Annotated in this window: 56 protein-coding genes (2 of these 56 running past the window's edge); 39 read left to right on the forward strand and 17 right to left on the reverse strand. The window is 63.4% G+C overall.

Annotation, left to right across the window (positions count from 1 at the left end):
* The 3 genes from ACT5M9_RS06235 to ACT5M9_RS06245 form a co-directional block, all read left to right on the forward strand.
* Positions 1-453, forward strand: partial view of an SDR family oxidoreductase gene (locus tag ACT5M9_RS06235; RefSeq protein ID WP_457980956.1) — the 3' portion only. 363 nt of this gene lie to the left of the window's left edge; only the last 453 of its 816 coding nucleotides appear in the window; its start codon lies off the left edge, out of view; its stop codon occupies positions 451-453.
* 79 nt (positions 454-532) lie between these two features.
* Positions 533-1,219, forward strand: a complete 687-nt coding sequence (locus ACT5M9_RS06240; protein ID WP_457980954.1) for a response regulator — start codon at positions 533-535, stop codon at positions 1,217-1,219.
* The gene (locus ACT5M9_RS06245; RefSeq protein WP_457980952.1) at positions 1,216-2,676 is read left to right on the forward strand and encodes an ATP-binding protein; all 1,461 of its coding nucleotides are present in this window, start codon (positions 1,216-1,218) and stop codon (positions 2,674-2,676) included. The genes ACT5M9_RS06240 and ACT5M9_RS06245 overlap by 4 nt, the downstream gene beginning before the upstream one ends.
* A 44-nt stretch (positions 2,677-2,720) precedes the next feature.
* Here the strand turns inward: ACT5M9_RS06245 and rloA3 are convergent, their stop codons facing one another.
* Positions 2,721-3,236, reverse strand: coding sequence for a retropepsin-like aspartic peptidase RloA3 (gene rloA3, locus ACT5M9_RS06250; protein ID WP_457980950.1), 516 nt, complete (start codon positions 3,234-3,236; stop codon positions 2,721-2,723).
* A 394-nt stretch (positions 3,237-3,630) separates the two neighbouring features.
* Between rloA3 and ACT5M9_RS06255 the strand changes: the two genes are divergently transcribed.
* From ACT5M9_RS06255 to ACT5M9_RS06280, 6 genes are all read left to right on the forward strand, one after another.
* Complete coding sequence (locus ACT5M9_RS06255) at positions 3,631-4,674, forward strand: GMP reductase (RefSeq protein ID WP_457980948.1); 1,044 nt, start codon at positions 3,631-3,633, stop codon at positions 4,672-4,674.
* Between the two features lie 101 nt (positions 4,675-4,775).
* Positions 4,776-5,957 (forward strand): elongation factor P maturation arginine rhamnosyltransferase EarP, encoded by a 1,182-nt coding sequence (earP, locus tag ACT5M9_RS06260; RefSeq protein WP_457980946.1) that lies wholly within the window; start codon positions 4,776-4,778, stop codon positions 5,955-5,957.
* A gap of 44 nt (positions 5,958-6,001) precedes the next feature.
* Positions 6,002-6,568: an elongation factor P gene (efp, locus tag ACT5M9_RS06265; protein WP_349919081.1), complete on the forward strand. Its 567-nt coding sequence runs from the start codon at positions 6,002-6,004 to the stop codon at positions 6,566-6,568.
* A gap of 196 nt (positions 6,569-6,764) precedes the next feature.
* Complete coding sequence (locus tag ACT5M9_RS06270) at positions 6,765-7,373, forward strand: DUF2238 domain-containing protein (protein ID WP_457980944.1); 609 nt, start codon at positions 6,765-6,767, stop codon at positions 7,371-7,373.
* A gap of 114 nt (positions 7,374-7,487) precedes the next feature.
* Positions 7,488-8,237 carry a DUF3530 family protein gene (locus ACT5M9_RS06275; protein ID WP_457980942.1) on the forward strand — a complete coding sequence of 250 codons (750 nt, stop codon included), beginning with the start codon at positions 7,488-7,490 and terminating at the stop codon, positions 8,235-8,237.
* Positions 8,238-8,346: 109 nt separating this feature from the next.
* Entirely contained in the window at positions 8,347-9,303 is a 957-nt protein-coding gene (locus ACT5M9_RS06280) for a D-2-hydroxyacid dehydrogenase (protein WP_457980940.1), read from the forward strand.
* Between the two features lie 73 nt (positions 9,304-9,376).
* On the opposite strand, the gene ACT5M9_RS06285 is transcribed toward ACT5M9_RS06280, so the two are convergent.
* Positions 9,377-9,850 (reverse strand): glycine zipper domain-containing protein, encoded by a 474-nt coding sequence (locus tag ACT5M9_RS06285; RefSeq protein WP_457980938.1) that lies wholly within the window; start codon positions 9,848-9,850, stop codon positions 9,377-9,379.
* Positions 9,851-10,108: 258 nt separating this feature from the next.
* Positions 10,109-11,626, reverse strand: a complete 1,518-nt coding sequence (locus ACT5M9_RS06290) for a sensor domain-containing diguanylate cyclase (protein ID WP_457980937.1) — start codon at positions 11,624-11,626, stop codon at positions 10,109-10,111.
* Between the two features lie 290 nt (positions 11,627-11,916).
* On the opposite strand from ACT5M9_RS06290, the gene ACT5M9_RS06295 reads away from it, so the two are divergent.
* Both ACT5M9_RS06295 and ACT5M9_RS06300 read left to right on the forward strand, forming a co-directional pair.
* Positions 11,917-12,519, forward strand: coding sequence for a nitroreductase family protein (locus ACT5M9_RS06295; protein WP_438551987.1), 603 nt, complete (start codon positions 11,917-11,919; stop codon positions 12,517-12,519).
* 117 nt (positions 12,520-12,636) lie between these two features.
* Positions 12,637-14,094, forward strand: a complete 1,458-nt coding sequence (locus tag ACT5M9_RS06300; protein WP_457980935.1) for a sensor domain-containing diguanylate cyclase — start codon at positions 12,637-12,639, stop codon at positions 14,092-14,094.
* A 37-nt stretch (positions 14,095-14,131) separates the two neighbouring features.
* Here the strand turns inward: ACT5M9_RS06300 and ACT5M9_RS06305 are convergent, their stop codons facing one another.
* A complete protein-coding gene (locus ACT5M9_RS06305) occupies positions 14,132-14,803 on the reverse strand; it encodes an HAD-IA family hydrolase (RefSeq protein ID WP_457980933.1) in 672 nt (223 codons plus the stop codon).
* Complete coding sequence (locus ACT5M9_RS06310) at positions 14,800-15,045, reverse strand: hypothetical protein (RefSeq protein ID WP_457980931.1); 246 nt, start codon at positions 15,043-15,045, stop codon at positions 14,800-14,802. The genes ACT5M9_RS06305 and ACT5M9_RS06310 overlap by 4 nt, the downstream gene beginning before the upstream one ends.
* 132 nt (positions 15,046-15,177) lie before the next feature.
* Between ACT5M9_RS06310 and ACT5M9_RS06315 the strand changes: the two genes are divergently transcribed.
* Positions 15,178-16,077: a LysR family transcriptional regulator gene (locus ACT5M9_RS06315; protein ID WP_457980930.1), complete on the forward strand. Its 900-nt coding sequence runs from the start codon at positions 15,178-15,180 to the stop codon at positions 16,075-16,077.
* Positions 16,078-16,170: 93 nt separating this feature from the next.
* Here ACT5M9_RS06315 and ACT5M9_RS06320 read toward each other — a convergent pair whose 3' ends face one another.
* From ACT5M9_RS06320 to ACT5M9_RS06330, 3 genes are all read right to left on the reverse strand, one after another.
* Entirely contained in the window at positions 16,171-16,857 is a 687-nt protein-coding gene (locus ACT5M9_RS06320) for a cold-shock protein (RefSeq protein ID WP_457980928.1), read from the reverse strand.
* 101 nt (positions 16,858-16,958) lie between these two features.
* Positions 16,959-17,525 (reverse strand): cysteine hydrolase family protein, encoded by a 567-nt coding sequence (locus ACT5M9_RS06325; RefSeq protein WP_457980926.1) that lies wholly within the window; start codon positions 17,523-17,525, stop codon positions 16,959-16,961.
* 152 nt (positions 17,526-17,677) lie between these two features.
* Positions 17,678-18,841, reverse strand: a complete 1,164-nt coding sequence (locus tag ACT5M9_RS06330; protein ID WP_457980924.1) for an FAD-dependent monooxygenase — start codon at positions 18,839-18,841, stop codon at positions 17,678-17,680.
* 254 nt (positions 18,842-19,095) lie between these two features.
* On the opposite strand from ACT5M9_RS06330, the gene miaB reads away from it, so the two are divergent.
* From miaB to lnt, 5 genes are all read left to right on the forward strand, one after another.
* A complete protein-coding gene (gene miaB, locus ACT5M9_RS06335) occupies positions 19,096-20,529 on the forward strand; it encodes a tRNA (N6-isopentenyl adenosine(37)-C2)-methylthiotransferase MiaB (protein WP_438551979.1) in 1,434 nt (477 codons plus the stop codon).
* A 43-nt stretch (positions 20,530-20,572) separates the two neighbouring features.
* On the forward strand, positions 20,573-21,616 hold the full coding sequence (locus tag ACT5M9_RS06340) for a PhoH family protein (RefSeq protein WP_457980922.1): 1,044 nt from the start codon (positions 20,573-20,575) through the stop codon (positions 21,614-21,616).
* Complete coding sequence (ybeY, locus tag ACT5M9_RS06345; RefSeq protein ID WP_457980920.1) at positions 21,613-22,077, forward strand: rRNA maturation RNase YbeY; 465 nt, start codon at positions 21,613-21,615, stop codon at positions 22,075-22,077. Before ACT5M9_RS06340 ends, ybeY begins: the two co-directional genes overlap by 4 nt.
* Before the next feature lie 96 nt (positions 22,078-22,173).
* Entirely contained in the window at positions 22,174-23,055 is an 882-nt protein-coding gene (gene corC, locus ACT5M9_RS06350) for a CNNM family magnesium/cobalt transport protein CorC (RefSeq protein ID WP_438551976.1), read from the forward strand.
* Between the two features lie 195 nt (positions 23,056-23,250).
* A complete protein-coding gene (gene lnt, locus ACT5M9_RS06355) occupies positions 23,251-24,780 on the forward strand; it encodes an apolipoprotein N-acyltransferase (protein ID WP_457980918.1) in 1,530 nt (509 codons plus the stop codon).
* A 77-nt stretch (positions 24,781-24,857) separates the two neighbouring features.
* On the opposite strand, the gene ACT5M9_RS06360 is transcribed toward lnt, so the two are convergent.
* Entirely contained in the window at positions 24,858-25,340 is a 483-nt protein-coding gene (locus tag ACT5M9_RS06360) for a zinc ribbon-containing protein (protein ID WP_438551974.1), read from the reverse strand.
* Between the two features lie 145 nt (positions 25,341-25,485).
* Between ACT5M9_RS06360 and leuS the strand changes: the two genes are divergently transcribed.
* From leuS to ACT5M9_RS06440, 16 genes are all read left to right on the forward strand, one after another.
* Positions 25,486-28,065, forward strand: coding sequence for a leucine--tRNA ligase (gene leuS / locus ACT5M9_RS06365; RefSeq protein ID WP_457980916.1), 2,580 nt, complete (start codon positions 25,486-25,488; stop codon positions 28,063-28,065).
* 94 nt (positions 28,066-28,159) lie between these two features.
* On the forward strand, positions 28,160-28,642 hold the full coding sequence (locus tag ACT5M9_RS06370; RefSeq protein WP_438551972.1) for an LPS-assembly lipoprotein LptE: 483 nt from the start codon (positions 28,160-28,162) through the stop codon (positions 28,640-28,642).
* A gap of 13 nt (positions 28,643-28,655) precedes the next feature.
* A complete protein-coding gene (locus tag ACT5M9_RS06375; RefSeq protein ID WP_457980914.1) occupies positions 28,656-28,799 on the forward strand; it encodes a DNA polymerase III subunit delta in 144 nt (47 codons plus the stop codon).
* Entirely contained in the window at positions 28,799-29,833 is a 1,035-nt protein-coding gene (holA, locus tag ACT5M9_RS06380) for a DNA polymerase III subunit delta (RefSeq protein WP_457980912.1), read from the forward strand. The genes ACT5M9_RS06375 and holA overlap by 1 nt, the downstream gene beginning before the upstream one ends.
* Positions 29,827-30,474: a nicotinate-nucleotide adenylyltransferase gene (gene nadD, locus ACT5M9_RS06385; protein ID WP_457980910.1), complete on the forward strand. Its 648-nt coding sequence runs from the start codon at positions 29,827-29,829 to the stop codon at positions 30,472-30,474. Before holA ends, nadD begins: the two co-directional genes overlap by 7 nt.
* 186 nt (positions 30,475-30,660) lie before the next feature.
* Complete coding sequence (gene rsfS, locus ACT5M9_RS06390) at positions 30,661-30,999, forward strand: ribosome silencing factor (RefSeq protein WP_457980908.1); 339 nt, start codon at positions 30,661-30,663, stop codon at positions 30,997-30,999.
* A gap of 20 nt (positions 31,000-31,019) precedes the next feature.
* Positions 31,020-31,487 (forward strand): 23S rRNA (pseudouridine(1915)-N(3))-methyltransferase RlmH, encoded by a 468-nt coding sequence (rlmH, locus tag ACT5M9_RS06395; RefSeq protein ID WP_005298242.1) that lies wholly within the window; start codon positions 31,020-31,022, stop codon positions 31,485-31,487.
* Positions 31,488-31,678: 191 nt separating this feature from the next.
* Positions 31,679-33,601: a penicillin-binding protein 2 gene (gene mrdA, locus ACT5M9_RS06400; protein WP_457981649.1), complete on the forward strand. Its 1,923-nt coding sequence runs from the start codon at positions 31,679-31,681 to the stop codon at positions 33,599-33,601.
* A 77-nt stretch (positions 33,602-33,678) separates the two neighbouring features.
* Positions 33,679-34,782, forward strand: coding sequence for a rod shape-determining protein RodA (gene rodA / locus ACT5M9_RS06405; RefSeq protein WP_438551969.1), 1,104 nt, complete (start codon positions 33,679-33,681; stop codon positions 34,780-34,782).
* Entirely contained in the window at positions 34,782-35,780 is a 999-nt protein-coding gene (gene mltB, locus ACT5M9_RS06410) for a lytic murein transglycosylase B (protein ID WP_457980906.1), read from the forward strand. The genes rodA and mltB overlap by 1 nt, the downstream gene beginning before the upstream one ends.
* A complete protein-coding gene (locus ACT5M9_RS06415; RefSeq protein WP_457980903.1) occupies positions 35,722-36,672 on the forward strand; it encodes a septal ring lytic transglycosylase RlpA family protein in 951 nt (316 codons plus the stop codon). The genes mltB and ACT5M9_RS06415 overlap by 59 nt, the downstream gene beginning before the upstream one ends.
* A gap of 188 nt (positions 36,673-36,860) precedes the next feature.
* Positions 36,861-38,090: a serine hydrolase gene (locus ACT5M9_RS06420; RefSeq protein WP_438551966.1), complete on the forward strand. Its 1,230-nt coding sequence runs from the start codon at positions 36,861-36,863 to the stop codon at positions 38,088-38,090.
* A 263-nt stretch (positions 38,091-38,353) separates the two neighbouring features.
* On the forward strand, positions 38,354-38,617 hold the full coding sequence (gene ybeD / locus ACT5M9_RS06425; protein ID WP_010673756.1) for a DUF493 family protein YbeD: 264 nt from the start codon (positions 38,354-38,356) through the stop codon (positions 38,615-38,617).
* Between the two features lie 82 nt (positions 38,618-38,699).
* Positions 38,700-39,377, forward strand: a complete 678-nt coding sequence (gene lipB / locus ACT5M9_RS06430; RefSeq protein WP_438551965.1) for a lipoyl(octanoyl) transferase LipB — start codon at positions 38,700-38,702, stop codon at positions 39,375-39,377.
* A gap of 79 nt (positions 39,378-39,456) precedes the next feature.
* Positions 39,457-40,422 (forward strand): lipoyl synthase, encoded by a 966-nt coding sequence (gene lipA / locus ACT5M9_RS06435; RefSeq protein WP_371165303.1) that lies wholly within the window; start codon positions 39,457-39,459, stop codon positions 40,420-40,422.
* Positions 40,423-40,583: 161 nt separating this feature from the next.
* Entirely contained in the window at positions 40,584-41,102 is a 519-nt protein-coding gene (locus tag ACT5M9_RS06440) for a GNAT family N-acetyltransferase (RefSeq protein ID WP_457980900.1), read from the forward strand.
* A gap of 47 nt (positions 41,103-41,149) precedes the next feature.
* Here the strand turns inward: ACT5M9_RS06440 and nqrE are convergent, their stop codons facing one another.
* The 6 genes from nqrE to ACT5M9_RS06470 form a co-directional block, all read right to left on the reverse strand.
* Complete coding sequence (nqrE, locus tag ACT5M9_RS06445) at positions 41,150-41,749, reverse strand: NADH:ubiquinone reductase (Na(+)-transporting) subunit E (RefSeq protein WP_438551963.1); 600 nt, start codon at positions 41,747-41,749, stop codon at positions 41,150-41,152.
* Positions 41,750-41,912: 163 nt separating this feature from the next.
* On the reverse strand, positions 41,913-42,305 hold the full coding sequence (locus tag ACT5M9_RS06450; RefSeq protein ID WP_457980898.1) for a hypothetical protein: 393 nt from the start codon (positions 42,303-42,305) through the stop codon (positions 41,913-41,915).
* Between the two features lie 244 nt (positions 42,306-42,549).
* Positions 42,550-43,053, reverse strand: a complete 504-nt coding sequence (locus ACT5M9_RS06455) for a GNAT family N-acetyltransferase (protein ID WP_457980896.1) — start codon at positions 43,051-43,053, stop codon at positions 42,550-42,552.
* 24 nt (positions 43,054-43,077) lie between these two features.
* Positions 43,078-44,259 (reverse strand): MerR family transcriptional regulator, encoded by a 1,182-nt coding sequence (locus ACT5M9_RS06460; RefSeq protein WP_457980894.1) that lies wholly within the window; start codon positions 44,257-44,259, stop codon positions 43,078-43,080.
* A 151-nt stretch (positions 44,260-44,410) separates the two neighbouring features.
* The gene (gene recJ, locus ACT5M9_RS06465; RefSeq protein WP_457980892.1) at positions 44,411-46,141 is read right to left on the reverse strand and encodes a single-stranded-DNA-specific exonuclease RecJ; all 1,731 of its coding nucleotides are present in this window, start codon (positions 46,139-46,141) and stop codon (positions 44,411-44,413) included.
* A gap of 109 nt (positions 46,142-46,250) precedes the next feature.
* Positions 46,251-47,600 (reverse strand): sigma-54 dependent transcriptional regulator, encoded by a 1,350-nt coding sequence (locus ACT5M9_RS06470; protein ID WP_457980890.1) that lies wholly within the window; start codon positions 47,598-47,600, stop codon positions 46,251-46,253.
* 353 nt (positions 47,601-47,953) lie between these two features.
* Here ACT5M9_RS06470 and ACT5M9_RS06475 point away from each other — a divergent pair, with 353 nt between their 5' ends.
* Positions 47,954-49,747 carry a hypothetical protein gene (locus ACT5M9_RS06475; RefSeq protein WP_457980888.1) on the forward strand — a complete coding sequence of 598 codons (1,794 nt, stop codon included), beginning with the start codon at positions 47,954-47,956 and terminating at the stop codon, positions 49,745-49,747.
* A gap of 347 nt (positions 49,748-50,094) precedes the next feature.
* The gene (gene mscL / locus ACT5M9_RS06480; protein WP_349919145.1) at positions 50,095-50,502 is read left to right on the forward strand and encodes a large-conductance mechanosensitive channel protein MscL; all 408 of its coding nucleotides are present in this window, start codon (positions 50,095-50,097) and stop codon (positions 50,500-50,502) included.
* Between the two features lie 79 nt (positions 50,503-50,581).
* On the opposite strand, the gene xerD is transcribed toward mscL, so the two are convergent.
* Positions 50,582-51,493 (reverse strand): site-specific tyrosine recombinase XerD, encoded by a 912-nt coding sequence (gene xerD / locus ACT5M9_RS06485; protein WP_457980886.1) that lies wholly within the window; start codon positions 51,491-51,493, stop codon positions 50,582-50,584.
* Between the two features lie 193 nt (positions 51,494-51,686).
* On the opposite strand from xerD, the gene fldB reads away from it, so the two are divergent.
* The 4 genes from fldB to ACT5M9_RS06505 all read left to right on the forward strand — a co-directional run bounded on the left by fldB (position 51,687) and on the right by ACT5M9_RS06505 (position 55,785).
* Positions 51,687-52,205, forward strand: coding sequence for a flavodoxin FldB (gene fldB, locus ACT5M9_RS06490; RefSeq protein WP_457980884.1), 519 nt, complete (start codon positions 51,687-51,689; stop codon positions 52,203-52,205).
* Between the two features lie 235 nt (positions 52,206-52,440).
* On the forward strand, positions 52,441-53,841 hold the full coding sequence (locus ACT5M9_RS06495; protein WP_457980882.1) for a TldD/PmbA family protein: 1,401 nt from the start codon (positions 52,441-52,443) through the stop codon (positions 53,839-53,841).
* Positions 53,841-55,181: a TldD/PmbA family protein gene (locus ACT5M9_RS06500; protein WP_457980880.1), complete on the forward strand. Its 1,341-nt coding sequence runs from the start codon at positions 53,841-53,843 to the stop codon at positions 55,179-55,181. Before ACT5M9_RS06495 ends, ACT5M9_RS06500 begins: the two co-directional genes overlap by 1 nt.
* 211 nt (positions 55,182-55,392) lie before the next feature.
* Positions 55,393-55,785: a VOC family protein gene (locus tag ACT5M9_RS06505; protein ID WP_438551952.1), complete on the forward strand. Its 393-nt coding sequence runs from the start codon at positions 55,393-55,395 to the stop codon at positions 55,783-55,785.
* 73 nt (positions 55,786-55,858) lie between these two features.
* On the opposite strand, the gene ACT5M9_RS06510 is transcribed toward ACT5M9_RS06505, so the two are convergent.
* Positions 55,859-56,505 carry the 3' portion of a L,D-transpeptidase family protein gene (locus tag ACT5M9_RS06510; protein WP_457980878.1) on the reverse strand. 280 nt of this gene lie beyond the right edge of the window, so the window shows 647 of its 927 coding nt (coding positions 281-927); its start codon lies off the right edge, out of view; its stop codon occupies positions 55,859-55,861.

A 56,505-nucleotide genomic window follows, 5' to 3' on the forward strand; every position in this document is an offset into this window, starting at 1 on the left:
CTGCTGCCGAGGCTGCGCAGGCCCGCCATCATCATGAACATCGGGGCCAACCTAGGCGCCGTCGGCCATCCGGGTTACAGCGTCTATTGCGCCAGCAAGTTTGCCCTGCACGGATTTAGCGAGGCCCTGGGCCGCGAGCTGGCAGGCTCCGGCATCCGTGTTCTCCACTTCGCCCCGCGCACCACTCGCACCCGGCTGGATTCCGAGGCCGCCTACGCCATGCACCTGGCCATCGACACCCCCATCGACAGCCCCTATGAAGTAGCCGAACTCGCCATCATAGCCCTGTGCAACGAGACCCGTCGGAGCTGGCTAGGTTGGCCCGAGAGGCTGATGGTGCGTCTCAACGCCCTCTGCCCCTGGCTCATCGACTGGCAGATGGCCCGCAAGGTCCCGCTCATCGAACGCTATGCCCGCCAAGGGCCCGGTGACGCTCAGCACAACGCCCGGTGAGGGTCCCCTGTCACCCCTTATGATGTAAACTGAGGCCGCCCACCTCTGGGGCGGCCTTGAGCTATGGAGAACGACGACGATGCGGATCCTGCTGGTGGAGGATGATGTGATGCTGGGGGATGGCATGCAGGATGCCCTTCGCCACAGTGGCTACACGGTGGATTGGTTGCAGCAAGGGCTGCCGACGCTCGCCGCCCTCAAGAGCGATGAATTTGCCGCCATGATCCTGGATCTCAACCTGCCGGACATCGACGGCCTCAGCCTGCTGCGCAAGCTGCGCCGGGAAGGCCACCAGCTGCCGGTGTTGATCCTCACCGCCCGCGACGCCCTGGATGACAGGGTGATAGGGCTGGACGCCGGCTCCGATGACTACATGGTCAAACCCTTCGCCCTGCAGGAGCTCAATGCCCGCCTGCGGGCCCTGGTACGCCGCAGCAAGGGGCAGGCCCAGGCCAGCCTCAGCTACGGGGAGATCCTGATCCAGCCGGACGCCCAGCAGGTCAGCTACCGGGGAGAGACTGTCAGGCTCACCCCCCATGAGTACAAGATCCTGCTGGAACTGGTGAGCCACTCTGGCCGGGTGCTGAGCAAGGAGCAGCTGCAGCAGAGCCTCTACGGCTGGGACGAGGGGGCCGAGAGCAACGCGGTGGAGGTGCACATCCATCACCTGCGCAAGAAGTTCTACCCCGAGCTCATCCGCAACATCCGCGGCGTCGGCTACATAGTGCCCCCCCTGGACAACCCGCCGAAGGACACCCATTCATGACCCGGGTCCGCTCCATCCGTCGCTTCCTGCTGTCGGGGATCCTGGCCCTGGTCAGCGTCAGCCTCGCCGTCAGCGGCTTCATCGGCTATCTGGAGGCCAACCACGAGATGGAGGAGCTGTTCGATGCCCGTCTCGCCCAGTCTGCCCGCATCACCAATCAGCTGCTGAAGGGCTACATGGCCCAGCACAGCCGCCTGCCCGAGGGGGGAGCCATCTATCAGGAGTGGGAGCAGAGCGCCCCCGAGCCCTACCAGAAAGACACCAGCCTCAATCTGCTGGCGCGGGATCGGGAGTTCACCCCCTACGGCCATGAGTTCGAGCGCAATCTCTACTTCCAGTTGCTCAACGAGCGGGGGGACATACTGCTGCGCTCACCCAGTGCGCCGACCCAGCCACTGACCACGTTGGAGCGCGGTTTCAACAGCGAGACCAAGGATCACCACGAGTGGCGCACCTTTACCCTCTACAACGAGGAGGAGGGCACCTGGCTCATCGCCGCCGAGCGGGATGACGAGCGCGGCGAGCTGGCCAGCACCATGGCCACCCTGACCATGCTGCCGCTGTTCATCACCCTGCCCTTCCTGCTCGGCCTGCTGTGGTGGCTCGTCTCGACGGGGCTCTCCCCCCTGCGCCGGGTCGCCCAGGCCATCAGCGAGCGCCACCCCGCCAACCTGAGCCCGCTCACCCTGACCATCAAGGCCAGGGAGCTGACCCCCATAGTCAACGAGATCAACCGCCTGATGCACACCCTGGCGGACACCATAGCGCGGGAGAAACAGTTCACCAACGAGGCGGCCCACGAGCTGCGCACCCCCCTGGCGGTGCTGCGCATTCACAGCGAGAACCTGATGGCCGCCGAGGATGAGCGCGAGCGCGAGCAGGCCCTGCGCAAGATGTTGCTGGCCCTGGATCGCAGCGATCGGCTGATCCGCCAGCTGCTGACCCAGGCCCGCATCGACAACCAGCAGGCCCTGGCCCTGGTCCCCCTCGATCTCAGCGCCCTGCTGCAGGGGGCCCTGGCCGCCCTGGCCCCCCTAGCGCTGAAGAAGGGGCAGCAGCTCTCCCTGGACGGAGAGGAGCATCTGCAGGTGATGGGCCAGGCCGTGCTGATGGACCTGATGTTCAGCAACCTCATCGACAACGCCCTGCGCTACACCCCGGCCGATGGCGAGATCGCCGTCCTGGTCACTTCGGAGGGGAATCGGGTGAGGGTGGACATCCGGGACAGCGGCCCCGGCATCCCGGCCTCGGCCCTGCCCCGCCTGTGCGAGCGCTTCTTTCGGGTCAATCCCCAGCAGGGAGATGGCGTGGGCCTTGGCATGGCCATAGTCCGGCGCATCGCCGAGCTCCACGGGGCGGATCTGGATGTGCACAACCGCCCCCAGGGCGGGCTCGAGGTCAGCATCTGGCTCCCCATCCCCCACCCCGCCAGCGCCCCTCTCCACCCGCACCAATAGAAAACGGCCCCGTGGGGCCGTTTTCATTCACAGAAGCGAGGACGCTAGTCGCAACTCGGCTGCACCGTGAAGGTACGGGCGGAATCCACCGGCCCCAACTCAGCCAGCAGGCGCCGCCCCAGCAATACCGGATAGTTCATGTCGCTGCGATCCCGCAGGGTGAACCACTCCTTGTAGACCTTGTTCCCCAGACAGATGGACATGGTGACCGTGGGCCTCTCCTCCATGCCGCCGGCACCGCGCACTGTGACGGTACGTTCCACCGGGCGCTCCAGGGTCTGGCGCACCTCCTTGTCCGTGTTCGCATCGGTCAGCGCCAGGGTGAAACGCACCCAGGGCTTGCCGTCGCGCTTGAAGTGCTGCAAGGAGCGGGCATCCATCGAGGAGGTGAGGGCGCCGGTGTCGAGCTTCATCTTCACCGCCACCCCCTTGCTCGCGCGGGTATCCGGCATGATCAACCCCTTCTCGACCCAGCCATAAACATCGGGGGCCGCATAGGCTGCCGCAGGCAGACAGAGCAGGGTCAGTAACAGCCAACTGGCCTTCGGTGATCCGGGCATGATTGTTTCCTCATCGGCCTCTGGTGGCTCGCCCTGCCAGAGTGAGCAGGAGCAAGGGGGCTGTCAACTGACAAGATCCCCGCAGCCGGTCTGGGCCGGCCATGAAGGGTTCTACGGCCAAGTCCAGCGACAGCGGCTGACTCCAGGGGGACATTGCGAACGGTGGGGGATGAGATGACCCCATGAGGTGGGGCTGGATGAAACCTGTCACTACCCTCAGGTTGTGACGCCAAAGGCTACCACAAGGTAGCGTGAATTATCAGTCTTGTTCTTAAGGGATTTTTGCCTAGACTGTTGTAAACCGGAGGCCTTGAAAACCTGCGGTTTTTTTGTGCCTGCCGACAATTTGCCACTGCAAAGTGACGCACCAACGAGGCTCAAAAAGGAATTCGCAATGCGTATCGAAGAAGACTTGAAGCTCGGTTTCAAGGATGTACTGTTCCGCCCCAAGCGCTCTACTCTCAAGAGCCGTTCCCAAGTCAGCCTGACCCGTCAGTTCACCTTCAAGCACACTCAGACTCAATGGCAGGGGGTGCCCGTCATCGCCGCCAACATGGATACAGTGGGCAGCTTCGCCATGGCCCGCACCCTGGCCGGCTTCGAGATGATGACGGCGGTGCACAAGCACTACAGCCTCGCCCAGTGGCAAACCTTCGTGAACGAAACCGACCCGGCCCTGCTCGGCCACATCATGGTTTCCACCGGCACCTCAGAAGATGACTTCACCAAGACCCGCCAGATCCTGGCCATGTCAGAGGCGCTGCGCTTCATCTGCGTGGACGTGGCGAACGGCTACTCCCAGCACTTCGTCGAGTTTCTGCGCAAGATCCGTGAGGCCTGCCCGAACCACGTCATCCTGGCGGGCAACGTGGTCACCGGCGAGATGGTGGAGGAGCTGATCCTCTCCGGCGCCGACATCGTCAAGGTGGGCATAGGCCCGGGCTCTGTCTGCACCACCCGAGTCAAAACCGGCGTCGGCTACCCGCAGCTCTCCGCCATCATCGAGTGTGCCGATGCGGCCCACGGCCTCGGCGGCCAGATCGTCGGTGACGGCGGCTGTACCTGCCCGGGGGATGTGGCGAAAGCCTTCGGCGGCGGCGCCGACTTCGTGATGCTGGGGGGCATGCTGGCAGCCCACGAGGAGTGCGGCGGCGAAATAGTCGACGTGGATGGGTCCCCCTTTATGAAGTTCTACGGCATGAGTTCGTCCAGTGCCATGGACAAGCACGCCGGCGGCGTCGCCGACTACCGCGCCTCCGAGGGCAAGACGGTGCTGCTGCCTTATCGCGGCCCGGTGGAGAACACGGTGCGCGACATCCTCGGCGGCGTGCGCTCCACCTGCACCTACGTGGGCGCCAGCCAGCTCAAGGAGCTGACCAAGCGCACCACCTTCATCCGGGTGCGCGAACAAGAGAACAATGTCTACGGAAAGGAGTAAGTTCCTCTTCAGCCAAGTGCCGACCGTTAGGACCTCAACCACCGGTGTGCTACCCTGCGCACCGGTTTTTTTATCTCTTTTTCGTATCCGGTGATGCATCCATGACGACCCCTGCGCCTCTTTCTCTGCCCCCGTTTGACTGGGATATCTTCTGCTGCGTCGTGGACAACTTCGGCGACATCGGCGTCACCTGGCGACTGGCCAGCCAGTTGCAGCGGGAAGGTCGCGGCAAGGTGCGGCTTTGGGTGGACGATCTGGCGAGCTTCGCCCGCATCTGCCCCGGGCTGGATCCCGCACAGGATAGCCAGTGGGTGGAGGGCATCCATGTCCAGCACTGGCGCGACGCCCTGCCCGCCGATGTCATCCCCGCCAAAGTCGTCATCGAGGCCTTCGCCTGCGAACTGCCGGCGCCCTTCGTGCAAGCCATGGCCGAGCAGAGCCCCCCTCCCTGCTGGATCAATCTGGAATACCTCTCGGCCGAGGCCTGGGTCGAGGATTGCCACGGCCTCGCCTCCCCCCAACGGGTCGGCAATACCAGTCTGAACAAATACTTCTTCTTCCCGGGCTTCACGGCCAAAACCGGGGGCCTCTTGTGCGAGCAGGGGCTGATCGCGGCGCGGGAACGGTGGCAGCAGGACGAGGCGGGGCTCGCCGCCTACTGGGCCAGTCTGGGGTTAGCCCCCAAGGCAGCGAGCGAGCTGAGGGTCAGCCTCTTTACCTATGAGAGCGCCGCACTCCAGAGTCTGGTGGCGAGCTGGTGCCAGAGTTCGACCCCGGTCACCCTGTTGCTGCCGCTGGGACGTTCCCTCAGAGACGTGCTCATCGGCGCCGGGCTGGAAGGGGCCAGTGCCGGCGCGGGGGATCTGCTGCAGGCGGGGAGCCTGTGCATCAAGCTGCTGCCCATGACGGATCAGGCTGGCTACGATCGGCTGCTGTGGAGCTGCGATCTCAACCTGGTGCGTGGGGAAGACTCCTTCGTGCGAGCCCAGTGGGCCGCCCGCCCCTTCCTGTGGCACATCTACCCCCAGGACGACGAGGCTCATATTGCCAAGCTGGGCGATTTCCTCGAGCACTATCTGGCGGCGCTGCCCGCAGACACGGCCCGGTGGCTGCGCGACTTCAGCCACGCCCTCAACCACGGGCAGGATGTCGGCGAACTCTGGGCCCAATGGCCGCAATACGCCACCATTTGGCAACAACATGCGCGAGCCTGGTCACATAAGTTGCTCGCCGACGGGGATCTCGTCACTCGGCTGGTGAAATTTTTAGAAAGCCGTATATAATCTGGCAGTTTTTATCTGCCCGTATACGAACAGGAATTTTTTACATGAAAACCGCACAGGAAATCCGCGCTGGTAACGTCGTCATGATCGGTACCGAGCCGATGGTGGTCCAGAAAGCCGAATTCAACAAATCCGGCCGTAACTCCGCCGTGGTCAAGATGAAGCTGAAAGGCCTGCTGAACGGCAGCGCCACCGAGACCGTATTCAAGGCTGACGACAAGCTGGAAGTCGTTCAACTGGAGCGTAAAGAGTGCACCTACTCCTACTTCTCCGACCCCCTGTATGTCTTCATGGATACCGAGTACAACCAGTACGACGTCGAGAAAGACAACCTGGGTGACGCGCTGAACTACCTGGTAGACGGCATGGAAGATCTGTGTGAAGTGACTTTCTACAACGAGAAAGCCATCTCCGTAGAACTGCCGACCACCATCGTTCGCGAAGTCGAGTACACCGAGCCGGCCGCCCGTGGCGACACCTCCGGTAAAGTGACCAAGCCGGCCCGCCTGAAGGGCACCACCTACGAGCTGGCCGTTGCCGCCTTCGTAGAGATCGGCGACAAGATCGAGATCGATACCCGTACCGGCGAGTTCAAGCGTCGCGTCAACTAATTTGACCGCTGAAACCCGTTCGGACAAAAAGCGAGCCCAAGGCTCGCTTTTTCTTTATCTGCCCAGGACCCCTCGTGGTTCAGCCGGGGTCCATGACGTTCCGCCCGGGATAGGAGAAAATGGGGTTGCCCCTTTTCATTGGGGCCGATTGCGGCTACATCATGAAGTCAGGTTTCTTCTCCCTCACAGGCGCCCTATGACATCTTCTCAAAAAATCCTGCTGCTGTTGCTCACGCTAGCTCTGCTGGTGATCTCCGGCTGGCACCCCTATGACAGGCTGACCTGGCTGCTGGAGGTGATCCCCGTGCTCATCGTCATGCCCCTGCTGATCCTGAGCCATCGAAGCTTCCCCCTCACCACCCTGCTCTATCTGGGGATCACATTGCACGCCGCCGTGCTTATGCTGGGGGGGGCCTACACCTATGCCAGGGTGCCGCTCGGCTTCGATCTGCAGCAGTGGTTCGATCTCGGTCGCAACCCCTATGACAAGATTGGCCACTTCTTCCAGGGCTTCGTGCCCGCCATCGCCTGCCGGGAGATATTGCTGCGCGGTCACCATGTGCAGGGCAAGCGCATGCTGGCGTTTCTCGTCGTCTGCGTGGTGCTGGCCATCAGCGCCAGCTATGAGCTGATCGAATGGGGCGCCGCCCTCGCCCTCGGCCAGGGGGCCGACGAGTTCCTCGGCACTCAGGGAGATCCCTGGGACACCCAGTCCGACATGTTCTGCGCCCTGGTCGGCGCCATCAGCGCCCTGCTGATCCTGACCCCGTTGCACGACAGGCAGCTCGCCAGACTCCACCGCTGAGGCAAGCGGGGAAGGGATAGCCCTTCCCCGCTCATCGCCTGTCGCTTCATCGCCGCGCATTCCCCTTCAGAAAACGGGCCGGCCGCCGCTAACCCAGTGAACCCGGGAGCGCATATGGTCAAATCATCCTTACTGCTGTTGTTGAGCCTGCTGGCAAGCACCGCCTTGCCGGCCAGCGAGATCACGCCTCCCGCCCCCCTGGATCACTGGCAGGCGGGCGACTGGAAGGATCTGCCGGATAGCGCCCAGGTGGACAAGCAGCGGGTGCTGTTCGCAAAGCACGACGGCGGCAGCTATCTGGGGCTGGCCATCCTCTTGCCGGACTGGCAGCGCAGCGGCCAGCTCTGGCAGTTGACCCGGGCGCTCGGTCGCCTCGGCTTCGATACCCTGCTGCTGCTCCCCTCCCCCCAGCAGTTCGAGCTGGATCCGGCCGCCGAGAAAAAACAAAAAGCCATCGACAGCTTCCGCCAGCAATTCGCCGAGCGGATCGTCAAACTGAGCGACGCCAAGCTGCAGGAGGGGGGCTTCAAGCTGCTGCTGGCCCAGGGCACCAGTGCGGCCTGGGCCGCCAACCTCATCGCCAGCGAACAGCTGCCCGCCCCCGACGCCCTGGTGCTGCTGGACGGCTTCTTCCCCAATCAGCAGAGCAACCAGACCCTGGCCAAGCAGGTGGCTCAGGCCAGCATACCAACCCTGGATCTCTATCAGGAGGAAGGAGGGCGCTGGCCCCTGCTGGCGGCCGAGGCGAGGCGCAGCGAGAGCCGTCGCAGCCACAAACTCAACTACCGCCCCTATGCCCTGATGGAACTCGAGGAGACCCCGGGCCGCATCCAGGGCTGGCTGACCCATCTCGGCTGGATTTGATCCGTTCAGGGTCGATCAGAGGATCCGGGCCAGGCTGCGCCACAGTCAGCACACTGGTCATCCCGCCCCCCTTTTTGGCATCATGGCCTCATCAACGGCAGGAGGCTTCATGCAGCAAATCGTGTTTCTCGACAGCGACACCCTGGACGCCGGCATCAAGCTGGGTCGCCCCGACTTCCCCCATCACTGGCAAAGCTATCCCACCACGGCACCGGATCAGGTGGTGGAGCGGCTCAAGTGCGCCAGCATCGCCATCATCAACAAGGTGCGCATCGGGGCCGCCGAGCTGGCCGAGCTGCCGGAGCTCAGGTTGATCGCCCTGGCGGCCACCGGCAGTGACAACCTGGATCTGGAGGCCTGCCGCGCCGCCAACGTCGCCGTGTGCAACATTCGCAACTACTCGGGCCCCTCGGTACCCGAGCACGCCATGGCACTCATGCTGGCCCTGTCACGCAACCTGTTCGCCTGGCGCCAGTCCCTGCTGGAGGGACGCTGGCAGCAGAGCGGCCAGTTCTGCTTCTTCGATCACCCCATCTCGGATCTCCACGGCAAGCGCCTCGGCATCATCGGCAAGGGCACCCTGGGACAGGCCCTCGGCCAGCGTGCCAGCGCCATCGGCATGGAGGTCTTCTACGCCCAGAGCCAGGTCGGGGCCCCGGGAGACGACGACCGCCTGCCCATGGAGGCCCTGCTGCAGAGCTCGGATGTCATCAGCCTGCACTGCCCCCTCACCCCCTATACCCGCCACCTGATCGGCGAGCGGGAGCTGGCCATGATGAAACCGGGGGCCCTGCTCATCAACGTGGGCCGCGGTGGTCTGGTGGACGAGCAGGCCCTGCTGATGGCGCTCGCCAACGGCCGGCTCGGCGGCGCCGGCTTCGATGTGGCGAGCCAGGAGCCGCCCCCGCCGGATCACCCGCTGATGCGGGCTCTGCAATACCCGAACTTCATCCTGACTCCTCACGTGGCCTGGGCCAGCGAAGAGTCCATGCAGCGCCTCGCCGATCAGCTGATCGACAACATCAACGCCTTCGCCATCGGTCGGCGCCAGCATAGATTGGTCTGACGACCGGGCTGATGAGCCGCGAGCAGGATCGAAAAAGGGGCCATGGGCCCCTTTCTTGTGGTCGGTGACGGGATCAATCGTCGTCATGCCATCTGTGCTTGCGGTGCTTTTTGTATTTCTTGTGGTGCTTGTGATAGCGCCTGTCGTCGTAATAGCGATCGTTCCTGCTCTCGTGGCCGTCACCGGTTCTGGCCCCGATGGCCGCGCCACCTGCGCCGCCCACACCAGCCCCGATCAGGCGACCCGTGTCACCCCCCACGCTCTTGCCGATGGCCGCACCGCCGAGGGCCCCGACCGCGCCACCGATGGCCGCTTCGTTCTTGTTGCCCTTGTTCGCCGTGGCCGCGCCGCCGGCGGCGCCACCCACAGCAGCCCCCACCAGGGCACCGGTGTCACCGCCGAGCTGCTTGCCGATCATGGTCCCCGCCACCCCGCCGAGGCCACCCCCCAGCACGGTATTGAGATCTTCCGAGGCCAACGCCGGGCCCGCCATCAACAACGCACCCAACAGCATCATCGCGCCCATGCCGTGTTTTTTCGCGTCCATGGAGTACTCCTGTCAAACCTGATTGATTATTTTCCTGCACTATACAAAGCGGCAGGCGCGCCGCTACTGGATCTGCGGGAACTCAACCGCCAGGCAGAGTGTCGCCCCCCCGCGACAGGACCCGATGAAATAGGCTAACCAACTGAAAATGAATTAAAAAAAAAGGTCACAAGAGAAATCATCTCCCCCGTGACCGGTTTTTCGGGTGCAAGGACCCGTTTTCCCCCCTCAACGCTCGGACAGATCCTGTCAGCAGCCTCAGGATCCGGACCCAAGGGGAGCGAGATGCCAGCAGTCCCGCCCACTGTGCTTGCTCCGATAGAGACACTCATCGGCCAGTTCGAACAGCGCCTTTGTCTCATCCGGATAGCGGGCCCCGCCCGCGCTCAGGGTGATGGACGACTTGAATTCCCGCCACTGTAGGCTCCGTACCCTCGCCAGCAGATGGGTCAGGCGCTGCTCCACCTCAGCTCCCCCCCAGGGCAACAGGGCGGCGAATTCGTCCCCGCCGATGCGATAGACTCGACGATCCCCCAGGGTACGCACCATGATGGTGGCCACCCGGCACAGCACCGCATCCCCCACGCTGTGTCCCCAACAGTCATTGACCCGCTTGAAGTTGTCCACATCGAACAGCACCAGCCAGTAAGGGGTATCGGATTGCTCGAACTCGGCCCTGTCCTGCTCGAAGGCCCGCCGGTTCATGATGCTGGTGAGGGGGTCGCATAGCAGGGCATCCTGTTTCTGCAGCAGGCTGGTACGCACCTGATCTATCTCTCCCAGGCTGTCGTGCACGAACCACACCGGCTGCTCCGTGGGGATCATGGCCCCGCCGCTGCGACGGATCCCGCTCAGGGTCTCCTCCACCAGGGTCTGCTCCTGGCGGAATATCCTGATCAGGAACAGCAGGCTGCAGAGCCAGGTGGTGAGCAGGGCCAGGGCGGGCAGCACCACCATCAGCAGGGTCTCCCACAGGCTGTCGTTGAACACCGCCGGCGGCAGATAGAGGTTGAGATCCCAGCCGATGTTCTCCAGCGGCACCTTGAGGTGAACGCCGTGCAGGCTGGCGCTGCAGCCGGTGATCTCGGCCGGGATCGCAGTGCCTTCGGCAGGCAGCAGCACCATGTTGTGTCCTACAACCAGCTGGCCACTGTCACGGTTCGTGAGATAGATGGCCACCGGCTTGTTCCCCATGGCCCTCTGCAGCGCGTGCTGGAGCGACTCGAACGACATGTCCACCATCAGCAGCCCCAGCAACCCCTGCCCATCCAGGACCCGCTTGATCAGGGTCAGGCTCTGCTTGTCGGAGCCAAAGTCCGGGTACGGGCCGAACCAGATCAACTCCTCGCTGTCGCTGGCGAGCGCCCGATACCAGGGTCTCTGCTGCGGGTGGTAATCCGCAGGCAGCGGCCTGTCCGGGTAGCTGCTGATCCGCTGGGTGCGGGCGTTGTAGAAGTAGAGGAAGTGGGCATCCCGCTTGAACTGGTGGGCGATGGCCCAACTCGGATTGACGGCGGAGCGACCACGGGCGATGGCCTCCTTGTCGAGGGACGCCTCCAGCACGGCGAGCTGGTTCTGGTTGCGCAGCGCCATCTCCTGGAGCAGGGTGGCGTCGATGGAGACCAGCATCTGCTCATAGCTCCCCACGGTCTTGGCGATGCTGCGCTGGTAGCTGGTGAAGGCCAGCAGCAGGGTGGCGATCAGCACCAACACCCCGAGCAGCACGGAGAGCGGGGTCAGCACGTAGTAACGCTGTTTCAGAATGCAACTCGTCATCCAACCTCCACAAAATGCTACCGAATGTGGATTCTATGGTGGAAACGATTGCCCAGAAAATGATTGAAATCATTAACCGTCAAGGTTATTGATTTAAAAGACATCAACGCGATCCAGGTCGCTATCCCGCTTTTCCGATGTGCATATCCACAATTAGTGGAAACAGTCATCACCTCAGGTTGACGGCAAATGGTTTGAGGGGTGTTATAGTCGAGCCTTCGAGAAATCGGAGCCAACTGGCCTTAACGACCGCGTCTGGCGACCACGATTAATCACACAAAGGAGATGTTATGAGCAGTCCATTTATCGAACAGATTAAGGTACGTCGTTCCATCTATGCCCTGGGTGACCAGGTTTCCCAGACCCCGGCGCAACTGACCGCCCTGATCCAGGATGCCGTCAAGCAGAGCCCCTCCGCGTTCAACTCCCAGAGCTCCCGCGCCGTCATCCTCTTTGGCGAGCAGCACCACAAGGTGTGGGACATCGTCAAGGCGGAGCTGAAGAAAATAGTGCCGCCCGAAGCCTATGCCCAGAGCGAAGGCAAGGTGGATGGCTGCTTCCGCGCCGGTTTCGGCACAGTGCTCTTCTTCGAGGACACCGATGTCATCAAGGGGCTGCAGGAGCAGTTTGCACTCTACGCCGACAACTTCCCGGTCTGGTCCGAACACTCCACCGGCATCGCCCAGTTCTCCGTCTGGACCGCCCTGGCCCAGGAAGGGATTGGTGCCACCCTGCAGCACTACAACCCGCTGATCGACGAGGCCGTGCGCAAGCAGTGGGATCTGCCCGCCAGCTGGCGCCTGCGCGCCCAGATGCCCTTCGGCAGCATCAAGCAAGCGGCCGGCGACAAGACCTTCATCGACGACGACGTGCGTTTCCGGGTCTTCGGTTAATCTCCCCCGCGCCCCCTCCCCGAGGGGGCGTTTTCTCAGCGCCCCGCTCCCTGCCTTTTTCCATTTCCTGCATCCATACTCTGTGGCAACGCCACCAGTGACCGCGAGGAGAACCTCATGAGGGAGGCCGGACATCCGCATGTCTCACCCAGACTCTATCCCCTGTTTGCCTTCCTGTGCGTCACCACCCTGATCCTCATCTTCTCCCTGCTCGGCATCTTCACACGCCCCCCCGACCTGCTGGCCGCCTTCTGGCCCGCCAATGCGGTGCTGCTCGGCATCATGCTGCGCTATCCACGCCTGGCCTCACCGGCGGGCTGGATCGGGGGGATCGCCGGCTATCTGCTCGCGGCCCTCTTCACCGATGACAGCGCCATCAAGACGACGCTGCTGACCCTGGGCAATCTGGCGGGCGTCGGGGTCGGCTACCTGCTGTTTCGCCGCCTTGATCACGAGGATGTCCGGCTAAGACGCCCCACCTCCATCGTCTATCTGCTGCTGATCACCATGGCGGCGTCCCTGGCCGCCGGGCTGGTTGGTGCCCTCGTCAACCCATTGCTGTTCAAGGGGGACATGCTCTACGGGCTCGGCTTCTGGTTTGCCAGCGAGCTGGTCAACTACATGGCCATCTTGCCGGTCATCCTGACCCTGCCCCCGTTAGCCGTCCTGGCCCAGTGGCGCATCGATTTCTATCGGCCCAGTATCTCCTGGGCCAACATGCTGCCGCTATTGAGTTTCCTTGCCACCCTGCTGCTGGCCCTGCTGATCGAGGGACCTGGCTCCATCGTCTTCCCGGTGCCCGCCTTGCTGTGGTGCGCCGTCACCTATTCGCTGTTTACCACCAGCCTGCTCTCCCTCTGCTTCAGTTCCCTGACCCTGCTGGCACTCTCCTACGGCTACCTGACCATCAACCACGATGCCCAGACCCAGTACTGGATGTTCTCGGTCCGCATCGGTCTCATGCTGATCGCCCTCACTCCGCTCACGGCCGCCAGCATCATGGCCGCCCGCAACGCGCTGCTGAGCAGGATGGAGCACCTGGCCCATCACGATCATCTCACCGGCACCCTCAATCGCACCGGCTTCTGGCCGGTGGCCCAGGCCATGCTGGCGACTCACGAGCAGCGCCAGCATCCCATCGCGGTCTGCATGCTGGATCTGGACAACTTCAAGCGCATCAATGACACCCATGGCCACGAGGCCGGTGACACCCTGCTCAGGGCCTGCACCGAGGCGGTGCGACAGCACCTGCGCCAGGGGGATCTGTTCGCCCGTCTCGGGGGAGAGGAGTTTGCGCTCCTGCTGCCGGCGGCCACCCAATCCCAGGCACTGGAGGTGATCGAGCGGTTGCGGGAGAGAGTGGCCGGGCTCAGCGTGATGGATGAGGCGGGCCGGCCGGTCGGCGCTACCATCAGCATCGGCATGGCCTGTCAGCAGCGCGGCACCTACAACCTGGACAGGTTGCTCTCCCGCGCCGATCAGGCGCTCTATCAAGCCAAGCGTAATGGCCGCAACCGGGTGGAACTGCATGAGGATTGTGGGCAAGAGAGGGTCACCCACCCGCTCGGGGCCTGAGGGTTCCCCCCAGGCCCCGGGCCGTGCGCCGGCGAGTTCAGCCGCACAGACGCTCTAGTTGCCCTGTCAGCGCAAGCCGCAGACCCTGTGCCTCTTCTGTGACCCGGATCTGGCACCAGTCATCCACCCAGCCGCTCACCCTGGCATTGAGCAAGCTATCGCCCCCTATCTGCACCACCCGACAACCGGCCTGCAGGGCGCTCGCGATGCCGGCATGGGCATCCTCGAACACCAGGCAATCGGCGGGATCCAGGCCGAACCGGGCCGCCGCCAGCAGATAGGGCTCGGGATCCGGCTTGCCCCGCACCACGTCATCTCCACCCACCATCAACCCAGGCTGTGGCAATCCGGCGTCGGCGAGCCTACCCCGTGCCACCCGTCGGCTGGCGGAGGTGACCAGGGCCCAACGCTCGGCTGACAGGCCATGGAGCAGGACACTTGCCCCTTCGATGGGCTCGGCCACCCCCGAATGCGCGAGTTCCAGCTCGTCCAGCCGGGCCATCTCCTGCGCCATGTCCAGCTTAGGGGCCAGCGCCTCGATTACCTCCTTGGCCCGCACCCCGTGGCACATGGCCAGCACGGGCTCGGGCGCCAACCCATGGTGCTGGCACCAGAGTCGCCACACGGTCTCCACCCCCTCAGTCGACTTGACCAGGGTGCCATCCATGTCCAGTAGCAGGGCCCTGGCCCGCAAGGTGATGGAGCTCATGTCGCCGCTCCCGCCAGCATGGGTTCGACACCGGACAGCGAGCTGGCGAGCGCCTGACGCTGAGCCCTCGCCTCATAGCAGGCCAGGGCCTGTTCGGTATCGCTCGCCCACACCAGCAAGGGGGCCACCACAAACCCCTGTGACAACAAACTGGTCAACAGCTCCCCCGTCTCGGCCGCCGCCAGCGGCTGGGCCATGATGAGGCTTCCCTTGATTAGAAACAGATAGCGTTCGCTTTGCATGATGTGACTCCTCGTTCCCCGTTCGGGTCGACTCCCGATCCGCTGCAACACCATTAGAACAAGGCAGATAGATAATTTATAATCACTAAATCGCCACATTTGATAATCAAACGGAATGGATAACCAAACGGAATGAAATTCGATCTGAGGCAGTTGCATGCGTTCGTGACCCTGGCCGAGACGGCCAACTACCGGGAGGCAGCCAACCGGCTGTTCGTCACCCAGCCGGCGCTCACCAAGCAGATCCAGGGGTTGGAGCTGGCCCTCGGCAGCACCCTGTTCAACCGGGGACGCCACGGCGCCGAGCTGACCGCCATCGGCGTTCAGCTGCTCAGCCAGGCCCGCGCCCTGGTCGATCACGGCAAGGAGTTCGAACGCCACGCCCTGGCGCTGGCGAGCGGTCTCGCCGGGCGGCTCAAGATGGGGTTCGGCCTGTCGAGCTTCGTGCTGGCCCCCTCCCTGGTGGCCCGTTTCAAGCGGCAGGCCCCCGATGTGATGGTGCACCTGCAGGACATGCCCTCCGCCATCCAGCACGAGATGCTGCTCTCCGGCCAGTTGCAGGTCGGTTTCATGCGAAGACCAGAGGCACCGCAGCTGCACGAACACAGGCTGCTGACGGACAGCCTGGTGCTGGCGGTGCCCACCCAGCTGATAGGGACGGATCCCGCCGCCTTCGATGTGGAGCGGGCCCTGGTGCAGCAACCCCTGCTGCAGATGGTGGGTCATCGCTGCCCGGGTCTCACCCAGCAGATCGCCAACTTCCTCGGCGCCAACCGCCTGACCGGCGTCATCCAGGAGGCGGAGGATATCCAGACCCTGGTGGCCTTGGTAGCCGCCGGCATAGGCAACGCCATACTGCCCCGCAGCGTCAGCTTTATCGCAGGGCCGGATGTGACCCTCTATCCCCTCTCAGGCCCCTATTCACAGTGGGAGATAAGCCTGGTGTGGAACGCGACCTTCGCCGATCCGATTCGGGATCAGTTCCTGGCGCTGGTCAAGGCGGCCCACCCGCAGGTCAGGTCCGCCACCTGACGTATGAGCACCCAAGCATTCCGTTCATCCGAGCAGGGTTAAAAGGCCAGTCAGCCTGGGTGGGCTGACCCTTTTGCTAATAGGGCCGGTGACTCAACGGCCGCACCACTGGCTTTCACAAGGAATGCCGTTTCCTCTGCCATGGCCATCCATCTTGGTATTGGGGCAATTTTGCAAAAACCAGGTTGCCTCCTCACAGGAGGTCATCTGGGAGCAGTACTGCCTGCCATCGCATCGGCGAACGAAGGTGGGGGCCGGCGGGGCGCTCTCAAAAGCGCTCACCCCGGCACTCGCGGGGGAGGATGCAGGCTGCGGTGAGACCGATTCGGCCGAGAAGCGGGAATAGATTGAAAACAGCCCCGCCAATACCAGCAGGGGGATCAGCTTGCCCTGCCAGCGGCCCTTACGCCTATAGGTTGGCTGTGGGCGGGCTCTCGGCGCCGTGCTCTGCCCCTTGGAGGGGGCCGCGAAGGACGCTGAGCGACTGGATTCATTGCCCGTGGACAAGGGCCGATCCGGCGCCGGACTGAACCCATCCGCCAGCGACAGGGGACGGTCGGGGAAAAACACCTGCACGGCGCAGGGCCTGTCATCCTTGCCGGTACCGAGCCGATAAGAGACGCGCTCCCCTGGCTCGGGCAGCCTGCCGTCGAAGGTCAGGGAGGATATGTGCACGAAGAGATCCCCATCTCTCTGCTCCTGCTGTGACTGTGACTGCGGCCTGATAAAGCCAAAGCCGCGCTGGGTGTTCCAACTCGCGATTTTTCCTTGATAGCGCATGCCCTCATCCTTGTGGTCAGCGGTTTTTTACCATCTTGCCCAAAACAACATGGTTTCAACAGCGGCCCATGAGCAAAATGTGAGCGACCCGATAGGGCGTGTCACGTCAGCTGGGCCACCTTGATGATCTCGGCGATGCGTCCAAGCTGGCGCAGGGAGCCGTGATGCTCCATGGCATCGGCGGCGGCGCAGGCGTCCTCGAGGATGGTGATGGCGTAATCCCGATCGTGCCCGTCCCGGGTGGCGGCCTGGATGGCCCAACTGGTGCTGACACCACAGAGATAGAGGTGATCGATCCGGTTGGCCCGCAGGGCCGGCTCCAGCGCCGTGCCGTAGAAGGGGCTGACTCTGGGCTTGGTCAGCACCAGATCGCCGGGCTGCACGTCCAGATCGGGGTGAAAATCCGTGCCGCCGCCGGCCAGGGACAAGGCGCCTAACTGCTGGGCCCGGCCAAACATGGGGGAATTCTTGGGCTGCAGCAGATAGTGCTGGTCAAAGCCCACCTTGATAAGGATCACCAGCCAGCTCTGGGCGCGGGCATGGGCCAGCGCCTGGTTCGCATGCTTGATGGCATCCTGCTCCACCACGTGGGCCGCCGAGGCGGCGATACGCCCATCCGGGTGAGCGATGTCGTTGATAAAGTCGATCACCAGCAGTGCCTTGTTCATGGTTTGCTCCACGATTGTCGGATATCGTTCGGCCCTTGCGGCGCCGAGATCACCAGCGGCACCGCGTCAGGCCATATAAAACACCAAGCACATCAGCCCTGTAGCTTTATGCTCCACCAGAGAATCAATGGGCAGTGCACAGCACACAGCCTTTATACCAACCCCAGGGCGTAGCGCAGCGCCATCTCCTTGAGGGGGCCCGCCTTGTCCGCCAGATTCAGCGCCAGATTGCGGGCAAGTCGCAGGGGACCTATCTCGTTGCTGAAGACCCCGTAAAAGAGATCCATCCCCGACTGCATCAGCAGGTTGTCCGGGCGGCGACGACGCTCGTAGCGCTCGGCCAGCGCCATCTCATGCCAGTCGCTGCCCGCCTTGGTGAGCAATTCCACCCAGCAGGCCACGTCCTTGAAGCCCAGGTTGACCCCCTGCCCCGCCAGGGGGTTGATGGTGTGGGCCGAGTCCCCGAGCAGCAGCACCCGCCCGGCGTGATAGTCGTTGGCATGGCGGCGCACCAGGGGGAAGCTGCCCTTGCCGGTGACGGTGAAGCCGCCGAGCCGGGCCGGGAAATGGCGGCGCACCTCGGCCGCCAGGGCCTCGTTGCTCATGGCGGACAGGGTGCGGATGCGGGCCGGGCTGTCGTACCACACCAGGGAACCGTGTTGGCCCGGCAGGGGCAGGAAGGCGCGCGGGCCGCTCGGGGTGAACTGCTGCCAGGTGATGTCTTCCTGCTCGAACTCGGTGTCGATATTGATCAGCATGCAGTGCTGGCGGTACTCAAAGCGCGACACCCCGATGCCGGCCAGCTTGCGGGTGTAAGATTCGGCGCCGTCGCAGGCCAGCACCCAGCGCGCCCGCAGCTCGGTGCCATCGTCCAGCAGCAGGGTGGCGTGCTCCCTGTCCTGAGTGAGGCTCTGCACCGCCGCCGGGGTATGGGTCTGGATGCTCGGGAAATCTTCCATTCTCTTGAGCAGGGCGAGCTGCACCAGCCGGTTCTCGATGATGTAGCCGAGCTGGGGCAGCCCCAGATCGACGGCGTCGAAGCGGGTGGCGAAGCCGTCCAGCTCCCAGGTCTCCAGCCGGCGATAGGGGCAGAGCCGCATCTGCTGCAGGTGTTGCCAGGCACCGGCCTGGGCCAGCAGGGCTACCGAGGCCTGACTGATGGCGGAGACCCGCAGATCCAGCGGCTGCTCGGGGGCATAGGGCTCGGGCAGCCGGGTCTCGATGACCCGCACGGAGAGGCCCTGGCCCGCCAGCAGACAGGCGGTGGCGGCCCCCACCATACCGGCGCCGACGATGGCGATATCGCAATGTTCCATGACGTACTTCCTGAAATGGGCGCCCCGCACAAGCATAGAGGGGCTAAACCGAATGGGGGCATGATAGCGCAAGGAGGGGGGATAAACAGTGAGAGAGGCGGCGAATTGCCTTGCCCAATCAAGGGCAAAGCCGCTGTTGACGCGGCCAGCCAGCCCCTGGCCCCGCCGGATATTAACTAGTCAGCCCCGCCATTGCGGAGTAAAATGCCCGGTCCTTTGACCCTGTCGATAGCAAAAAACAGTCAAGAGTAGCGATGAGCAAGAAACTTCATATCAAGACCTGGGGCTGCCAGATGAACGAGTACGACTCGTCCAAGATGGCGGACCTGTTGGACGCCAGCCATGGTTATCAGCTGACGGAGGAGCCCGCAGAGGCCGACGTCCTGCTGCTGAACACCTGTTCCATCCGCGAGAAGGCCCAGGAGAAGGTGTTCCACCTGCTCGGTCGCTGGAAGAAGCTCAAGGCCAAGAAGCCGGGTCTGGTGATCGGGGTGGGTGGCTGCGTCGCCTCCCAAGAAGGGGACAACCTGAGAAAACGCGCCCCCTATGTGGACATCGTCTTCGGCCCCCAGACCCTTCATCGCCTGCCCGCCATGATCAAGCAGGTGCAGGAGGGCCACGGCGCCCAGGTGGATATCGCCTTCCCCGAGATCGAGAAGTTCGACAACCTGCCGGAGCCCCGCGCCGAAGGCGCCACCGCCTTCGTCTCCATCATGGAGGGCTGCTCCAAGTACTGCTCCTTCTGCGTGGTGCCCTACACCCGCGGCGAAGAGGTGAGCCGGCCCCTGGATGACGTGCTCTACGAAATAGCCCAACTCGCCCAGCAGGGGGTGCGCGAGGTCAACCTGCTCGGCCAGAACGTCAACGCCTATCGCGGCCCCACCTTCGAGGGGGATGACTGCACCTTCGCCGAGCTGCTCAGACTGGTGGCCGCCATCGACGGCATCGACCGCATTCGCTACACCACCAGCCACCCCATCGAGTTCACCGACGACATCATCGAGGTCTATCGGGACACCCCCGAGGTGGTCAGCTTCCTGCACCTGCCGGTACAAAGCGGCTCGGATCGCATCCTGACCATGATGAAGCGACCCCACACCGTGCTGGAGTACAAGTCCAAGATCCGCCGCCTGCGGGCCGTTCGTCCCGACATCACCATGAGCTCGGACTTCATCGTCGGCTTCCCGAACGAGACGGACGAGGACTTCGAGGCCACCATGAAGCTGATCGAGGAGATCAACTTCGACATGAGCTTCAGCTTCATCTACAGCCCCCGCCCCGGCACCCCGGCCGCGGACCTGCCTGACGATGTGGACATGGAGGTGAAGAAGGCCCGCCTCACCCGGCTGCAGAACCAGATCAACCACCAGTCCATGCTCATCGGCCGCGCCATGCTGGGCTCGGTGCAGCGGATCCTGGTGGAAGGCCCCTCCAAGATGGATCCCATGCAGCTCAGCGGCCGCACCGAGAACAACCGTGTGGTCAACTTCGAGGGCTCCCATCGCCTCATCGGCGGCTTCGCCGACGTGGAGATCACCGACGTGCGCCCCTTCTCCCTGCGCGGCCGTTTCATCCGTGGCGAGGACGAGATGAACCTGCGCATCGCCACGGCGCCGAGCGAGATCTTGGCCCGCCGCCCCGACAACGTGCCCGATCCCCTGGGTGTTGCGGCCTTCACTCCCCATTAATATCTCTTCCCTTTCGGGGGAAGAGCCTTGAGACGAGGTCAATTTGAGCCGACATATCGCGACCCTGAACCTGCACCTTGAGCCCGCCGACAACCTGCGGCTGGCCAGCCTGTGCGGACCCTTCGACGACAATCTCAAGCAGTTGGAGCGTCGCCTCGGCGTCGAGATCAGCTACCGCGACAACCACTTCCAGCTGCTCGGCAAGCAGGCACAAATCGACGCCGCCGCCGTCATCCTCAAGCACCTCTATGTGGAGACCCAGCCGCTCAAAGGCGGCAAGGTAACCGACATCACCCCGGAGATGGTCCACCTGACGGTGCAGGAGTCCCGGGTGCTGGAGCAGGATGAGGAAGAGGCCCCCAGCCTGCCCTACGGCAAGGAGGTGACGGTCAAGACCAAGCGCGGCCTCATCAAGCCCCGCAGCCCCAATCAAGCCCAATACATCGCCAACATAGTGCGCCACGACATCAGCTTCGGCATAGGTCCGGCCGGTACCGGCAAGACCTATCTGGCTGTGGCCGCCGCGGTGGACGCCCTGGAGCGCCAGGAGATCCGCCGCATCCTGCTGACCCGGCCGGCGGTGGAGGCGGGGGAGAAGCTCGGCTTCCTGCCGGGGGATCTCTCCCAGAAGGTGGACCCCTACCTGCGCCCCCTCTACGACGCCCTGTTCGAGATGCTGGGCTTCGAGCGGGTGGAGAAGCTGATGGAGCGCAACATCATCGAAGTGGCGCCGCTCGCCTATATGCGCGGCAGAACGCTCAATGACGCCTTTATCATCCTGGACGAGGCTCAGAACACCACCACCGAGCAGATGAAGATGTTCCTGACCCGCATCGGCTTCAACTCCAAGGCGGTGGTGACCGGCGACATCACCCAGGTCGATCTGCCCCGCAGCACCAAGTCCGGCCTGCGCCACGCCCTGGAAGTGCTGCAAGGTGTCGATGGCCTCTCCTTCAACTTCTTCGAGTCCAAGGACGTGGTGCGCCACCCCGTGGTGGCCCGCATCGTCCAGGCCTACGAGGCGTTCGACGCCCAACAGGCGGCCGACAAGGCCGCAGCCAACACCAATAAAGAGAGTGCCCAATGAGCCTGACCCTGGATCTGCAACTGGCCTGTGCCAACCCGGAAGGTCTGCCCACCGAAGCCCAGCTGCAAGGCTGGCTCGAGGGCACCATTCTCGGCTTCCAGGAGGAGGCCGAGGTGACGGTGCGGCTGGTGGATGAGGCGGAGAGCCGAGAGCTCAACCACACCTATCGCGGCAAGGACAAGCCCACCAATGTGCTCTCCTTCCCGTTCGAAGCCCCTCCCGGCATGGAGCTGCCCCTGCTCGGGGATCTGGTGATCTGTCGCCAGGTGGTGGAAGCCGAGGCCATCGAACAGAACAAACCCCTCATGGCCCACTGGGCCCACATGGTTGTGCACGGCAGTCTGCATCTGCTAGGTTATGACCATATCGAGGACGAGGAGGCCGAGGAGATGGAGCAGCTCGAGCGCGACATCCTGCAGGAGATGGGCATCCCCGATCCCTACCTCGACGACGAAGAGTGAGGCCAGGGGGATGGTCAACCGATTGAAACAGTCGGCCGCCATCCTCATAGTGCCGAGACAACGACCCTGTGTTCACACGAGTAACCAAGAGAGAAAATGACCGACGATCACCCTAGTACCGGCTCGCCGAAGAAAACCTGGCTCGACAAGCTCAGCCAACTCTTCCAGGGCGAGCCAAAAGACCGCAACGATCTGGTGGAAGTCATCGCCGATGCCGAAGAGCGAGACCTCATCGATCAAGACACCAAGGACATGATCGAGGGCGTACTCGAAATTGCCGAGCTGCGCGTGCGTGACATCATGATCCCCCGCTCCCAGATGGTGACCATAGAGAAGTCCCAACCGGTGGACGAGTTCCTGCCGGTCATCATCGAATCCGGCCACTCCCGCTTCCCGGTGATCAACGAAGACAAGGATCACGTGGAGGGCATACTGCTCGCCAAGGACCTGTTGCCGTTCGGTTTCGGCGGCCAGCACGCCAGCGAGCCCCTGCAACTCGAGCAGATCCTGCGCCCCACGGTGATAGTGCCGGAGAGCAAGCGGGTCGATCGCCTGCTCAAGGAGTTCAGGGAAGAGCGCTACCACATGGCCATAGTGGTGGATGAGTTTGGCGGTGTCTCGGGTCTGGTGACCATAGAAGACATCCTCGAGCTCATCGTCGGCGAGATCGACGACGAGTTCGACGACATCGAGGATGAGCCGGAGGAGATCCGCCGCATCAGCAAGCGGGTCTTCTCCGTCAGCGCCCTCACCGAGATCGAGGACTTCAACGAATTCTTCGGCACCCAGTTCAGCGATGAAGAGGTGGATACGGTGGGCGGCCTGGTGATGCACGCCTTCAGCCACCTGCCGAAGAAAGGGGAAGAGATCGAACTCGACGGCTACCTGTTCAAGGTGATGCATGCGGATCGTCGCCGCCTGCAGCAGCTGCAGGTGAAGATCCCGGAGAATCACGCGGCCGCCCAGCCGGAATCCTGATCTCTCCCTCCCCGGATCTGACGTTCAACGCCCCTGCCAAGGGGCGTTTGTCATTCTGCCAGGCCCCTTCCTCCTTCGATCCCCCCTGCCACCGCCCCTCGATGCCCGGCCGCCGGGAGGCTCGCCGTTGGCACCGTTTGCGGTTAAGATGTCGGCCACTTAACTTTATTCAGTCCAATTCGAGCCCCTAGCCCAGTGAAATCCAAATTTCTGACCAGCCTGTTTGCCCTGGCCTCCGGTGCCATCGCCGTCCTGGCCTTCTCCCCGTTCGGCTACTGGCCCCTGGTGATCCTCTCTCTGCTCGGCCTCTACGCCCTGCTGGACAAGGCGAGCCCCAAACAGGCGGCCTGGCGCGGCTTCGGCTACGCCATGGGACTCTTCCTGCCGGGCCAGTGGTGGATCCACGTCAGCATGACGGAATTCGGCGGCATCCCGCTGCCGGCGGCCTTTGTGCTGCTGGCCGGGCTTTGCGCCTACCTTTCTCTCTACCCGACCCTGGCCTGCTGGTTGTTTGCCCGCTTCTTCGGCGGCCGCCACTGGAGTCGCTGGCTGCTCGCCTTCCCGGCCCTCTGGCTCGGTGCCGACTGGCTGCGGGGCTGGGTGATGACCGGCTACCCCTGGCTCTGGTTTGGTTACACCCAGATCGACGGCCCCCTCAAGGGCTTTGCCCCCATCCTGGGGGTGCAGGGCATCACCCTGGCGCTGCTGCTCTCTACCTCCGCCCTCTGGCTGGTGTGGCAGAGCCGCAAGCCGGCCTGGCTGCTGGTGCCGGTCGCCCTGGTGGGCGCGGCGCAAGGGCTGATGCAACTGAACTGGGTCACCCGGGGCGAGCCGGTCAAGGTGGCTTTGGTGCAGGGCAACATCGCCCAGTCTCTCAAGTGGGATCCTGAAGCGCTGATCCCCACGGTGCGCACCTATCAGGATCTCAGCCGCGAGAATCAGGATGCCGACATCATCGTCTGGCCGGAGTCCGCCATCCCGGCCATCGAGAAGGAGATGGGCACCTATCTGGAGAGCCTGGACAAGGCAATGAAGGTGAACGACACCGGCCTGCTGGCGGGGATCATTCACTACGATCTCCAGCAACAGCGCTTCTACAACACCGTGCTCGGCATGGGGGTGCAGGACGCGGCGGGCAAGGAGTCCTACCACTACGAGCACAAGAACCGCTACTACAAGTACCACCTGCTGCCCATCGGCGAGTTCGTGCCGTTTGAAGATCTGCTGCGTCCCATAGCGCCCTTCTTCAACCTGCCCATGTCCTCCTTCAGCCGGGGTGACGAGGTGCAGCCGAACCTGATCGCCAAGGGGCTCAAGTTCGCCGCCGCCATCTGCTACGAGATCATCTTCCCGGACGAGGTGCGCCGCAACGTGCAGCCGGATACCGACTTCCTGCTGACCGTCTCCAACGACGCCTGGTTCGGCACCAGTATCGGCCCCTGGCAGCACATGGAGATCGCCCGCATGCGGGCGCTGGAGCTGGCTCGTCCGCTGCTGCGGGACACCAACACCGGCATCACAATCGTCACCGAGATAGACGGCAGCATCCTGGCCCAGATCCCGCAGTTCGAGGCCGGGGTGTTGAGAGCCGAGGTGCGTCCGGCCCACGGTCAGACCCCTTACCTGCGCTTTGGCAGCTGGCCCATGTACAGTATCGCCGCCCTGCTGCTGGGTCTGGGGCTGGCCCTGCGCCCCCGCGCCCATCCCTGGGCCCGCAAGGGCTGAGCCGCTGCCGGCCGATAGCCATCAATAGAAAGAGGCGCCCCTGGGCGCCTCTTTTCTTATGAGCTTATCACCCGATATCAGGGTGAGAGCGGCTCACGGTGATACTCATTGGCTCCGCACTCCGGGCAGGTGCCGAGCTGTTCGGGGTGCAGCACGGTATGGCGCCACTCGCAGTGATCGCACACCAGCACCCCGAGGCCGACCCAGTCCCCGGCGCGATAGATCCCCTTGTGCTCCAGCTCCTCCGCCAGCTCCTGCCACTCCACCTGGGCACGGTCCGTCACGTCGGCGAGCCAGGACCAGGCGGTGTCTTTCAATGCCAACATGAAGGCGGATTCCGGCGCCTCGCTCTTGCCCTCGTCGTAGTTGCCGAGATCCCGCTTCACGTATTCGGCGATGAGTGCCAGCTCGTCCTTGGTCAGATCGCCGGCCGCCTCCAGATAGGCCTGCACCCTGGCGATCATGCGGTTCAGGCGCTCTCCCTGAAACTCCTCCGTCTCCTCCCACTGCTTCCTGAGCTGGGCGATGAAGGCTTCGTACCCTTTTTGCTGTTTGTCCATGGCCGTTACTCCTCTGCTGCAAGCTGATCATGGCCGGCCCGAGACCCGGCGGATGCTGGCGGTTGTTGCCGCCGCAGGATATGGGTATTCTATCGGGATTTCCCAGCTGATTTATCTATTCATTTCACAGATCCGGATGTCACCAATGCAAGAGCAATACGTTCCCCAATCCATAGAACCAGCAGTGCAGCAGCACTGGGATGCCAAGAAAACCTTCAAGGCCGTGGAAAAAGTAGACAAAGAGAAGTTCTACTGCCTCTCCATGTTCCCCTATCCGTCTGGTCGTCTACACATGGGGCACGTGCGCAACTACACCATAGGTGATGTGATCTCCCGTTATCAACGGCTCAATGGCAAGAACGTGCTGCAACCCATCGGCTGGGATGCCTTCGGTCTGCCGGCCGAGAACGCCGCCATCAAGAACAACACGGCACCGGCCCCCTGGACCTACGAAAACATCGAATACATGAAGAACCAGCTGAAGATGCTGGGGCTCGGCTACGACTGGGATCGCGAGCTCGCCACCTGCAAGCCGGATTACTACCGCTGGGAGCAGTGGTTCTTCACCAAGCTCTACGAGAAGGGTCTGGTCTACAAGAAGACCTCCTCCGTCAACTGGTGCCCGAACGACATGACGGTGCTGGCCAACGAGCAGGTCATCGACAACTGCTGCTGGCGCTGTGACACCCCGGTGGAGCAGAAAGAGATCCCCCAGTGGTTCATCAAGATCACCGACTATGCCGAAGAGCTGCTGAACGACATCGACAACCTGGACGGCTGGCCCGAGATGGTCAAGACCATGCAGCGCAACTGGATTGGCCGCTCCGAAGGGGTCAATATCAGCTTCAAGGTCGACGGCCAGGCTGATCACCTGGAGGTCTACACCACCCGCCCCGACACCTTCATGGGCGTGACCTATGTGGGCATCGCCGCCGGCCATCCGCTGGCGACCCTGGCCGCCGAGGGCAACCCCGAGCTCGCCGCCTTCATCGAGGAGTGCAAGCACACCAAGGTGGCCGAAGCCGACATGGCGACCATGGAGAAGAAGGGCATGGCCACCGGCCTCTATGCCATTCACCCCCTGGATGGCCGCAAGGTACCTGTCTGGGTCGCCAACTTCGTGCTGATGAACTACGGCACTGGCGCCGTGATGGCGGTCCCCGGCCACGACCTGCGTGACCACGAGTTCGCCACCAAGTACGGCCTCGAGATCAAGCCCGTCATCAAGCCCGCCGAGGGCGAGGTGCCGGACGTGATCGCCGCCGCCTACACCGACAAGGGCGTGCTGTTCAACTCCGGCGAGTTCGACGGTCTCGAGTTCCAGGCCGCCTTCGATGCCATCGCCACCAAGCTGGAGAGCCTGGGTTGCGGCAAGCGCACCGTCAACTATCGCCTGCGCGACTGGGGTGTCTCCCGTCAGCGTTACTGGGGTGCCCCCATCCCCATGCTGACCCTGGCAGACGGCTCAGTGGTGCCGACGCCGGAAGACCAGCTGCCGGTGCTGCTGCCGGAAGACGTGGTGATGGACGGCATCCAGAGCCCCATCAAGGCCGATCAGGAGTGGGCCAAGACCAGCTACAACGGCCAGGAAGCGTTCCGCGAGACCGATACCTTCGACACCTTTATGGAGTCCTCCTGGTACTACGCCCGCTACTGCTCCCCGGACTACGACAAGGGCATGCTGGATCCGGCGGCCGCCAACCACTGGCTGCCGGTGGATCAGTACATCGGCGGCATCGAGCACGCCTGTATGCACCTGCTGTACGCCCGCTTCTTCCACAAGCTGCTGCGCGACGCAGGCCTGGTGAACAGCGACGAGCCGTTCAAGCGCCTGCTCTGCCAAGGCATGGTGCTGGCGGATGCCTTCTACTACAAGGACGAGAAGGGCGGCAACGTCTGGGTCAGCCCCCTCGACGTCAAGATCGAGCGTGACGACAAGGGTCGTATCACCAAGGCCGTCGACCTCGAGGGTCGCGAGGTCATCCACTCCGGCATGACCAAGATGTCCAAGTCCAAGAACAACGGCATCGATCCCCAGCTGATGGTGGAACGTTACGGTGCCGATACCGTGCGCCTGTTCATGATGTTCGCCTCCCCGGCCGACATGACCCTGGAGTGGTCCGACTCCGGCGTCGAGGGTGCCCAGCGCTTCCTGCGTCGCCTGTGGCGCATCACCTTCGAACACGTCAGCGCCGGCGCAGCCCCAGCCCTGAATGTGGCGGCACTCAGCAGCGAGCAGAAGGCCGTGCGCCGCGAGCTGCACAAGACCATCGCCAAGGTGAGCGATGACGTGGGTCGTCGCCAGACCTTCAACACCGCCATCGCCGCCATCATGGAGCTGATGAACAACCTCTCCAAGCTCGGCTGCGACGAGCAGGACCGCGCCCTGATGCAGGAAGCGCTGGAGGCCGTGGTGGTCATGCTCTACCCCATCACCCCGCACATCGGCTTCGAGCTGTGGAAGATGCTGGGCAAGGAAGGGGACATCGACGTGACCGGTTGGCCAGTCGCCGACGAAGCGGCCATGGTCGAGACCGAGAAGCTGGTGGTGGTACAGATCAACGGCAAGATGCGCGGCAAGCTGACCGTGCCGGCCGAGATCAGCCAGGCAGACGTCGAGAAGCTGGCCATGGAAGATGCCTCGGTGCAGAAATTCACCGAAGGCCTGACCGTGCGCAAGGTGATCTACGTGCCGGGCAAGCTGCTCAACATAGTCGCAAACTGAGGATGGCAGACCGGGCACCGGTCACTGCACATCCATGAATGATGACGGCGGGCAGGCGCCCGCCGTTGTTCAAAGGTTTCAAAGAGGATTATCCATGGGCATGCCCTTCATTCGCTGGATTGCCATCATCTTGACGGGCCTGCTGCTGCAGGCCTGCGGTTTTCAGATGCGCGGCACCGCCATCCCCCCCGAGCTGATGACCATGAAGGTGGTCGGTGACAAGACAAGCGACTTCTATCGCCTAGTGACCACCCGCCTCAAGGCCTCCGGGGTGACCCTGGCAGACAAGGAAGGCATTCCGGTGCTGACCCTGGCCGGTGTCAGCAGCAGCAGTCAGGTCGCCTCCGTCGACTCCATCGGTCAGGATCGCGAATACCTGCTGGGCTACAGCACCCAGTTCAGCGTGACCGTGCCGGGCAAGCCGACCCAGGTCTTCCCCATCACCTTCAACCGCAGCTTCCTGAACAAGCCGGATGCGGCGCTGGCCTCCTCCCGCGAGCAGGAGCAGCTCGGCAAGGAGATGCAGGAGCAGGCCGCAAACCTGGTGATCCGTCAGCTCAGCCAGGTCAAGTTCTGATGCGAGTCTCCTGATGAGAGTCTATCCGGAGCAGTTCGCGGACCATCTCAAGGCAGGGCTCAAGCCCTGCTATCTCATTTTTGGTGACGAACCGCTGTTCAAGAATGAGCAGGCCATCGACCGTGCGTCCTCCCCTCTCAACCAGGCCAGGCTCTGATGCGGATTTACCCTGAACAACTCGCAGACCACCTCAAGGCAGGGCTCAAGCCCTGCTATCTCGTTTTTGGTGACGAGCCCCTGCTCAAGCTGGAAGCCATCGACGCCATTCGTCAGCTGGCGCGCAAGCAGGGTTTCGACGAGCGCCACAGCTTCGTGGTCGAGGCCGGGCTGGACTGGAACCAGGTCTATGACGCCTGCCAGGCCATGAGCCTCTTCTCGGCCCGCCAGATCATCGAGCTGGAGCTGCCCGCCAAGGTCGACAAGGATCTCGCCGCCCGCATCACCGAGATCGGCAAGCAGTTGCACCCCGACCTGCTGCTGGTACTCTCGGGCGGGCGCCTTAACCAAACCCAGATGAAGGCCGCCTGGTTCGACAAGCTGAGTCAGCTCGGCACCTATGTGCCGGTCAACCACCCCGAGCCCCGTTTCTTTCCGCGCTGGATGAGCGCCCGTTTCCAACGCTTCGGTCTCAAGGCGCTGCCGGACGCCATCAACTTCATGTGCCACGCCTATGAAGGCAATCTGCTGGCCGCGAGCCAGGAGATCGAGAAGCTGACCCTGCTCTCACCGCCCCAGCCCATCAGCGTCACCTATCTGCAAGAGACCATCATACGTCACGCCCACTTCACCCCCTTCCAGCTCATCGACTGCCTGCTGGAGGGCAAGGTGAACCGGGCCCAACGCATCCTGCTGGCGCTGCGGGCCGAGGGCACTGAGCCCGGCATGCTGGCCTGGACCCTGTGCCGGGAGCTGGAGCAGCTCACCGAGCTGGCCTTGGCGGCGCGGGCGGGCCAGCCCCTGGTGGAGCACTTCTCCCGCCTGCGCATCTGGCAGAGCCGTCAGCAGCTGATCCAGCAGGCCCTGACCCGGCTGCCCTTCGCCAAGATACAGCAGCTGTGGCAGCTGATGGCCCGGCTCGACGACGCCCAGCGCCGCTTCGACACCGAACAGGCTTGGCTGATGCTGCAAACCCTGGCGCTCGGTTTTCGCGATGGCGCCCCGCTCCCCCTGCTGGAGGCGGAATCATGCTGAAGCCTCCCATCGGGATCCTGGGAGGCACTTTCGATCCCATCCACATCGGCCACCTGCGTCCGGCCATCGAGGCCCGCGAGGCGCTGGGGCTGGCCGAGGTGCGCCTCCTGCCCAACCACATCCCTCCCCACAGAGCCAACCCGTTCTGCTCGAGCGAGCAGCGCCTGGCCATGGTCAGGCTGGCGGCGGCAGAGACGCCGGGATTCGTGGTGGACGAGCGGGAGCTTGGGCGGGACAAGCCCTCTTACACCATAGACACCCTCGTCGAGCTGCGAGCGGAGCTGCCGGACACCCCGATCTGCTTCCTGATGGGGATGGACTCCCTGCTCGGCCTGCCGGGATGGCATCGCTGGCAGGAGCTGCTCGATTACGCCCATCTGGTGGTGAGTGCCCGTCCGGGCTGGCAGCCGGATTACCCGGCCGATGTGAAGGCTCTGCTCGGCCGCCACCTGAGCCAGGACAAACAGGATCTGCATCGCCATCGTCACGGCCATATCTGGCTGGCGGGCAACCTGCCCGTCGAGCTCTCCGCCACCGGGCTGCGGGCCCTGCTGGCAGCGGGGCGGGATCCCAGATATCTGCTGCCGGCCTCGGTCGCGGACTACATCGCCCGGCACAAGCTCTATCAACCGACACCCTGAGGCGCAGCGAGGGCCGGTACGACTATTGTCCGCGCAGGTTGCGCACTATAGTGATCAACAGGGGCTCGCCTCCTTCGAGGTGGCCCCGGATGCCTTCCCCTTTGCCGGACTGGGAAACGGGAATGACCATGATATAATCCGCCGCCCTGAGGTTATGCAGCGCGCCGGACAGAGTAGGAGAAGACATTGCAAGGCCAAGAATTACTCGCCTTTATCGTCGACAAGATCGATGACATGAAGGGCCGCGACATCATCACCCTGGATGTGCGCGGCAAGTCCAGCATCACGGATACCATGATCATCTGCTCCGGCAACTCCAATCGCCACGTCACCGCCATCGCCCACAACCTGGCCAGCGAGGCTCGCCACGCCGGGCTGGATCTGCTCAGCGTGGAGGGTGAACTCACCGGTGAGTGGGTACTGGTGGACATGGGCTCGGTCATCGTGCACGTGATGCAGGATGAATTTCGCGATTTCTACCAACTGGAAAAGCTCTGGGGCGGCCCCCAAGTACAGGTGCAATAAGGGTGCAAGCGTAAAGAACGATGAAGATCCAGTTGATTGCGGTGGGCACCAAGATGCCCGCCTGGGTAGAGCATGGCTTCGAAGAGTACCGTCGCCGTTTCCCCAAAGACATGCCGTTTGAACTCGTCGAGATAGGCGCGGGCAAACGGGGCAAGAATGCCGACATTCCCCGTATCCTGCAGAAGGAAGGGGAAGCCATGCTGGCCGCCGCCGGCCGCTCCCGCATCGTGACCCTGGATATTCCCGGCAAGCCCTGGACCACGGAGCAGCTCGCCGTGCAACTGGAGGCCTGGAAGCTGGATGGCCGCGACGTGGCCCTGCTGGTGGGTGGCCCCGAGGGGTTGTCGCCGGAGTGCAAGGCCGCCGCCGAGCAGAGCTGGTCCCTGTCGCCGCTCACCCTGCCCCACCCGCTGGTGCGGGTGCTGGTGGCCGAGAGCCTCTACCGCGCCTGGAGCATCACCACCAACCACCCGTATCACAGAGAGTGAGCCATGCATTGCATCACCCTCAAACATCCGTATCACAGGGAATGAACCATGCACAGCTGGCGCATCACCCCTCCCTGTCACCCGTATCACAGAGAGTGAAGCATGTTTCCCCTGCGCCGCCTCTCCCGTCGTATTCATGGCACCAGACCCCGGTCTGGTGCCATCGCTCATAAGGTAGCGGCATGCTGAAGATGAAGAATCGCATCGAGATGCGCGACCACAGCGCCGAAGGACGGCTGTTCTTCCGGCGCACCCTGGTCGCCTACATCGGCATGGTGGTGCTCATGCTGGTGCTGCTCGGCAACCTCTACTACCTGCAAGTAGAGTCTTACGACACCTACCAGACCCGTTCCAACGACAACCGGATCCGGGTCGTGCCCGTGGCGCCGCCACGGGGCCTCATCTATGACGCCAACGGCGTGCTGCTGGCGGAGAACCGTCCCGTCTACAGTTTGGAAATAGTGCCGGAAGAGACCGACGATCTGGAGAAGACAGCGGACGCCCTCATCGAGCTGCTGAAGCTGCCGGAGGGGACCAAGGAGAAGTTCCTGGCCGAGGTCAAGCGCCAGCGCCGCTTCAAGCCGGTGCCCCTGTTCGAGAAGCTGACCGAGTACCAGGTCGCCCTCTTCTCGGTCAACCAGCACAACTACCCCGGGGCCAGCATCGAGGCCTACCTCAAGCGTTACTATCCGTTCGGGGATACCCTCACTCACGCCCTCGGCTATGTGGCGAAGATCAACACCCGTGACGTGGAGCGCCTCGAGAAGGAGGACAAGCTCGCCAACTATGCCGCCACCAAGGACATTGGCAAGCAGGGGGTGGAGAAGTTCTACGAGGATCAGCTGCACGGCGTCGCGGGCTATCAGGAAGTCGAGGTCAACAACCGCGGCCGGGTGGTGCGTACCCTCAAGTTCCAGCCGCCCGAGCCCGGCAAGGACATCTACCTCAACATCGATATCCGTCTGCAGTTGAAGGCCCAGGAGCTGCTGGCCGGTCGCCGCGGCGCCATCGTCATGATGGATCCGAACACCGGCGCCATCCTGGCCATGGAGTCGAGCCCTAGCTATGACCCCAACCTGTTCGTGACCGGCATCTCCAGCACCAACTACTCGGCGCTGCTCAACGATCCCGCCCGTCCGCTGGTGAACCGCACCACCCAGGGCATCTACGCCCCCGCCTCCACCGTCAAACCCATGATGGCGGTGATGGGGCTGAACGAGGGGGCCATCACCCCCAACTACCGCTACTTCGGCGGTCCCAGCTTCTCCATCCCGGGCACCACCAAGAAGTTCCGGGACTGGCGCCGCTGGGGCCACGGCTGGCTCGACGTCTATCGCGCCATCGAGGTGTCGGCGGATACCTACTTCTACGATCTCGCCTACCGGGTCGGCATCGACAAGATCAACAGCTACATGACCAAGTTCGGCTTCGGTCAGTATAGCGGCGTCGATCTGTACGAGGAGACCAAGGGGGTCATGCCCTCCCGTGACTGGAAGATGGCGCGCTGGCGCCAGCCCTGGTATCAGGGGGACACCATCTCCATCGGCATCGGCCAGGGCTACTGGAGCTCGACCCCAATCCAGCTGGCCAAGGCCATCAGCATACTGACCCAGAACGGCCACGACGTGACGCCGCATCTGCTCAAGAGCACGGCCTCGGCAGAGGGCGTGGTCAATGCCCCCATCAACCCGAACATCGCTATCGCCGCCAAGAGCGACACCTACTGGCAGGTGGCCAAGGACGGCATGTGGCGCGTCATCAACGGCCACGAGGGCACGGGTAGGCGCGCCTTTGCCAACACCCCCTATGTGGCGGCGGGCAAGTCCGGTACCGCCCAGGTGGTGGGGCTGAAAGAGAACCAGGTCTACAACGCGGCCACCACCAAGGTGGAGCATCGCGACAACGCCCTGTTCGTCGCCTTCGCCCCCTTCGAGGCCCCCAAGGCCGTGGTCGCCCTGGTGCTGGAGAACGCGGGGGGCGGCAGCGCCATGGGGGCGCCGGTCGCCCGCCACATGCTGGATGCCTACCTGCTGCCGCCCGAGCCCCAGTTGCCACCGGCGCCCCAGCCATCCACCCCTGCTCCGGCTCAGGGCGAGGCCACAGCCAATGAGTAATCCTGCATGCCAGAAGGGAGTGAGTTGCCCATTAGCACAGCTCACGGCGCCTTCGACTCCGAGTGAGGTAATGCCCAATGAGTAATTCCGCCCGCCAGCAGAGCATCTGGTACAAGCTGCACATCGACCTGCCGCTGCTGCTCGGCCTGCTGGCCCTGATGACCCTCTCCATGGTGGTGCTCTACTCCGCCTCGGGTCAGGACTTTGACTCCATCGTGCGCCAGCTGGTGCGCGGTGGCCTGGCGTTCGCGCTGATGATAGGACTGGCCCAGCTGCCGCCCTCCCTCTACGGACGCTGGTCCGTGCCCCTGTTCGCCGTGGTGGTGGTGCTGCTCATCGCGGTGGACGTGTTCGGCCATATCGGCAAGGGGGCGCAACGCTGGCTGGACCTCGGCTTCATGAAGTTCCAGCCCTCCGAGGTGATGAAGCTCTCCATGCCCATCATGGTGGCCGCCTGGCTCAGCCGCCACTCCCTGCCCCCCAAGTTCAGCCACGTGCTGATCGCCCTGGTGATGGTGCTGTTGCCGACCTTGCTTATCGCGGCCCAACCCGACCTCGGCACCTCCATCCTGGTGGCGGCCTCCGGCTTCTTCGTCATCTTCCTGGCGGGGATCAGCTGGTGGCTCATCGGGCTGGCAGCCCTGCTCATCGCTGCCTTCATGCCGGTGCTCTGGTTCTTCCTGATGCACGACTACCAGCGTCAACGGGTGCTGATGCTGCTGGATCCCGAGAAAGACCCGCTCGGCCGCGGCTATCACATCATCCAGTCCAAGATAGCGATCGGCTCAGGGGGCGTATTCGGCAAGGGCTGGCTGCAGGGGACCCAGTCCCAGCTGGAGTTTTTGCCCGAGCGCCACACCGACTTTATCTTCGCGGTATTCAGCGAGGAGTTCGGCCTGGTGGGGGTCGCCCTGCTGCTGGTGATCTACCTCTATATCATCAGTCGCTGCCTGTTCATCTCCATGCAGGCCCAGAACAGCTTCGAGCGCCTGCTCGGCGGCGCCCTGACCCTCACCTTCTTCGTCTATGTGTTCGTCAACATGGGCATGGTGAGCGGCATACTGCCTGTGGTGGGGGTGCCCCTGCCCCTTGTCAGCTATGGCGGCACCTCCATGGTGACCCTGATGGCGGGCTTCGGCATCCTGATGTCCATCCAGACCCACAGACGACTGCTCGCCTGATGAGAGGAGGCTGGCTGGCACTCTGGCTCTGTTCGCTCACGGCGGGGGCCACTGTCTCCCCCGAACGGCTGGCCGAACTGGCCAGCCAGCAGCAGGTGCCCCTCGCCGAGCTGCAGGCGGCCACCGCTCAGGCGCAGCTGCGTCAGGAGATCCTCGACACCATGGCCCGCCCCTGGGAGGCCAAGCCCTGGCACCGCTACCGGCCGCTGTTCGTCACCCCAGAGCGGATCAGGGACGGGGTGAGCTTCTGGCAGCGCCACGCCGCCGTGCTGGCGCGGGCCGAGCTGCGCTACCAGGTGCCTGCTTCCCTCATCGTCGCCATCATAGGCATCGAGACCTTCTATGGCCGCCAGATGGGCCGTCACTCCGTGCTCGACAGCCTCTACACCCTGGGCTTTCACTACCCCGAGCGCGCCGACTTCTTTGCCAAGGAATTTGCCCAGCTGGTGCTGCTGGCCCGGGAGGAGAAGTGGCCGCTCACCCGTTTGAAGGGATCCTACGCCGGGGCCATGGGGATGGGGCAGTTCATGCCCTCCAGCTATCGCCACTACGCCGTCGACTTTGACGGGGATGGCAAGCGGGATCTGTTCGCCAATCCGGCGGATGCCATCGGCAGCGTGGCCAACTACTTCGCCGAGCACAAGTGGCGCTGGGGGGAGTCCGTGGTCGAACCCGCCTTGATCGGACTGGCGCCAGTGGATACCCTGCTGACACCCGGCCCGGAGTTCAACCAGCAGTGGCACGAGCTGGCCGCAGCCGGCATCGAACTCGCCGCCCCGCTGGCCCCGGATACGCCAGTCAAGCTGCTGGCCTTGGAGCAGGCAGACGGACCCGAGTACTGGGTCGCGCGCCACAATTTTTATGTGATCACCCGCTATAACCGCAGCCCCCTCTATGGGATGGCGGTGCATCAACTCAGTCAAGCAATCCAGGACGCTTATGCATTACAGCCACAGACTTCTTCCCCTCAGCCTGACCTTGTTGCTGGCCGCCTGTAGCAGCCAGCCGGAGCCTCAGCCCCTTCCCGAAGAGCCCGTCCAGCAGGAAAAACCGCAAGTCATCGAGATCCCTCAGGCCACCGGCGCCATCCCGCGCCCCGAGCCCCTGAGTGCGAGCGGCAACCGGGACTACTGGATCGGCAAGCAGAAGTACGAGGTGTGGCGCGACATCAAGCACTATCAGGAAGAGGGGACGGCCAGCTGGCTCTCCCGGGATCTGGACGGCCAGAAGACCGCCAATGGCGACGTGCTGGACAGCAAGCTGTTCAGCGCCGCCCACCGCAACCTGCCGCTGCCGAGCTATGTGCGGGTCACCAACCTGGACAACGGGCTGGAGACCATAGTTCGCATCAACGATCGCGGCCCCTTCGGCAGCGATCGTCTCATCGATCTCTCCCATGCGGCGGCCAAGCAGCTGGAGATGGTGGAAGGGGGGGAGGCCCGCGTGCGCGTCGAGCTCATCAGCGACACCCCGGATCAGATGGTCGAGATGGTCCCCATGATCCCGATGCAGCCCATGCAACCGGCAGCGACCGCCGAGGAGGGCACCTTCCTGGGCGAACCCAAGCCGGCGGCTCCGGCACCCGCCCCTGCGCCAGCCACCCCGCCCAAGGCCACAGCCAAGCCGGTTGCCACCGCCACCACCACGGTCACGGCGACTCAGGCCGCCAGCGGTCAGGGCAAGATGATCCAGGTGCTGGCGAGCGGTTCCCAACCCAGGGCCGAGGCCCTCGGCAAGGTGATGACCCAGCGCTACGGGGTGCCCTATCAGGTGGTGGCCCACGGCGCCATCTTCCGGGTCCTGCTGGGGCCGGTTACGGCCGATCAGCAGACCGCCTTGCTGGAACAGATCCGTCAGGGTGGGCTGGAGCAGGCCTTCATCGTTCCCTGAGGGGGAAACGCTGCACCACAACCCCCTGCGCGCGGTATCACGTCGTATCCCGGCGTGATACCGCGCATTGGGCCATAAAATCCCAGCCAGATCGCATGTCGGGCTATGACCGACCAGCACATCTGGTATAGTGAAGCCCGCTTTTTTTAACATTGGGTACACCCCATCCAGGCACCAGGAATTTCAAGATGTCCAAATTTGCCCGCTCCGTCATTCTGGCCTCCCTGTTAAGCGCCACCGCCCAGGCCAACCAGCCAGTGCCGACACCGGATTCAGCCCTGCCGACCGCCCAACCGGTCCCGACCCTGAACGCCGCACCCATGGTCGTGCCTGCCGCGCCGGAAATCGCCGCCAAGGCTCACATCCTGATCGACTACTACTCCGGTCAGGTGCTGGCTGAGCAGAACGCCGAAGAGCGTCTGCCCCCCGCCAGCCTGACCAAGATGATGACCTCCTACATCATTGGCCAGGAGCTGGCCAAGGGGAACATCAAGCGCACCGACATGGTGACCATCAGCCAGAACGCCTGGTCCAAGAACTATTCCGACTCCTCCAAGATGTTCATCGAGGTGGGCAAGCAGGTCTCCGTCGATGATCTGAACAAGGGCATCATCATCCAGTCCGGCAACGACGCCTGCGTCGCCATGGCCGAGTACCTGGCGGGCAGCACCGACTCCTTCGCCAGCCTGATGAACAGCTGGGCCGCCAAGCTCGGCATGAACGACAGCCACTTCATGAACCCCCACGGCCTGGATGCCGAGGGTCACTACAGTACCGCCCACGACATGGCGCGTCTGGGTCAGGCCCTCATCCGCGATCTGCCGGAGGAGTACAAGATCTACGCCCAGAAGTCCTTCGTCTTCAACGGCATCACCCAGCACAACCGCAACCGTCTGCTGTGGGATCAGTCCCTGCAGGTAGATGGCATCAAGACCGGACACGTCAGCCAGGTCGGCTACAACCTGGTCTCCTCCGCCACCAACAATGAAGGCATGCGCCTCATCGCGGTGGTGCTGGGTGCCGGCAGCGAGGCCACTCGCGCCGCCGAGAGCAAGAAGCTGCTCACCTACGGTTTCCGCTTCTTCCAGAGCCTGACCCCCTACAAGGCTGGCACCGAGCTGGTGACCCAGAAGATCTGGATGGGTGACAAGTCCGAGGTGAAACTGGGCGTGGATCAGGACGTCTCCGTGCTGGTCACCCGTGGTCAGGGCAACAACCTCAAGGCCGACTTCCAGCTCGAGAGCGAGCTGAAGGCACCGCTGGCCAAGGGTCAGCGCGTCGGTACCGTCTTCCTCAAGCAAGGGGACAAGGAGATCAAGCAGGTTCCCCTGGTTGCCCTGGAAGAGGTGCAGGAAGGTGGCCTGATGAGCCGCCTGTGGGATTACCTGGTGATGCTGGTTTCCAGCTGGTTCAAGTGATCCACGCACAATATTGACCAAACAGCGGCGCCAACAGGCGCCGCTGCTGCCTCTGGCCTGTCCAACCAGTCAATAACCCTGCAAACTGCAGGTTCCGCCGACAACCGATTTGTGGTAAAAAGCAGCACCTCCACGACTTGTCGCATCCCCCGGGCCTTGATCCCGGCGTGGGCCGTGCCCATATTGACAGGGACTGGCGGCCCCGCGGGGCCATGCAAGATTAAAGATGACGTCGCCCTGTGGACGACGAAAAAGGTGAGCAAATGAATACCAAGTTTGATGAACTGCTGGAGTTCCCCTGCAAGTTCCCGTTCAAGGTGCTCGGCGTGGCCGACCCCGCCCTGCCGGACATGGTGGTGGAAGTGCTGCAGCAGCACGCCCCCGGCACCTACAGCCCGACCGTTCAGCCCAGCTCCAAAGGCAACTATCACTCGGTTCGAGTGACGGTCACCGCCCAGAGCAAGGAACACATCGAAGCCATGTACACCGCCCTTGGCAAGATCGAGCTGGTGCGCTACGTCCTGTGAGTCGCCTCCCTCGCCCCGCCTCAGGGGCGAGCAATTTTTGAGTACCCGGTTTCTGGGTGCAAGCGCCCGTCAGTGAGGAAAGATGTCACTTCAAACGCCTGCTCAGCCACAGTTGCTCGTCAGACAGCTTGGCCGCCGCCCCTACCAGCCGGTGTGGGATGCCATGAAGGCTTTCACCGACAGCCGCACCCCCGACACCCCGGACGAGTTCTGGGTGGTGGAGCACGATCCCGTCTACACCCAGGGTCAGGCCGGCAAGGCCGAACACCTGCTCGCCCCCGGTGACATCCCCGTGGTGCAGAGCGATCGCGGTGGCCAGGTGACCTATCACGGCCCGGGTCAGCTGGTGCTCTACGTGCTGGTGGATGTGCGCCGCAGCAAGCTCTCGGTACGCGAGCTGGTGACCTGCCTCGAGACCGCCATCATCAATACCCTGGCGAAGAGTGACATCTCGGCTTACGCCAAGGCCGACGCCCCCGGCGTCTACGTGAAAGACGATCTCGGCATGGAGGCCAAGCTGGCCTCCCTGGGCCTGCGCATCCGCAAGGGCTGCTCATTCCACGGGCTAGCCCTCAACGTCGACATGGATATGACCCCCTTCCTGCGCATCAACCCCTGTGGCTACGCGGGCATGGCCATGACCCAGACCAGCGCCATCGGCGGCCCACAGAGCGTGGCCGAGGCACAATCCGTGCTGGTAATGGAGTTGGCCAGGCTGATCGGCTATCAAGGGATCACGAATACCGAAGAGGCGGCATGAACAGACTCATGCCCCGCGGTCATCAGGGCACAGCCCGAATGACCATCAATCAGACAATAACAAACACCGAGAGTGAATCATGAGCAAACCCGTTCGTATGGAGCCGGGCGTCAAGCTGCGCGATGGCGACAAGATGGCCCTGATCCCGGTGAAATTCATGCCGGATCCCAACGAGGAAGTGCTGCGCAAGCCGGACTGGATGCGGATCAAGCTGCCGCCGTCGAGCCAGAAGATCGAGCACATCAAGAGCACCCTGCGCAAGAACAAGCTGCACTCGGTATGTGAAGAGGCCTCCTGCCCGAACCTGGCGGAGTGCTTCAACCATGGCACGGCCACCTTTATGATCATGGGCGCCATTTGCACCCGTCGCTGTCCCTTCTGCGACGTGGCCCACGGCCGCCCGCTGGCGCTGGATCCCGATGAGCCGAAGAAGCTGGCACTGACCATCAAGGAGATGGGCCTCAAGTACGTGGTGATCACCTCGGTGGACCGCGACGATCTGCGGGACGGCGGTGCCCAGCACTTCGCCGACTGCATCAAGCAGATCCGCGAGCACAGCCCCCAGACCCGCATCGAGATCCTGACCCCGGACTTCCGCGGCCGGATGGAGCAGGCCCTCGAGGTGTTCCGCGAGACCCCGCCGGACGTGTTCAACCACAACCTGGAAACCGCCCCGCGCATGTACCGGGTCGCCCGTCCGGGGGCCGACTACAAGTGGTCGCTGGAGCTGCTGCGCCGCATCAAGGAGATGCACCCCCATGTGCCGACCAAGTCCGGTGTCATGATGGGTCTGGGTGAGACCAACGAAGAAATAGTGCAGGTCCTCAAGGACTTGCGCGAGCACGGCGTCAACATGCTGACCCTGGGCCAGTATCTGCAGCCGAGCCGTCACCACCTACCGGTGAAGCGCTACGTGCCGCCCGCAGAGTTCGACGAGCTCAAAGACGTGGCCATGGATCTCGGCTTCTCCCACGCCGCCTGCGGTCCCTTCGTGCGCTCCTCCTACCACGCGGATCTGCAAGCCAAGGGTGAAGAGGTCAAATAACCTCGCACGAAAGAGAGGTCAAGTAAGCCTCCCTGCCACAGACAGCAAAAGAGCGCCCTTGGGCGCTCTTTTTATTGAGCATTCCGGACTCGGCCAGCCCCTTGGCTAACCCGGACTCCGGGGTTAAGGTAGCGGCTCCCTTTCCTTGAGCGAGGCACAGGATGCCAACCCCTATCGTTCGTCTGATCCCCATGGGTGAGGCGGATTTTCCCGCCTACCGCGCCTACTTCATCGACGACTACGCCCAGGATCTCGCCAGCAATCACGGGCTGACCCTGGCCGATGCCCGCCAGCAGGCCGAAGTTTCCTTGCAGCAATACCTGCCCCGAGGGGCCGCCACGCTGGACCAGAGCCTGCTCTGCATCATTCCTGTCAGCAACACTATGAGTGGCAATACGGGAAACGAGGTCACATCGACGGCGAGCATAGCCGGCTATCTCTGGCACTGTGTCGACGGCACCGCCCACACCACCTTTATCTATGACTTCTACATACTCCCGGCTCATCGCGGCCAGGGGTATGGCAAGGCCGCCATGGCGGCGCTGGAAGCCGAGTTGAAGTGCCTTGGCGTCAGCCAGATCAAGCTTCGGGTCGCCTATGACAATCCCAAGGCCAGGGCGCTCTACGAGGAGCTGGACTTTCACATCACGGGCTACAACATGGCCAAGACGCTCGGTTGATGGCCCCCGCCATCAACCCTCCTCCCAGTTTCGGTTCGCTCGGGCCCTCAGAGCGAGATCCCGGAAAACGACATAAAGCCCAGCGACATCAGCCCCGCCACGATAAAGGTGATGCCGATGCCCCTCAGCCCCTCCGGCACATCCGAGTATTTCATCTTCTGGCGCAGGCCGGCGATGGCGACGATGGCCAGCAACCAGCCGAGCCCCGAGCCCGCGCCATACACTATGGATTCGATGAAGTCGTAATCCCGCTGGGCCATAAACATGACGCCGCCGAAGATGGCGCAATGCACCGTCAGCAGCGGCAGATAGATGCCCAGCGCGTGATAGAGGGCCGGGAAATGTTTGTCGAGCACCATCTCCATCACCTGCACCAGGGCCGCCAGCACCCCTATGTAGACGATGAAATCGAGAAAGCTCAGATCAAACTCCCCGAGGAAGGTGCTGTCAGGACGCAGGATATGGCGGTAGATCAGGTTGTTGAGGGGGATGGCGATCACCATCACCACCAACACCGTCATGCCGAGGCCGAAGGCGGTGTTGATGTTCTTGGAGACGGCCAAGAAGGTACACATGCCGAGGAAAAAGGCCAAGGCCAGGTTTTCGACAAAGACAGAGTGAATGAACAGGCTTACATAATATTCCATCGGATAGGCTCACGGATTTGCGCAGACAGGGCCGGCCCCAGGGCGAAGGGCCTTGGGACGGGATCAGGAAGCGCGTGGCGAACGCCGGGAATGGGCAGTCTGGCTCCGGGGAGCCAATCAGGCAGACAGGGATCCGGCCGCGCGCTTGGGGGCAACCCCGTCGTCAGTCACCGTGGCAGAAACGAAATTGCAGATGGTGGCACCCCAGCAGGCGCCGATGGAGAGAGCCGAAGTGATCGGGAACCTGCCTGAGGTAGATGAGCGGCAGGAAGAACAGGAGCCCGCACAGCAACCCCAGGATGTCGTGCTGGAACCAGGCGAGCAGCTCCCGATAAAACTCCGGGGATGAGCTGCTTTCCAGTCGCCTGCCCTGCTCCAGACTGAGTCGCCACTGGCCGCCCGGTGGCAGACCGATTTCCTTGGTCAGTCGGCCATCCGCAACCTGATAGAGCTGCATCGTCGCCGGTGACTCCGCTCGCGCGGCGCGCACGGATGCATCCAGCCCTGCCGCCATGATGGCGGCCAGCCACAGGATGCAGGCGATGCCAAGGGACATCAACCCTGTCTGTAATCGACCAAGGCTTGGCAAGGGCGCGGGTACCTTCAGAATATGGTGAGCAGTGCGGTCAAGGGTGCAGTGCATAAGACAGGGCAGAATATATCACGATTCGACCCTGTTTTGCAGGAGGAAGGGGCCAGGCTGGCACCTTTGAGAAGGGAAATTCGGCCGCGTCTCGGGTCGCGTGAACGGGCCTTAAACAGGCAGGGCATCCCTGCCCTCCCCTGACCACCACCCAGGCTCAGCCCTGGTTGAAGGCGCAGTGATAGCTCACCTCGCCGCTGGCCAGCTCATCCCCGTGGCGTCTGGCCATGAAGTATTCCGCCGGCACGCCGGGCAACCGCAGACGGGCATCGGCCACGAAGCCGAAGCGGCTGTAGAAACCAGGATCCCCCAGCACCACGCAGCCGGCGACCCCCTCCGCGTCCAGGGCTGCTAGTCCGGCCCGCATCAGGGCGGCGCCTATGCCCTTACCCTGCTTCTCGGGCGCCACGGCGATGGGGCCGAGGCCAAGCCAGCCCTGACTCCCATCGCTGATGGTCACCGGCGAGAAGCAGAGGTGACCGACAATGATCCCGTCTTGCTCCGCCACCAGGGAATGCCTGAGGACGCCGGCCGCGCGCAGGTCGCGAATGATCAGCTGTTCGTTGTGATCGGTGTGGGGCGCCTCCAGGAAGGCGGCTATGGTCAGCGCCTCGATGGCGTCGCTGTCGGCACGGGTTTCGGGTCGGATATGGATAGTCATCTTGTCTCCTGTTGAATGTTGTTGTCAGACTGCCCGCAGGCAGCACATCACATAGCCGTAATGGCCGAGATACTGGCGGTGCATGGCAAGTTCCTGGGTTAAGTCCCGGAAGGCCGCCGACTCTCCCAGTTCCCCTTCGAGGCGCGCCAGATTGCGCACCATGGGCTCCAGATAGTTGTGCCACGCCCGCTCTGGCAACAGGGTATGGGAGAGGCACTCATAGCCCCTGGCCCGGATGGTCGCAAGCAAGCCATCCAGGGTCTGCATGCCGGAATACCCCTGCTGCCAGAATACCCTGGCCTCGGCCGGGGGCTCGTCGGTCAGCCACACCAGTTCGCTGACCACCAACCTGCCGTGGGGAACGCTCAGCAGGGGCAGCCAGGCGGTCAGCGCCTCGGCGAAGCCCATCACGTAGGCGCTCCCCTCCGCCCAGATAAGATCGATCGGCGCAAGTTCCATGGGCAGGGCCGCCATGCTTGTACACAAGGTGCTCACCTGACCGAAGCCTGCCGCCCTGGCCGAGCGCTCGACGGCAACTAAGGCGCTCTCATCGAGATCGATGGCCAGGATGGGGGCGTCGCATACCTGAGCCAACGCCAGGGTGGCGGCGCCGCGCCCGCAGCCGATGTCGAGGATGCGCTTGGGGGTCATGGCGAGGGCCTCGAACTGCTGCTGGGTGAAGGCCCTGTCCCCCGGCCCCCAGTGGCTCATTCCCTCCAGCAAACGCTTGAAATCCCTGATGTAGCGCTCGTGCTCGTTCATGTCCTTGCTGAGCCACTGCAGGTGATAGCGGTCCCGTTCGCCAAAGCCCTGCTTCATCACCCAGTCGAAATAGGCCTGGGGCGCTTCTTGCTGCAGGCGCAACTGCCAGGCCTTGAATGCCTCGCCGGACTCATGGCTCATGCCCGCCAGATCCGCCAGCAGATCCCGCGCCCGCTGCATCCGGCTGAGCTCGATGTCCAGCTCCTCCACTCGCACCCGCAGCTCAGCCTTGTCCATCTCGCCAGCCAAGCAGGCGAGACACTGCTTAAGGCTGAGGCCGCCGGCCTGCAGCGCCTGCACCATCTGCAGCCGCTGCAGATCGGCCTCGTCATAATGGCGATAGCCGTTGGCAGCCCGCACGCCCTCGATCACCCCCAGCTTCTCGTAATAGAGCAGAGTGGAGCGGGCGAGGCCACAGCGACGGGCCAATTCGGATATTTTCATGGCAACCACTCTTGGTGTGGGTCGTCACTTGACCCGATGAAGGAGAGCTTAAACTGTGAAGCTATAGACGGGTCAACCCTGCCTTGCCATCTCCCATAGCAAAACGGCCACCCAGGGGTGGCCGTTTTGCTCAGCAGAGTACGGGGTCTGACTAGAGGCCAGCCGCCTCCAGATGCTCCACCAGCAGCTGCACGCTGCGATTGCCGCGCCACTCGTTCACATCGAGGCGATAGACCAGACGCACCCGTTTCACCGAGGCGTCGGGCCAGCGCTTGAGATCGACCCCGAAGGCGATGGCATCCACCGCGTGGCCGGAATCCGTGGTCAGCATCATCTTCAAGTGCTTTTCCCCCACCAGCCGCTGCTGCACCAGCAGGAACTCGCCGTCAAACAGCGGCTCGGGGAAGGCCTGACCCCAAGGGCCGGAGGCGCGGATGAGCTCGGCCAGCTCCAGGCTCAGCTCGTCGGGCAGCAGCTCGCCATCGGTGAGCAGCACCCCGGTCAGCAGCTCGGGGGTCACCAGTTCGCCTATGATGGCCTCAAATGCGCGGCCAAAGCCCTCGACATTGGCCTTGGGCAGGGTCAGCCCCGCCGCCATGGCGTGACCGCCAAACTTGCCCATGAGGCCGGGATGGCGGGTGTCGAGCAGTTCCAGGGCGTCCCTCAGATGCACGCCCGGGATGGAGCGGCCGGAGCCCTTGAGCTCGGTATCGCTGCTCTCGGCGAAGGCGATCACGGGTCTGTAGTACTTCTCCTTGATCTTGGAGGCCACCAGCCCCACCACCCCCTGATGCCACTCGTCCCGATGCAGCACTATGCCGTTGGGCACCTCGCCATCGCGGAAGCGGATCTGCTCCAGGGTGGCCAACGCCTCCTGCTGCATCCCCTGCTCTATCTCCTTGCGCTCCTGGTTGAGGCTGTCCATCTCGGCGGCCAGCTGGCGCGCCAGGTTGAGGTCGTCACACAGCAGGCAGGTGACCCCGAGGGACATGTCGTCGAGCCGCCCCACCGCATTGAGGCGCGGGCCGAGGGCGAAGCCGAGATCGGCGGCGCACAGGCGGCGACCGTCGCGGCCCGACACGTCCACCAGCGCCTGGATGCCGGGTCGGCAACGGCCAGCCCGGATCCGCTGCAGCCCCTGATGCACCAGGATGCGGTTATTGCCATCGAGCGCCACCACGTCGGCGACCGTGCCGAGGGCCACCAGATCCAGATAATCCGCCACATTGGGGGGGCGGATCCCCAAACGTTCGTACCAGCCCGCCTGGCGCAGATGGGTGTTGAGGGCCGCCATCAGGTAGAAGGCGACCCCGACCCCGGCCAGGGATTTCGAGGGAAAGTCGCAACCCCGTTGGTTGGGGTTCACTATGGCATCCGCATCTGGCAGCTCGTGGCCCGGCAGGTGATGATCGGTGACCAGAACCTGCATGCCGGCCGCCTTGGCGGCGGCGACGCCGGCGATGCTGGAGATGCCATTGTCCACCGTGATGAGAAACTCGGCCCGGCGAGCCACCGCCAGTTCAACGATCTCCGGCGTGAGGCCGTAGCCGAATTCGAAGCGGTTGGGCACCAGGAAATCGACGTGTTCCGCCCCCATGGCCCGCAGGGCCAGCACGCACAGGGCCGAACTGGTGGCGCCGTCACAGTCAAAATCCCCGACGATGAGGATCCGCTTCTGGATCGTCAGGGCCGCCGCCAGCAGGGGCACCGCCTGCTCCATGCCGAACAGGCGCTGGGGGGGCAGCAAGTGGCTGGCGCTGCGCTCCAGCAAGGCGGGATCCTCCACCCCGCGGCTCGCGAAGATCTGGCGCAGCAACGGATGCAGGTTGGCGGGAAGGTGGGAGTCATCCACCCGGGGACGACGGCGAATTTGCAGGGGCATGAATTCAGTCCTGTCTTCTAATGGGATGGGCCAATGGCGAGGCGGTATCATACACGCCAGGGGCCTGGGGGTTAACAGCGGCGGAGCGCCGGGTGAAGGGGAAAGCCCCTCAGGAGAGCTGAGCCTCCGGGGGCAGCGGGGGGGTCGATCGCTCCAGCACCCGGTAGAGGGTGAGTCTGGAGATCCCGAGGTGGCGGGCCGCCTCGGTCACATTGTTACCGCAGAGCACCAGGGCACGGCGCACGGCCTCACACTCCGCCTCCGCCCTGACCAGGTTCAGAGGCCGTATGCCTCCCTCCGCCTGCGGCAGGGACAGCCCCAGGTGCTGATGGTCGATACGGTGCCCGTCACACAGGACCAGCGCCCGCTCCAGCCGGTTCTTGAGCTCCCGCACATTTCCCGGCCAGTGATATTGCAGCATCTGGCGCGTGGCACAGGCGGTGAATCCCTGCACCTGGGGGTTCAAGATGCCCCCCATCTTGGTCAGGAAATACTGGGCAAGCAGCATGATGTCCTCCCCGCGTTCCCGCAGAGGGGGAAGCGCGAGATCCAGCACGCAGAGGCGATAGAAGAGATCGGCCCGGAAGTGACCCTGTGCCATCTCCTGATCGAGGGATCGATTGGTCGCGGCGATGACCCGGATATCCACCTCGATGGGCTCAACCCCGCCGACCCTCACTATGGTGCGCTCCTGCAGGAATCTCAGCAGGTTGACCTGCATGGACAGGGGGAGATCCCCTATCTCGTCGAGGAAGAGGACGCCGCGATGGGCCATCTCCACGCAGCCGATGTGGCGCCGCCAGGCGCCGGTGAAAGCCCCCTTCTCATGACCAAAAAGCTCTGACTGGATGAGGGAGGGCGGGATGGCGCCGCAGTTGATGGCGATGAAGGGACCATCCGCCCGCACTGACTGGCGATGGATCTGGCGAGCCACCAGCTCCTTGCCGGTGCCGCTCTCCCCCTGCAGGATCACCGAGGAGTCGACTTTGGCCAGGCGTTCGACTCGCCCCATGGCCTGCTGCATGGCGGGGCTGTTACCGATCAGCCCCCCGCTCTCCTTGCCATGGTCACAGGGGCGCAGCGCATTGCCCCTCAGGCAGGCGATGCCAAAGGCATGCCCCAGCACGGCCAGCAGCCGATCATCTCCCGCCGGCAGGCTGTGATAGTCGAAGCAGTAGTTCAGCAGCAGCTCCTGCATCCTGGGCTGGGCGAGCAGATGAGGGGGGACGAGGGCCACCCAGATCATGGTGCCGCAGGTCTGGCGAAACAGGGCCTCCAGCGCCTCGGCGGAGCCCTCGCTCAGCAGCACCAGACCCACTCTGGGGCCCTGCTGTGCATAGAGACTGAAGGCCTCCTGCGGCGAGGACACCAGGCAGATATGCCACCCAAGGGAAGAGAGCTGTGGCGGGGGGCACCAGACTTCGTCGGTGTTGACGCACAGCAGCGTACGCATATTCATTTACAACACTCCACCGCACCACGGCTGAATAATGTGCAAAGTATTGGATAGACGGCGTACTTGTGCCACTCATGAGACAGGATGCGAAATGGGATTCAAAAGTGAGCAAAAAACCAATAAATCATTATCAATCAATCTGATATCAATGATTCTTCAACAATTCTGGCGGCCATGATGCTCAGAACGTCCTCCCCCTGTTCCACTGCGGAGACAGTGCCAAAAGATGCCTTTTCCCGCCCGCCGGGCCCCGGCGCCGGGCACTCCCGGATCTTTGCTCCATTCGGCTAACAACACCTCAGCATTCCAACCCGTCGATTTTTGCATTTTATGTTCATTTTCAATGCATTAATAACTTGGAACAAAGCCTGCACTGGTGCTGCGCCGATCCCGCTACGCAAGATGAGCCGGACGACATGGACAACACCAAGCAGAAGGAATGCAACATGGGTACTCAATTCACGCATCTCTGGCCCCGCTGTTGGCGCCAGCGCCTGGGCCTCACGGCCCTACTAATGGCACTCAGCGTACCGGTATGGGCCGCGACGGCGGAGTCACCGTTCGAGCTCGATGCCAACCCCCAGGATGATAACCCGGTCGCCAACAGCGATGACTGGGCCACCCCGCCCAGCAGCGGTGGGGCCACCAAGTTTACCGGCATCATTCAGGACACGGCCCCCAGAACCATCCACGGAGGGGGGGACAAGGACATACTGGACATCGATAAATGGGCTTGGAGCGATGGATCCGTCCCCGACAAGGATGATCTGACCCATGCCTATGCCGCCGCTTACAACGAGAACAACGATCTGTTGCTCTATTTCGGCGCCGACAGAATTTCAAACGTCGGTGATGCCTTCATGGGCTTCTGGTTCTTCAAACAGAAGGTGACTGCCCTGCCCAACGGCAAGTTCAGCGGCAAGCATACCGCCGGGGACACACTCGTCCTCATCAACTTCCCCCAGGCGAGCAACGCGGTCCCCTACCTGGCCGTCGTGACCTGGGATCCGACCTGTAGCAAGGCTGCCAACAACAACCCGCAAGCGGGTCAGTGTGCCGCCACCAACCTGCGACTCAAGCTGCAAGGCTCGGGGGCCAACGACGTCGTCTGCGCCAATCAAGGCGGTGCCAACCTCGCCTGCGCCCTGACCAACACGGGTAATGTGCCCGTCCCCGGCAGCGCCCTGGCGAACGGTGTCAGCGGCCTGTGGAGCGACTACACCCCGAAGAGCGGCACCAAGGGGATCTTCCCCTTCGAGAGCTTCTTCGAGGGGGGGATCAACCTCAGCCAGATAGTGGGGGGCAGTGATGGCTGCTTCAGCAGCTTCATGGCCGAGACCCGCTCCTCCAGTTCCTTCACCGCGGCACAGAAAGACTTCGTGCTGGATAACTTCGAGCTGTGTAAGGTCGAGATCACCAAGACCTGTACCAGCGGCGATCTCAACGGCGATGAAACCGGCTTCACCTTCAACTTCGAGGGGACGGTCACCAACGGTGGCTTCGGTACCATCTATAACGTGGTCGTCACTGATGACAACGGCACCCCGGCCGATACCAGCGATGACTTCGTCGTCGATACGTTCGACTCCATCGCCAAGGGAAGCGCTGAAAACTACACCGGCAGCTTCGAGTCCACCGGTAATGCGCCGACCAACGGCATCAGCGTCAAGGCCGCCTCCAGCAACGGTGGGGTGCAGTCGATCACGGCTTCCGCTACGGCCGCCTGTCCCCGTGTAGAGAGAACGCCGGGGATCAGCGTCACCAAGGCCTGTAATACCAAGGTCATCGATGCGGGTAGCCAGCTGGTGATCAGGGTCGACTACAGTGGTCAGGTCTGTAACACCACGGGTCTGGGTGGCGTACCGCCACTGAACCTGAGCGGGGTCACGGTCACCGATGATCACGGCACACCGGCCAATACCGCCGATGACTTCGTTCACGCCATAGGCGCGCTGAGCGCGGCGAGCTGCAAGGACTACTCGGGCTCCTATACCCCGGGCAGCGCAGGCTCCGAGAATCCGGGGTCCATCTCCTTCAGCGATACGGTCACGGCCACGGGGACGGCGCCGCTCGGCTTTGGCAGCGACACGGATACGGCAACCGCCACCTGCCCGCTCTGCCCGGTCTGTCCGAATTGCCCGACTCCTTAAGGGCGTAAACAGGGTTTCCTAAAACCTCCAGGGCCATGGCTGAGACCATGGCCCTTTTCTTTCTTTCTCCAATGCCATCGGTCACAAGCCATTCACCCGGCCAGTCCAGGCTTCAACGCCAGCGGCTCGACTGCCGACTCAGCCCCCGTGACCGATTTAGTTAGCGATAGATTAATAGGGCCGAATGTTAAAAATTCCTATTCCGGAAGGTTGCCAATTGGACCGATGCCCCGCAAGCTAAACGGGACGACAGGAAACACGATGGTCATCCCTCTGTTTTCCTGATGCTTTATTATTCAAACCGAGGGGCGGTAGCGGCCGCCTCCATCCCATTTTTGGAGGGGAACATGAGTCTGATTCAAGAGTTCAAGGCCTTTGCGGCCAGAGGCAACGTCATCGACATGGCGGTGGGTATCATCATAGGCGCCGCCTTCGGCAAGATAGTCTCCTCCTTCGTGGGCGACGTCATCATGCCCCCCATCGGCCTCATCCTGGGGGGCGTGGACTTCAGCGATCTCGCCGTCACCCTGAAGGCCGCCGAGGGAGATGTTCCCGCCGTGGTCATCGCCTACGGCAAGTTCATCCAGACCATCATCGACTTCCTGATCATCTCCTTCGCCATCTTCATGGGGCTCAAGGCCATCAACACCCTGAAGAAGAAGCAGGAAGAGGCGGCCGCCCCCGCCGGCCCCACCAAGGATCAGGAGCTGCTGACCGAGATCCGGGATCTGCTCAAATCCCAGCAGGGCAAATAATCCCACCTCCTGTCGTGCATTGAAAAAAACCGCCTGCTGGCGGTTTTTTTATGGGTGCAATACTCGCAGACGGCCTGCATCAGGCCCGGGGGTGGTGCTCCCCGTGCAACGCCTTGAGCCGCTCGTTGGCCACATGGGTGTAGATCTGGGTGGTGGAGAGATCCGCGTGGCCCAGCAGCATCTGCACCACCCGCAGATCGGCGCCGTGGTTGAGCAGATGGGTGGCGAAGGCGTGGCGCAGGGTATGGGGGGAGAGCTCGCCCCGGATCCCGGCGCGCTGGGCATAGAGCTTGATGCGATGCCAGAAGGTCTGGCGGGTCATCATCCTCGCCTGTTTGGAGGGGAAGACCACGTCCGAGCTGGTACCGCCGAGCAGCAGGGTGCGCCCCTCCCTGAAGTAGCGCTCGAGCCAGTGAATGGCCTCCTCCCCCATGGGCACCAGGCGCTCCTTGTTGCCCTTGCCCACCACCCGCACCAGCCCCTGGCGCAGGCTGACATGCTCGGCGGTGAGCCCCACCAGCTCGGAGACCCGCAGCCCGGTGGCGTAGAGCAGCTCCAGCATGGCCCTGTCCCGCAGCTCCAGGGGATCGTCCACCAGGGGGGCCATGAGCAGCGCCTCCACCTCAGCCTCGCTCAAATCCGCGGGCAGCTTCTTGGGCAACTTGGGCCCCTCCAGCAGCACCGTGGGATCGTCGGCTCGCAGCTTCTCCCGATTGAGATACTGATAGAAACGGCGCAGGGCCGACAAGAAGCGGGCCGTACTGCTCGGGGCAAACTGCTGATCCACCCGCCAGGCGAGGTAGTGCTGGATCTCATCCAGCTTCGCCAGCAGCAGGGAGCTGCCCTGCCCATCCAGCCAGAGTGCAAACTTCTCCAGATCGGTGCGATAGGAGCTGACCGTGTTGTCCGACAGCCCCCGCTCCAGCCAGAGGGCGTCGAGGAAGGGCTCTATCAGGGGATGATGGTGCTGGGCGGGAGCTGGCTTGGTCATGGGGCTCGGATCTTTGGCAAACGAGGGGCCATTGTAGCGCGACCCGATGCGCCAGGCATCGGCCAAGTACCCTCTTGCCCGATGAAGGGCGACCGGCAATCTGCTAGACTGGCGCTCTTCCCCCGGTCCCCCTCAGGGAGCCCGGCACCGGCAGCCCCACCGGCTGCGGCCAACTGCGTTCAAGAGAAGTGCGATGAAGATAGGTTTGTTTTACGGCTCAACCACCTGCTACACCGAGATGGCCGCCGAGAAGATCCGCGCCCTCATCGGCCCGGAGCTGGTCGATCTCCACAACATCAAGGATGTGCCCCTCGCCCGCATGCAGGAGTACGACATCCTGATCCTCGGCATCTCCACCTGGGATTTCGGCGAGCTGCAGGAAGACTGGGAATCCCGCTGGGAAGACATCCAGGACGTCGAACTGGAGGGACGCATCATCGCCCTGTTCGGCATGGGCGATCAGCTGGGTTACGGCGAGTGGTATCAGGATGCCCTGGGCCTGCTGCACGATCAGCTGCTGCCAAAGGGGGTCAAGCTGGTGGGCTACTGGCCGAACGAGGGCTACGAATTCGATGCCTCCAAGGCGCTGATCGACGATGGCCGCCACTTTGTCGGCCTGGCCCTCGACGATGCCAACCAGTACGACCAGACGGATTCCCGCATCGAGCAGTGGGTCGACCAGATCCTCGGCGAGATCCACGAACTGCTCTGACTTGCCAGTTTGACGATGGCCGTCGCCTCGGCGGCGGCCTGACCCGGGACCTTCCCAAATCCGGGCGACCCCGCCGCTCGGGTGCAATTACTGCTCCTGTTTTTCCAATCGGACTCATCGCCTGATGCCATGGCGACTTTTTCATCTTGGTCTGCAACAATGCAGACGACGCTCCATAACAATCTCAACCAAAGCGTCGGAAGCAAACAGGAAACAGACCAGAAAAGGATATTCTATGACTCCATTCTCCCTGTTGGCCCCCGCCATCGCCCGCGACGTGCTCGATCACGCCCTGGCGCTGGGTGCCGACTTCGCCGAGCTGTTTGTGGAGCGCAAGCGCCGCAGCCAGCTCAGCCTGCTCTCCAGCCAGATCGAGGCCATCAGCGGTGGCCTCGATTTCGGCATAGGGGTGCGCCTCTGTTACGGCCACAAGGTGCTGTACGGCTACACCAACCTGGCCGATCGCGCCGAGCTGCTGCGCATCGTGAGCCTCCTGGCAGCCAAGGACAGGCGGGATCCCGTGGTGACCGCCACCGCCTTTGATTTCACCCGGCTCAACGATCGCAACCCCATAGCCCTGCCCCTGTCGGCGGACAAGCAGCTGGAGCAGAAGATTGCCTACCTCCATGCCATGGACGCAGCCGCCCGCGCCGAGAGCGCCAAGGTGAGCCAGTTCTCCGGCAGTGCCCTTGGCTGGGAGCAGGAGGTGGAGATCTTCAACAGCGAAGGGCTACAGGTGAGTGATCGCCGCCACTACAACCGCATCACGGCCCAGACCATAGCCCTGGACGGCGGCGAGCAGAGCGTGGGTTATGAGGCCCCGGGGGCCATGATGGGCTGGGAACATGCGGCCCTCATCGATCCCCGGGAGCTGGCCCTCTCCTCCACCCGCCAGGCGCTGGTGAAGCTCGGCGCAGCCCCCTGCCCGAGTGGCACCCTGCCGGTCATCCTGGAGAGCGGCTTTGGCGGCGTCATCTTCCACGAGGCGTGCGGCCACCTGCTGGAGACCACCTCGGTGGCCAAGAAGGCCTCTGTGTTCCACGACAAGATGGGCCAGCTCATCGCGAGCCCCGTGGTCAACGCGGTGGATGAAGGGCTGCAGGGCAACGCCTGGGGCTCCATCAACGTCGATGACGAGGGGATGGCGACCCAACACACTCAGCTCATCAAGGACGGCATGCTCACCGGCTTCCTGGTGGACAGGATGGGGGCCCTCAAGACCGGCTATGCCCGCACCGGCTCCGGTCGGCGCGAGTCCTACCGCTTCGCCCCGGCGTCGCGCATGCGCAACACCTACATAGAGGCGGGCCACCACAGCCTGGATGAGATGCTGGCATCGGTGGAATACGGCATCTATGCCAAGCGCATGGGGGGCGGCTCGGTGCAACCGGGTACCGGCGAGTTCAACTTCAACGTGCAGGAGGCCTACCTCATCGAGAAGGGCAAGGTCACCAAGCCCCTCAAGTCGGCGACCCTGATCGGCACCGGCCCGCAAGTCCTGCAGGAAATCTCCATGGTGGGTAAAGATCTGGCCATCTCCGCCGGCATGTGCGGCTCGGTGTCGGGTTCCATCCCCGCCTCCGTCGGTCAGCCCCAGCTGAAGGTCGACAACATCCTGGTAGGAGGTAACGCCTGATGAGCACCCTCGACATGAACCCGCTGCTCACCCGCCTGTTGGACAAGGTCGCGGACCTTGGCGCCGAGGCGGACATCATCGCCAATCAGGACAGAGCCTTCTCCCTCAAGGCGGACAAGGGGGAGCTCAGTGAATACAAGGTCACCAGCAGCCAGCAGCTCGGCATCCGCCTCATCAAGGACGGCCGGGTCGGCCTCGCCTACTCCGAATCCCTGGATGAGTCGGCACTGGACGCCATGGTGCAGGATGCCCTCGATGCCAGCCGCTTCGCCAAGGTGGACCCGGATCAGCGCATCTCGGTGCAGCAGAGCCGGCTCAGTACGGATTGCGCCGAGATCCATCAGCCAGACGGCACGCCGGTGGAGGAGAAGATCGCCCTGGCCCTGCGTCTGGAGTCGGAGATCCTGGCCCTGCCGGATATGACCGGTGCCCCCTACAACAGCCTGTATGAGGGGGAGAGCCAACTCTGGCTCGCCAACAGCCAGGGGACCCTCTGCCAGCACAGGGAGTTCAGCGTCGGCTGCTACAGCTCGGCCCTGGTCGAGCGCGATGGCCGCCACGCCATGCACTATCAGGGGCAGATCGCCCGCCGCTTCGATGAACTCGACCCAAGCGGCCTCATCGCCCAGATCCATGCCATGGCCGATGGCCTCCTGCCCGGTGAAGCCGTGCCGAGCGGTCGCTACGGCGCGATCTTCAGCCTCGATTGCCTGGCCAGCCTGTTTGGCTGCTTCCAGTCGGCCCTGTCGGGCAAGTGGGCCCAGCAGGGGATCAACCCCTGGCGCGGCAAACTCGGCCAGAGCGTGGCCTCCCGCTGGCTCACCCTGGAGAGCCGGGTCTATATGCCGGGGGGCATGCGCATCAAGGGGTTCGACGGTGAGGGAACGCCGACCCGGGATCTGCTGCTCATCGGTGAGGGGGAGCTCAAGACCCTGCTGCACAACAGCGCCAGCGCCCACCACTTCGGCGTGACCAGCAACGGTGCGGCAGCTCGCAGCGCCCGCGGCGCCCTGGATGTGGCTCCCCGTCACCTGGTCTTTGGCACGGGTCCTCACACCGAGGCAGAGGTCAAGGCCGGCGAGTATCTGGAGCTGGTCAAGCTGGATGGCCTGCACTCCGGCGCCGATGCGGTGAGCGGCGACTTCTCGTTCGGCGCCTCCGGCTTCCTGTGCCGGGATGGCGAGCGGATGCAACCGGTGCGCGGCATCACGGTGGCGGGCAACTTCTACCGTTTGCTGGGAGAGCTGGAGGCGATTGGCGATGTGCTGCATCACGACGATGGCAAGGGCTTCTACGCCCCCCTTATCCGCTTCGGTGGCCTGAGCGTCGCGGGCAAGTAACCTCTCGCTTCCTCACGCAAAAACGGCGCCATCAGGCGCCGCTTTTTTATGGCTGGCAACCGCCATTGACCGCTCCTACCCTCTAAGAACCTGTTGACGATCTGTCGCGAGAGGTCGGAAGCTCGGTAAAGAGCAGCGCAGGAACCTTGATCACGCCTCGCAGTAAGATCGCAGGCTGGTTCCAAGAGCCGCCGGTCGCATCGGCCGGATATTGCTGGAGAACACCAAGATGGACAACACCCTGGTTTGGGCCGACATTCCGACCCGGGATCTGGATCGCGCCATGGCCTTCTACGCAGCCCTGCTCGACGTGGAGGTCACGCCGGTCCAGGAGGAGATCCGCTTCGCCATGCTGCGCCACGATGGCAACAACGCGGCCGCCTGCCTCGGTCCCATGGATGAGTACCACCAGCCGGGTGGCACAGGCCCTCTCATCTACCTCGCCCTCGGAGACAGGTTGAGGGCGGCAGAGGAGATGGTGCCGAGGCTCGGCGGTCGGGTACTGGAGCCCCTGCACAGCATCGGCAGCGGTCACGGCTCCCGGGTCATCATCGAGGACACCGAAGGCAACCGCCTCGCCCTCTACGCCCCACCTGCGGCCTGAGTCAGTCGAACGTGCAGAAACAACAACGGCGACCCTGGGGTCGCCGTTGTTGTTTCTCTCTACCCTGAGGCTATCAAGCCTGCGGGTTGAGGCGCGTCGGCATACCGGAGCGCTGTTCCAGCACCTGTTTGACCAGGTTGGAATCGCTGTCGGCGTGGGCGATGAAGCGGGTGATGGCCGGGGTCATGGGCAGCGGCACCGAGGCGGTGGAGTTGAACTCGGCCTCGGTACGGGACAGCGGCTCATGGACCTCCATGTAGCGACCGCCATCCGGCTCGACGGTGGACTTGACCGGCTGGTTCACGAACTGGACGCGGGTACCGACCGGTACCTTGTCGAACAGGTACTTGATGTCGTCGGCGCGCAGGCGCACGCAACCGCTGCTCACCCGCAGGCCGATGCCGAAGGTGGCGTTGGTGCCGTGGATGGCGTACAGGTTGCCGATGTAAAGGGCGTGCAGACCCATGGGGTTATCCGGGCCGGCCGGCCAGACCGCGGGCAGGGTCTTGCCCTGGGCGGCGTAGCGGCGACGGATATTCTCGGTCGGGGTCCAGGTCGGGTTGGCACGCTTGCGCTCCACCTTGGTGATCCAGTTCTCCGGGGTGTTCACCCCTAGCTGGCCGATGCCGATGGGCAGCACCTGCACCACGTTCTGGCCTTTCGGGTAGTAGTAGAGACGCATCTCCGCCACGTTGATGACGATCCCTTCGCGCGGCGCAT

The sequence above is a fragment of the Aeromonas sp. AE23HZ002T15 genome (assembly GCF_054165525.2).

Bases quoted from the DNA above. Each gene is read 5' to 3' on its own strand.
- efp (WP_349919081.1), top strand. From the start codon at position 6,002: ATGAAAACCGCACAGGAAATCCGCGCTGGTAACGTCGTCATGATCGGT.
- ACT5M9_RS06455 (WP_457980896.1), bottom strand. From the start codon at position 43,053: ATGACTATCCATATCCGACCCGAAACCCGTGCCGACAGCGACGCCATC.
- nqrE (WP_438551963.1), bottom strand. From the start codon at position 41,749: ATGGAATATTATGTAAGCCTGTTCATTCACTCTGTCTTTGTCGAAAAC.
- ACT5M9_RS06495 (WP_457980882.1), top strand. From the start codon at position 52,441: ATGACTCCATTCTCCCTGTTGGCCCCCGCCATCGCCCGCGACGTGCTC.
- ACT5M9_RS06325 (WP_457980926.1), bottom strand. From the start codon at position 17,525: ATGAACAAGGCACTGCTGGTGATCGACTTTATCAACGACATCGCTCAC.
- ACT5M9_RS06285 (WP_457980938.1), bottom strand. From the start codon at position 9,850: ATGGACGCGAAAAAACACGGCATGGGCGCGATGATGCTGTTGGGTGCG.
- ACT5M9_RS06330 (WP_457980924.1), bottom strand. From the start codon at position 18,841: ATGGAACATTGCGATATCGCCATCGTCGGCGCCGGTATGGTGGGGGCC.
- leuS (WP_457980916.1), top strand. From the start codon at position 25,486: ATGCAAGAGCAATACGTTCCCCAATCCATAGAACCAGCAGTGCAGCAG.
- ACT5M9_RS06360 (WP_438551974.1), bottom strand. From the start codon at position 25,340: ATGGACAAACAGCAAAAAGGGTACGAAGCCTTCATCGCCCAGCTCAGG.
- ACT5M9_RS06310 (WP_457980931.1), bottom strand. From the start codon at position 15,045: ATGCAAAGCGAACGCTATCTGTTTCTAATCAAGGGAAGCCTCATCATG.
- ACT5M9_RS06305 (WP_457980933.1), bottom strand. From the start codon at position 14,803: ATGAGCTCCATCACCTTGCGGGCCAGGGCCCTGCTACTGGACATGGAT.
- fldB (WP_457980884.1), top strand. From the start codon at position 51,687: ATGAAGATAGGTTTGTTTTACGGCTCAACCACCTGCTACACCGAGATG.
- rodA (WP_438551969.1), top strand. From the start codon at position 33,679: ATGAGTAATTCCGCCCGCCAGCAGAGCATCTGGTACAAGCTGCACATC.
- rlmH (WP_005298242.1), top strand. From the start codon at position 31,020: ATGAAGATCCAGTTGATTGCGGTGGGCACCAAGATGCCCGCCTGGGTA.
- ACT5M9_RS06370 (WP_438551972.1), top strand. From the start codon at position 28,160: ATGGGCATGCCCTTCATTCGCTGGATTGCCATCATCTTGACGGGCCTG.
- holA (WP_457980912.1), top strand. From the start codon at position 28,799: ATGCGGATTTACCCTGAACAACTCGCAGACCACCTCAAGGCAGGGCTC.
- ACT5M9_RS06320 (WP_457980928.1), bottom strand. From the start codon at position 16,857: ATGCGCTATCAAGGAAAAATCGCGAGTTGGAACACCCAGCGCGGCTTT.
- ACT5M9_RS06315 (WP_457980930.1), top strand. From the start codon at position 15,178: ATGAAATTCGATCTGAGGCAGTTGCATGCGTTCGTGACCCTGGCCGAG.
- ACT5M9_RS06420 (WP_438551966.1), top strand. From the start codon at position 36,861: ATGTCCAAATTTGCCCGCTCCGTCATTCTGGCCTCCCTGTTAAGCGCC.
- ACT5M9_RS06375 (WP_457980914.1), top strand. From the start codon at position 28,656: ATGAGAGTCTATCCGGAGCAGTTCGCGGACCATCTCAAGGCAGGGCTC.
- lipB (WP_438551965.1), top strand. From the start codon at position 38,700: ATGTCACTTCAAACGCCTGCTCAGCCACAGTTGCTCGTCAGACAGCTT.
- mrdA (WP_457981649.1), top strand. From the start codon at position 31,679: ATGAAGAATCGCATCGAGATGCGCGACCACAGCGCCGAAGGACGGCTG.
- mscL (WP_349919145.1), top strand. From the start codon at position 50,095: ATGAGTCTGATTCAAGAGTTCAAGGCCTTTGCGGCCAGAGGCAACGTC.
- ACT5M9_RS06245 (WP_457980952.1), top strand. From the start codon at position 1,216: ATGACCCGGGTCCGCTCCATCCGTCGCTTCCTGCTGTCGGGGATCCTG.
- ACT5M9_RS06275 (WP_457980942.1), top strand. From the start codon at position 7,488: ATGGTCAAATCATCCTTACTGCTGTTGTTGAGCCTGCTGGCAAGCACC.
- earP (WP_457980946.1), top strand. From the start codon at position 4,776: ATGACGACCCCTGCGCCTCTTTCTCTGCCCCCGTTTGACTGGGATATC.
- ACT5M9_RS06270 (WP_457980944.1), top strand. From the start codon at position 6,765: ATGACATCTTCTCAAAAAATCCTGCTGCTGTTGCTCACGCTAGCTCTG.
- ACT5M9_RS06255 (WP_457980948.1), top strand. From the start codon at position 3,631: ATGCGTATCGAAGAAGACTTGAAGCTCGGTTTCAAGGATGTACTGTTC.
- recJ (WP_457980892.1), bottom strand. From the start codon at position 46,141: ATGCCCCTGCAAATTCGCCGTCGTCCCCGGGTGGATGACTCCCACCTT.
- ACT5M9_RS06300 (WP_457980935.1), top strand. From the start codon at position 12,637: ATGAGGGAGGCCGGACATCCGCATGTCTCACCCAGACTCTATCCCCTG.
- corC (WP_438551976.1), top strand. From the start codon at position 22,174: ATGACCGACGATCACCCTAGTACCGGCTCGCCGAAGAAAACCTGGCTC.
- miaB (WP_438551979.1), top strand. From the start codon at position 19,096: ATGAGCAAGAAACTTCATATCAAGACCTGGGGCTGCCAGATGAACGAG.
- rloA3 (WP_457980950.1), bottom strand. From the start codon at position 3,236: ATGCCCGGATCACCGAAGGCCAGTTGGCTGTTACTGACCCTGCTCTGT.
- lipA (WP_371165303.1), top strand. From the start codon at position 39,457: ATGAGCAAACCCGTTCGTATGGAGCCGGGCGTCAAGCTGCGCGATGGC.
- ACT5M9_RS06280 (WP_457980940.1), top strand. From the start codon at position 8,347: ATGCAGCAAATCGTGTTTCTCGACAGCGACACCCTGGACGCCGGCATC.
- ACT5M9_RS06240 (WP_457980954.1), top strand. From the start codon at position 533: ATGCGGATCCTGCTGGTGGAGGATGATGTGATGCTGGGGGATGGCATG.
- ybeD (WP_010673756.1), top strand. From the start codon at position 38,354: ATGAATACCAAGTTTGATGAACTGCTGGAGTTCCCCTGCAAGTTCCCG.
- ACT5M9_RS06470 (WP_457980890.1), bottom strand. From the start codon at position 47,600: ATGAATATGCGTACGCTGCTGTGCGTCAACACCGACGAAGTCTGGTGC.
- ACT5M9_RS06440 (WP_457980900.1), top strand. From the start codon at position 40,584: ATGCCAACCCCTATCGTTCGTCTGATCCCCATGGGTGAGGCGGATTTT.
- mltB (WP_457980906.1), top strand. From the start codon at position 34,782: ATGAGAGGAGGCTGGCTGGCACTCTGGCTCTGTTCGCTCACGGCGGGG.
- ACT5M9_RS06500 (WP_457980880.1), top strand. From the start codon at position 53,841: ATGAGCACCCTCGACATGAACCCGCTGCTCACCCGCCTGTTGGACAAG.
- ACT5M9_RS06295 (WP_438551987.1), top strand. From the start codon at position 11,917: ATGAGCAGTCCATTTATCGAACAGATTAAGGTACGTCGTTCCATCTAT.
- nadD (WP_457980910.1), top strand. From the start codon at position 29,827: ATGCTGAAGCCTCCCATCGGGATCCTGGGAGGCACTTTCGATCCCATC.
- ACT5M9_RS06290 (WP_457980937.1), bottom strand. From the start codon at position 11,626: ATGACGAGTTGCATTCTGAAACAGCGTTACTACGTGCTGACCCCGCTC.
- ybeY (WP_457980920.1), top strand. From the start codon at position 21,613: ATGAGCCTGACCCTGGATCTGCAACTGGCCTGTGCCAACCCGGAAGGT.
- ACT5M9_RS06460 (WP_457980894.1), bottom strand. From the start codon at position 44,259: ATGAAAATATCCGAATTGGCCCGTCGCTGTGGCCTCGCCCGCTCCACT.
- ACT5M9_RS06450 (WP_457980898.1), bottom strand. From the start codon at position 42,305: ATGTCCCTTGGCATCGCCTGCATCCTGTGGCTGGCCGCCATCATGGCG.
- ACT5M9_RS06415 (WP_457980903.1), top strand. From the start codon at position 35,722: ATGCATTACAGCCACAGACTTCTTCCCCTCAGCCTGACCTTGTTGCTG.
- xerD (WP_457980886.1), bottom strand. From the start codon at position 51,493: ATGACCAAGCCAGCTCCCGCCCAGCACCATCATCCCCTGATAGAGCCC.